The sequence below is a fragment of the Pseudomonas sp. NFACC10-1 genome (assembly GCF_900119195.1).
GTDB classification, from domain to species: domain Bacteria; phylum Pseudomonadota; class Gammaproteobacteria; order Pseudomonadales; family Pseudomonadaceae; genus Aquipseudomonas; species Aquipseudomonas cerasi.
Window position 1 is genome coordinate 56016 of the sequence record NZ_FPJB01000002.1, and the last position, 57671, is coordinate 113686.

A 57671-nucleotide genomic window follows, 5' to 3' on the forward strand; every position below is an offset into this window, starting at 1 on the left:
GCCATCTCACAGCGACTGATTTTGCCGCCAACCGCAAAATCACGCCGCAACACGTCAATAACTGGTTCAAGCGTGGCGTGCCCATGGCGCGGATTGACGAGGTGGCTGAACTGTTGACCGTTAACGCCCGCTGGCTGCGCACCGGCGAAGGCCCCAAACACCCTAACGAATGCGCCAATGAAAACACCGGCGGCAATACCCGCGTCATCATTCATCAGGCCAGAAACGTGTCGCGCGGCGACGTGGAAATCCAGATTTTCATGGAAGCGGAATCCACCCAAGGCCTCGGCAAGACCGTCCTCGCCGAAGCCCCCGGACAGAAAATCCGCCTGCCCCTGCAAGTCCTGCAGAACATGGGCATCGACCCGAAAAACTGCATGTGCGTCGCCATGGTCGGCAACAGCATGGCCGACAAGATCCAGGACGGCTCGATCCTCGGCGTCGACCGCGAACTGACCCAGGTCATCGACGGCGAAATCTACGCCCTCGAACACGGCGGCATCCTGCGCGTCCGCTACCTCTACCGCCTGCCCAACGGCGGCCTGCGCCTGCGCAGCCACAACGACGCCGAATACCCGGACGAACTGTTCAGCGCCGAAGACATCGACAGGGAAAAAATAAGGATTCTGGGCTGGATATTCTGGTGGTCGACCCTGAACAGCCGACGCAATGCCATGCTGCTGTTATGAGGTGTTTACGGCTGAAAGGCATTCGGGCTGGGCATGGGAGGCGAAGTTCAGTATCCTGTTCGCCATCCAGAGTACCTGACGCAGTCATGCGATGCGGTGTTTGAACGGGGCATGTGATCCGTTTGCCCTGTTGTCTATTCGCGCTTCTTCAAGAGGCGTACCTGTTGAAGGCGATTGCGGTCTATCAAAAATAGATCAGAACCGCCTACGAGAAGCCGGCCACAAGCCGGCTTTTTAATGCCTACTGCTTTCTTCCTGCGGCTGGGCAGTGGATATCATCTGCTTGAGAAGCTTCCCGCCAAATCAGCCGCTGGCATTACTTTGCTGGTTGTCCAATTGCTCACAGAAACTACCCACCGCCCTTCCCCAACCGCCTCCGCCGCGCCACCAGCGCCCTGCGCAGGGAAACATCCGCATACTCCATAAACAGCGTTGCCAATCGATTCAGCGCTGCCTCTTCCTCTTCACCGCCCACGATTGAATCGAAGCCGAGCGCACGCTTGTTCTGTTCGGGCAGTTCTTCCCAGCTGGTCATGAGATAGGCGTACATTGCGCTGACGATTTGGGGGCCAGTCGAGGGCTTGGGCTTTGGGGATGCCTCGGCTAGAACACCTATCCGCGAACGCAGGCGCTGGAGAGCGCGACATTTTTTGCAGATGGGTAGGTATCTTGATGCTTGACGCCGTTGCGATGATCCGCAGGCTTTGTGACGACTCATGAAGCATCTACTCCTTTGCTGTGGCAGCGACTCATCCTTGTAAAGCGCACTCGGCATAATGAATGCTATAGCGTGTAGCGCTATAACGTGCATTCAAGCGAAATCCCTTCCTTTTGTAAAGGGGGTGCGCAATGGATCTGAGCAACGCAATCGGAGCAGCACTGAAAGAAGCGCGCGAAGCGAAGGGTCTCACGCAGGAGGATTTTGTCGGGGTCAGCGGCAGGACGTATCTGTCCGAGATCGAACGCGGGTTGAAGAGCCCGACGCTTGAAAAGCTGGATCAGCTCGCGACCAGGATCGGAATTCATCCGCTTGAGCTGCTGGTCTCGTGCTATGCAAAGCAGGCGTCGATGAGTCAGCAAGCTTTGCTGGATATGCTGGATGAACGCTTGCGTAACGCGTGACGTATTTCGATACCTACACACGCCCAGCCCTCAAACCCGATAAGACTCCGCATGCGCCACGTTCCTCAGCGTGCGCCAGTACGAGCGAATGCGCTTGGCGAGAGTCGGTGAGGTGCTGAACAGTACGATGGTCGCAAAGGACACCCACCAGCCGGGGCGCAGGCAGGTCAGCAGGTATTGATTGAGCCAGATGCGCGCTATTCTCAGCCTGTAGCCCTTCGGGTCAAGCCTTTGCAATTGCTCTATCGCAGAGGCTTTGTAGAGTGTGGTCAGTACGCGGGGGCTGGTCAGAAAACGTTCCGGGAAGTCGACGCCAGCCTCGCAGTGGTTGAGGACTCTGAAGTTGCGTCTCAAGACGTTGTCCCATAACTTCAGGTTGCTCAGCCCTACCTCGCAGGGTCGTGCGAGCCGGGCGTCGATGCCCTTCCTGCGCATGACACCCAGCATCAGTGCCTGCTCGCTCACCAGGCGCGCGGACGTGTAGCCAATGAAGTTTCCAAACGGGTTGCGAGACGGCCTGTCGTTGAAAAGCGCGTCCCTTTCGAACAGTGGTTGCTCCCACATGGCGAGCATTGCTTCGCGCGTGCCGAATTGAACGAGATCCGATATGTGGAACAACATCGGCAACCGTTCAGGGTCGCGAATATATAGCGTCGTGGTGGTGATGGGCGTGTCGAACAGCTGTGTCTCCCCCGGCTCGGTATCATCGGACTGACCTATGACAGCCAGCGCAGCGCTGGTCAGGTTGTGATCGGCGCGCATTTTCATGACATAGGGTCTTGAAGCGCTTTGAATACCGCATAGCGTCGACCGCAGCATGCGATTGATGTTGATCTGATTACCGGCGTCATCAACGAAGGCACCCGGATCATCCGACATGACGATCTGGTCCGCCTTCACATCGGACGTATCTTCATGACGCCAGGTCGAAACGATGATTTCGGCATCTGGCAGGTGCGTACGGATCGATGCGATGCAGGCGAAGATATTTCGTTTGGAACTCAGGTTGCGATACAGGGGACCCTGAATAACCACGCTGATTTTTCTGGAGTCGACGGCCACAAGATGAGGCATGTGTTTAACCTTGTAATGAGAAGCGCCTGCTACCGACGGCTAGCGGCAGATCGGTCAATGGGATCTTGCAACACGCCGAAAGACGCGCAGAGCAACACGCCGCATTCGACGCAGGATGCCCGCCAGCAATGGAAGACTTGTCAGTACTCTTTCAAGACGAGTGACCATGAATAGCCTGCCAATCTGAACGGAACGGGCTGAGGCTGTTGTGCTTGCCGGCAAATTGTTGAACGACGCATTGAGGGTTCGCGAATAAATGCCCAGGTGCATGGCGGGCACCATGATCACGAGGTTTCGCTTTCGCAGCTTGGTGCTCAGATAGTTGTAGCGAGCAATTTTCTGGATGAAGTCCATGCAGGTAGCAGAGTCATGCTGGCCAAAATCGATCAGCACCCAGTCGCTTTCGACTTTATCCATATGCTGGGCAACTCTGTTTGCCACGATGCCGCTTAGAGCATTGCAGTGAAGAAAATCATCCAGGCTGAACAAAGCGTGTTCGGTCGATGAATCGCTGGCGGGTAGTTCGGCCAGGTTGTAACGGTCATCAATCACAAGGACGGGAACGGTCGTCCTATGCTCGTGCTGAATGCGCGCCAACTGACAGATCAACTGATGGCTGGCGGTGCTGGGGCTCAAATGAGAAACGACGAATACCTTCACTTCGCCCCCTTGCTGTAGGACATAAAGGGAGTCGAGTTGTAGATGGCCTTCACAGCAGCCCACAGGCTTTCAAAATAGAAACTTTTCCCGTTGTTTCGATAAGCACGAATGGCCGAAATCAAAATGCCGGGGAGCGACAGAAGGTTGTGGTGAAAGTAATCATCCTGCTGGCGAGCAAACCAGGTCTGCCTGCCGCGTTGACGCAACATATTGCGCACCTCGCAGCTCTGTGTGATCAGTGTCTGTTTGGCCAGCACAGGGTCTGTGAGGAAGCGATTGACCAGAAACTCCTGACGCATGCTCGGTAGCTGGTCGAACAACACGAGCCTCTCGAAGTCGTTGATAAACGCTCTGACCGTCTCACTGTCGTTTTTGAACGTGGACTGCTGCACTACATTATCGATCAGTTCGATCCAGGCTCGAACAGGGAGGTGATCAAGACCGGTTGGAATAACGACCGCCGACGGATTGGCCAGGTATTTGTCAGCGAACTGCCGCAATCTGGCCAGTGCGGTCTCGGCAGACAGGTTCAAAAGAGGTTTCTTTTCCAGCAGGGACACATAACAAGGCCCGGATATTCCGAGACATCCGTCAACGGATTCGACCGGAGCATTGCCACCCAGCAGCGCCCGGGAGGTCACCGACTGAGTGATGCCAAAGGGATTGATACGGTTTGGAATACCCACGCGCGACGCTCGCAACGCATGCTCGATGTCTTCGTACTCCACCCAGTGCAGGGACTCGTCCAGCGGGCAGGCATTCCAGACATCCTTGCGACAAATGTAGAGGCTGCCTGTCGGGTAGCTGGCGTCACTGTTGTAGCGCATCGGGCTGGCGAAACAGAACCCGGTCCGGTCGACGTCCGGGAATATTGACGGCGCAATGGACTGAGCATTACCGCTGGTACGGTGCAGCCCCAGCAGCCCCTGCGCGACCTCGTCCATAGCCATGCCGTAATCCGAGTAACGCCGCGGATGCATGCTGATTCGGTTATCGAAGAACATGCTTTGCAAGGTCATCAACGGATAGCGCGGGCCAAAGCGGCGGACAACTTCCCCGAAGTGTTTTGGCAGAAAGACGCGGTCGTGCAGGATCACCAGATTGCTGTGTCTGGCCTCCAGTGCGAGACGGTTTTTCTTCTTGCAGATCTGCACGGGCGGGGCAGTGATGTCCTCCCCCACGATGCGGACCTTGTCGAAATAGGCGAAATTACTTCCCGGTGTGCCGCACAGCAGTATCTCCTTGTGCGGGATGTCAATTTCCAGAATGCGCTTCACGACGGCATTGAGAACAGTGGCGTCGCCTGGACCGACAGGAATGCCGAAGGTCCAGCTGTCGAGATCGTCGTTAGATTCCGCAGTCAGCCTGGATACTTTCCTGTAAGTGACCGAGTTGGCCGAACGCGCAATGACCTTGAGCGATCCCGCGAAGTAATCACGATCCAGATAACACTCGATTGGCGTGTCTTCGATAACCGTGATCTTTTCGCCAACATTCAGAAAGTGCGCACCGTCCCACAGCAGCAGCGGAGACAGCGGTGAATCACTCTGAACACCATAAAAACAGTAGCTACCCGCCCCATACAAGCACAACGGACGCCGTGCGGCATGCAGTTTCCTGATCACCCGTTCAGGCTTGCGAAACGGATGCGCGCGGAACGAGATGAAGCTGGAGCACTCATGGGGCAGCAGTAGCCCCACCGGGAGGCTGCGCAGACTGCCCGCCGCTATGTAACCGAGGCTTGGGTGGTGCTGGAGATGGGTCGTTTTCATGGTCAGACGACGTACTTGTCAGCAAGCGCACCCGGCACCTTCACGACAACGGTGGTCGCATCGGTGAGCGCTTCGAACGCCGTGATATCGCCCGGTTCCAGAACGATGATGTCGCCGGCATGCCAGACCTGATCGCGCATGTTGACCGACCCGGCAATGAGTACGGTTATCTCGGTGGCGACCTTGTGGTAATGAGCCACTTCCTTTTCACCTGCCTTGTAGGTCTTGACCCCGACCTCACAGGACTCGGTACTGAAAACTGCAGGTTCGAATCCACCCACGAACCAGCCTTTGACCATGTCTTCCAGTCTTGCCGTTTTCATCGTATCTCTCCTGCTTCGAAAGCGTGGAGCTGACTGTCGGTTTTCAGTGGCCGGTACTGATTGGGTTCGATCCGGTAGGCGCCGATCTTCTTCTGCAACAGCACCAGCTCATTGAGAGCGGGGGCTATGTAGAAGTTGTCGTTGACCCTGGCGTCCTTGCGAATCATCTCCTTGGCCGCCGATACGAATAGCGAGCCGGACTTGAACCAGTACACACCGGCAATGGCGTTTGAGCTGATCGGGTTCTTTTCGGCTGCTTCGATAACCCGGCAGTCGCTGTCCAGGCGCGCGAATGAATAACGAGGGTGCAGAGAATTGAAGATGACCACTCCGGCATCCTCATGACGTTGCCGAAACGCACGCACTGCATCCAGCAGCTGGATATCCAGAAAGTCGCTGACGCTGAGAATCAGCAGTTCGTCATCGTTGTCGATTTCTTCGGTCGCCAGAAGCGCTGTGCAAGCCGCACCACGGGTGATGTTGTGGACCGGTAGAACACTGGCCGACGGGTGCATTTGCGGGACCATGTTGCGAAGGTGCAGCCGGGCGATATCGTTGTTCGAGAATGTGCAGATCATCCTGCGCGGCTGAAGTACTGCGCAGTTGTCTATCAGCGTATGAATCAGCGGCTTGCCTTTGTGTTCGCACAGGTAGTGCGGGTACTCGCCCTCATCATGCGGCGCCTCTGTCTGCCTGCCGGTCAGAAGAATGATATTCAACGCGCTCACAGGACTGCCGCCTTGTCGAAGTTGATCTGTTCAACTTTGCCAAGAATGTTATTGAGGTTTACATCGCAGGTTTCAGCCACGACCAGAACATGTGCGCCTGAGTCTCTGGCGGCCTTGATGCCATTCTCGTTGTCCTCGACGATGAGGCATTCTTCAGGCTGAAGACCCAGTTGGCTGATGGCCTTGGTGTAGATATCCGGCGCTGGTTTGGCATGCTTGACGTCTTCGTTGGAGAGCCGCAGATCGAGGTATCGGTCTAGATCCGCCCTGTTCATCATGACCTCCACGGTGTTGCGAATGGAGTTGGACGCCACTGCCAGCTTGTAACCCAGCGTTTTCAGTGATGACAACGCGTACTGATGCACAAAGGTCGGTTTGCACTGGGCGTAAACAATCTCCATGGTGTACTGCTGCTTCATCTCGTTGATGAAGGCGTGCAACGCAACCGGCAGGTCGCGTTCGACACTCAGCATGTCGAGTTTGCGCGAGGTGGGCAGACCGTCGTAGGCGGTGAGGTGTTCGTGGCGACTGATGTTGTAACCGAACAGGCTGAGCGCTCTGTTGAGTGCGTTGTAATGCCATTCCTTGGCGTCGATAAGAACACCGTCCATATCGAAAATCACTGCCTTGATCATGATTGCCTCACGTGAAGAAAGTGGCTGCGTCTGCGGGAAGATCAGTACACAGCATCAAACGGTCCTGCGACCTGAACTCGAGCAATTGCTGCCACAGGGCGCCATGACCACGCCCGTGCAATTCGGGTGACACCACACAAACCTGCTTGCCCAGGGAAAGAAGATCGCCAATGATCTGGTTGGAAAACCACTCACCCTCAAAACCGTCAAGCCAGACGCCTGCAGCCTGTTTGAGCCAGGCTGGCGACGGCTCTACATCGCTGAGACGGGTGTAAGTGGTGAGGTTGGCGTTGAGGTAACTCCGCATGTCCGGCACCGCCATATCGAAGGCGAACCAGTTGGTATGGCCGTAACGGGCGAAGGTTGCAGCGAGAGCCTGTGCCAGGCCATCCGCCTTGACGTTGATGGCCAGAGGCAGGTTGCGGCCCGCCATGATGTCGAGCAGGCCGTCCAGCGTCAGCTCGCCGCCTGCAGGCATGTCGTGGGAGATGACCAACTGGCCAGCCACATCACGGACATCGGTTTCGGTGCCGAAGCCAAGGTCGAATGATCGATGAAAGGCTTCGGGCAGATTGCGCTGCGGCCTTTGCAGCCAATAGCCGCGATGGCTGATGATCTGCATGTCAGGCCTCTTTTCCCGAGGCTGCCTGCCTGCTCAGCGGCAACGACAGGAACTGGTTGAGGTCTGCCGGGATGCCCAGGCCATACATGCCATGACCTTCTGCACCAATGCTGTAATGAATGACCCTGGCGCCCTGCCCGATGAGCTCGTTGTAAACCGGTGCGACATAGAACTCGCCGTTGACGCGAAGATCTTTCGCGACCATCGCCTCAATGGCCGATATCAGTTGACCTGCGCGGCGAAAGTTATAGATGCCGACAGTGGCCTCGTCAGAGATAACCTCCTTTTCCACCACACGGTCGATCAGGCCTGCTGCACTGAAGCCAACGAAAGACCATTTCGGATCGTTGGCTTTCATGGTCATGATCAAACCCTCTGCATCGCTCTCGCTCATTGCCTGCAGATAGGCGTTTATATCCACATCGACGTACTGGTCGCTGTTGGCAATCATCACTTGCTGGCTGTCGTCGAGCAGGTGCCGCGCTGCATACACCGAGCACGCAGCGCCCCCGGTCAGGCCGCCGAGCTCGACGATCTCGCAGCCGGGCGCCCAGGCATTCAGTCTTTCCCTCAGCCCGTAACGTGCGACCTGTTCCGACTGACAGATAAAGATGAATCTGTGCGGGCACTTCGGCGTCAGGTTGTCGATCACGACCTTGATCATCGGTACACCATGTACAGGGATCAACGGTTTGGGGTCGGTGTAGCCCGCAACCGCAAAGCGACTCCCGGCCCCGGCCATCGGAACGATAATTTGCAACATGGAAATACCTTTGTGAATTGAGTGATGGCCAAGTTGACTGGAAGCATGGCATCACGAAACAATGAATCAGTAGTAACCCTGCTCGGTCATCCGGCCGCGCTCAAGCGTCAAGTAACGCTGGCAAAACTCTTTACCTTCTTCTACTGCGTGGGTAACAAGGATCAAGGCCATCCCGTCATCCTGCATCATTCGAATTCGTTCGTGGCATTTGCGCTTGAACTCTTCGTCCCCTACCGCAAGAACTTCGTCAGCCAGTAATATCTGAGGCTCTACATGAACGGCGACTGAAAAACCCAGCCTCATGTACATGCCTGACGAATAGTTCTTTACCGGCGTATCGATGAAGTTTCCCAACCCGGAAAAATCGACAATCTCGTTGAAGCGCGAACGCACTTCCTTGTTACTCAATCCAAACAGACTGGCATTGAGGTAGATATTTTCCTCGCCGGTCAGTTCAGGGTGAAAACCCACTCCTATTTCGATTAGCGGTGCTACTCGCCCCACACTGGTCAGCCGCCCACTGGTGGGCACAAGAATGCGTGAGACCAGTTGCAACAAGGTACTTTTACCTGAACCGTTATGCCCCACCAGTGCAAGCGACTCACCTTTGTGCAAGGTGAACGAGACATCACTGACTGCCGTGAATGTTTCGGCACGCTCACGATATCGAGTGTCAAACAGCCCCAGAAACTTCTTCTTCAAACCGCCTCTGTTATGGCGCAGAACAAACTGTTTGGTGAGGTTTTCTGCCTTGATGACGACGCGACTCATAGATATTCCACCACGCGGTCCACCTTCCTGAACATCAACAGGCCCACCAGCAGCGACGCAGCGCCCATGAACACGCACAGCAGCAAATCACGGGGCTCGGGAACGATTCCGGCATGCAGAATGCTGGTAAAACTGTTGAAGTACAGGCCTACCGGGTTATAGGCCGCAATGCGGGCGACACCGTCGGGCAGCGATGAGGTCACCCATACGATGGGTGTAAGCCAGAACAACAAGGGTAGAAACACATCGGTGAAGTGCTTTGCATCCCGTACGGTGACCTGGATGACGCTGAGTGCCAGACCAACGCCCATGATCAATGCCATGAATGCGATCAGCACAATCGGATAAAACAACAGTGCACGCGAAAAGACACCGCCCAGCATGGCGAATAGCGATGCGTACACAACCATGCAGCCAGCCCAGAAAACGACGATGGCCAGCGCACCGGAAACAGGCAGTAAAAGACGAGGAAAGCGCAACTTTCGAATGAGGTTGCCATTATTGATCAGCCACTCCCCGCTTTGCGAAACAATTTGTGCCAGAAGCATCCAATGGACAACCCCTGTCACCAGGTGCAGCGCAAAGCGGTCCTGACTACTGGGCAGAATATAAGTGAACACCGTGTAATACGTGAGCGTGACAACCAATGGGTTACCCAACGACCAGACAAAACCCAACGTTGCACCCATGTAACGGATTTTTATTTCCTTGGAAACAAGATTGATGATCAGGTCACGCCACTTCATCACGCCCGGACTGCAGAAAGACGGCATACGGTATCCAGCTATTAATAGGTAAATCAGAGAGAGCGACTTTGACAACCAAGATCATAAATGGATAACCTTATGGCCTCACGCTGCGAACACATGTTCTCTTCTTTTACCCAGCTACAGCTATAGGACGCCGCCTTAGTTCCTGTGGGAATATTCCACAAGCTACCAACGGCAGCGAACTGAGCCCCTCGCTACACTCGTTCACGATCGCAAGGCACTTCCCTGCACCCGCGTTGATCTATAACGTCAATGGTCCTTTGCAACACGACCGGTCCAGCGATCACCCTTGAACAAGCGAGGCTTCTCATGACCCAAACGCCCTACACTCCGCCGAAGGTCTGGCACCAGGAAACAAAAGCGGGCGGCACGTTCGCCAGCATCAACCGGCCCGTCGCCGGCCCCACGCACGACAAGGAGCTGCCGGTCGGCAAACACCCGCTGCAGCTTTATTCACTGGCCACACCCAACGGTGTAAAGGTCACGATCATGCTCGAAGAGCTGCTGGCGCTCGGGCACAGCGGCGCGGAATACGATGCTTGGCTGATCCGCATCTCCGAGGGCGATCAGTTCTCCAGCGGCTTTGTCGAGATCAATCCCAATTCCAAGATCCCGGCATTGCTGGACCGAAGCCATGAAACACCTGTTCGGGTATTCGAGTCCGGCTCTATCCTGCTGTACCTGGCTGAGAAGTTTTCCAGCTTCCTGCCGGCCGACCCGGCAGGCCGTACCGAAACGCTGAACTGGCTGTTCTGGCAGATGGGCGCCGCGCCTTATCTGGGTGGCGGTTTCGGGCATTTCTATGCCTACGCGCCCGAGAAACTCGAATACCCCATCAACCGCTTCGCGATGGAGGCCAAGCGCCAACTCGATGTGCTCAACCGCCGCCTGGGCGAGCACCGCTACCTGGCTGGCGATACCTACACGATTGCCGATATCGCGGTCTGGCCATGGTATGGCGCGCTGGTGCGGAACAAAGTGTATTCGGCTGCCGAATTCCTCTCGGTACACGAATACCCGAACCTGATTCGCTGGACGGAAGAGATCGCCGCACGCCCGGCCGTTATCAAAGGCCAGAAGGTCAATCGCACCTGGGGCGAAGAAGCCGATCAGGTTCCGGAGCGGCATCAGGCATCCGATCTGGATAAATAAGGCACACGTCAAGTCCTTCGCGGACAGAAACCTGATGCTACAAACCCACAGGAAACTCTGGAACAGAACGTCCTGATCTGCACGTAAAGTAGCCGACCTTAACCACCGCCCAAGGACGCGCCTTTATGAGCCGAACAACCGTTCTTCCAGACTTTCGCTCGCAATCGCCCATCAGGTTGCTACGCAGTGGAGTACTTTCAGTATGAGTACTCCCAACACACCGCATACGCCTGTACATGATCGCTTTGATGAAGTGCTCGCCATGATCCGGAGCGCTCGACAGCAGGCCGCACAGGCGGTGAACACGCAATTGATCGAGCTTTACTGGCAAGTCGGCGCTTACATCAGTCGCAAGCTTGAAAACGCTGAATGGGGTGACGCGGTGGTCACCCAGCTTGCCGAGCATCTGGCCACCACCCAGCCAGGACTGCGTGGTTTCACACGCAGCAACCTTTTTCGCATGCGCCAATTCTATGAGATTTACCGTGCAGAAGAGAAAGTCGCGCCACTGGCGCGACGATTATCCTGGTCACATAACCTGATCATTTTCAGCCAGAGCAAGCGTCCTGAAGAACGCGAGTTCTACCTGAAAATGGCAACTCAGGAAAGGTGGTCAAAACGCGAACTTGAGCGCCAATTCAAGAACGCTCTATTCGAGCGCACTGTCACCCAGCCAGCCAAAGCCTCGGCGATGCTCAAGGAAACCCGGCCGGCCGCACTGGATATATTCCGTGATGCCTACATGGTGGAGTTTCTGGAGCTGCCACCGGGGCACGCCGAAGCGGACCTGCATGGCGGTTTGTTGAAACGCCTGAGGGACTTTCTGATCGAGCTAGGCCGCGATTTCTGTTTTGTCGGCTCCGAGTACGCGTTGCAGGTCGGCGGCCAGGACTTTGCTCTGGATCTGCTGTTTTTCCATCGAGGCCTCAATTGCCTCGTTGCCATTGAGCTCAAGGTCGGCCGCTTTGAGCCCGAATACCTCGGCAAACTGGACTTCTACCTGGAAGCGCTGGACCGCAACGAACGCAAACCCCATGAAAACCCGGCCATTGGCGTCTTACTCTGCGCCAGCAAAAACGACGAAGTCGTCGAGTACGCTCTGAACCGCTCGCTTTCACCCGCGTTGATTGCCGAGTACCAGACCCGCCTGCCGGACAGACAGTTACTGCAAGCGAAACTGCATGAGTTCTACGCGAGTGCTGTGTTGAACGATCAGTGATACCTGCCAGGCGCACGATGCATTACGCTTGCGGGTACCTGAGCCGCAGCCTGCAAGCCTTTTTCACCCGGAGCCTCCAATGCCGCAAGACAAAGACCCTCGTGCCCACACCGCCCTGTCGCAACGCGGTCGCAGTGCTGCCAGCGGGCCGGGGGTTGCGGTCAACCCACCCGTCGTGCGCCTCAGTACGGTGCTGTTCGACAGTCTGGAAAGCTTGCGGCAGGCGGAAATTCGCACCGCAGGACCGGAGCGCTCGCTGACTTACGGCGCCAACGGCAACCCGACTGCGTTTGCCTTGCAGGACCTGATCTCCGAGCTCGAAGGTGCACACGGCACCTGCCTGTACCCGACCGGGCTGGCCGCAGTGGCGCAGATGTTTCAATCGTTTCTACGCCCTGGCGATCATGTCCTGATCACCGAATCGGTCTATGGTCCTGTTCGGCGGCTGGCGAAAACCATGCTGACCGCCTTCGACATCCCGTTCGATTTCTACGCGGCCGACGGCAGTAACGTGGAATCGCTGATCAAGGCCAACACCCGGATGATCTATGCCGAGGTGCCCGGCTCGCTGACATTCGACATGTGTGACCTGCCATCCCTGTCACAGCTGTGCAAAGCAAGGAATCTGCTGCTGGCTGTGGATAACTCCTGGGGCTCGGGGGTGCTGTACAAGCCGCTGGAACTGGGCGCGGACATTTCGCTGATGGCCCTGACCAAGTACGTGGCCGGCCACTCCGACGTGATGATGGGCAGCGTCAGCACCACCGAAGCGCACTGGCATACCCTGAAAACCATGAACACCGCCGTGGGCAACACCGTCAGCCCCGACGATGCCTATCTGGTGCTGCGTGGCGCCCGCAGTCTGGCGGCGCGCATGGCCATGCATGAGCGTCACGCGCTGCAGATCGCACAATGGCTGCAGACTCAGCCCCAGGTTGCCCGCGTGCTGTATCCCGCGTTGCCGGACGATCCGGGCCACGCGATCTGGAAGCGTGACTTCCATGGCTGCAACGGCTTGCTCAGTTTTGAATTCAACACCGTTGACCGGCAGGTGCTGGATCGCTTTACCGGCGCGTTGAAACTGTTCGGCGTCGGCTACTCCTGGGGTGGTTTTGAAAGCCTGATCACGGAAGTCGAACAACACGGTCCCGAGCGCGGTAGCGGCCCGATGCTGCGGCTGCAGGTCGGCCTGGAAAGCCCGGAAGACCTGATCGCGGATCTGCAGAACGGATTCGCGGCAGGTTGACCCCTGCAGCGGCTTGAAGAGCGCAGGTCCGTCGCCGCAATTTGCCCAGACGCCAACGCTCTGCTAGTGTCGCGCGGTTTAACCTCTACCGGAAATGCCCTCATGGCCCGCAAGAAAGCTGCACTGGATTTCGAACAGTCACTCGCTGACCTGCAAGCGCTGGTAGAGCGGCTGGAGAATGGCGAGTTGTCGCTGGAAGACTCCCTGACCGCCTTCGAGCAAGGTGTACGCCTGACCCGCGACTGCCAGAGCGCCCTCACCCACGCCGAGCAGAAGGTTCAGGTATTGCTGGAACGCGATGGCGAGCTCAGCGAAGAGCCGTTCGACGATGCGGAACTCCCCGAATGATCGCGAGCTATCAAGCGCAAAGCCAGACTCGCGTCAACGCAGCACTCGACGGGCTGTTCAAGGCCCCGGGCCCTGAGCTCGAACGCCTCTACGAAGCCATGCGCTACAGCGTGATGAACGGCGGCAAGCGCGTACGCCCGCTGCTCGCGTATGCCGCCTGCGAAGCACTGGGCGGTGTAGCCGAGGATGCCAACGGCGCCGCCTGTGCCGTTGAGCTGATTCATGCCTACTCGCTGGTCCATGACGATTTGCCGGCAATGGACGACGATGACTTGCGTCGCGGCCAGCCAACCACACACAAGGCCTTCGATGAAGCCTGCGCGATCCTCGCCGGTGACGGCCTGCAAAGCCTGGCCTTCACCGCCCTGCTCGCCCCTCACCTGACGTCACGCGATGCCGAGACGCGTCTGCAGATGGTCACTGCCCTCGCGACGGCGGCCGGACCGGCGGGCATGGTGGGTGGCCAGGCTATCGATCTGGGTTCAGTGGGGCTGAAGCTCGATCAGGCGGCGCTGGAATACATGCATCGCCACAAGACCGGTGCATTGATCGAAGCCAGCGTCCGCCTTGGCGCACTGGCCAGCGGTCACGCCGATCAGCCCCGCCTCGATGCCCTACAGGTCTACGCGCGTGCAATCGGCCTGGCTTTTCAGGTTCAGGACGACATTCTCGATGTCGAAAGCGATACCGCGACCCTCGGCAAGCGCCAGGGCGCCGACATCGCCCGCGACAAGCCGACCTACCCGGCGCTGCTGGGCCTGGAAGCGGCCAAACACTACGCACTGGAACTGCGTGATCAGGCGCTGCAGGCACTGAGCCCGTTCGATGCCGCCGCAGAGCCGTTGCGCCAGCTGGCACGCTACATCGTCGAACGTCGCCACTGATCACTGTCACCCGAACCGGAAAATCCGCTGAATCAACCACGCGTCACGGTGGTCTCAGTGAGTACACATGTCAGTCGGCAGGTCATCCGCCGACTCACTTCATGGGCAGCGTGCGATGCATAAGGTAAACTGCCGCCTCTTTTACTTATAACGATTCGCCTGATGCCCACGACGTTCAAAGAGATCCCACGCGAGCGCCCGGTCACGCCGTTGCTCGACCGAGCCGACACCCCGCACGGCCTGCGCCGTCTGGGCGAAGCCGAGCTGGAAACCCTGGCTGATGAACTGCGCCTGGAATTGCTGTATTCCGTTGGCCAGACCGGAGGGCATTTTGGTGCCGGCCTCGGGGTCATCGAGCTGACCATCGCGCTGCATTACGTTTTCGACACCCCGGACGATCGTCTGGTGTGGGACGTGGGTCATCAAGCCTATCCGCACAAGATCCTCACCGGCCGTCGCGCGCGCATGTCCACGCTGCGCCAGAAGGACGGGGTTGCGGCCTTTCCGCGTCGCAGCGAAAGCGAGTACGACACCTTTGGTGTCGGGCACTCCAGCACCTCGATCAGCGCCGCGCTGGGCATGGCGATTGCCTCGCGCCTGCAGGGCAGCGAGCGCAAATCGATTGCCGTGATCGGCGACGGTGCGCTGACTGCCGGCATGGCCTTCGAAGCGCTGAACCACGCGCCGGAAGTGGCCGCCGACATGTTGGTGATCCTCAACGACAACGACATGTCGATCTCGCGCAATGTCGGCGGACTGTCGAATTATCTGGCCAAGATTCTTTCCAGCCGCACCTACAGCAGCATGCGTGAAGGCAGCAAAAAGGTGCTTTCGCGCCTGCCCGGTGCCTGGGAAATCGCGCGGCGCACCGAAGAGTACGCCAAAGGCATGCTGGTCCCGGGTACGCTCTTCGAAGAGCTGGGCTGGAATTACATCGGTCCTATCGACGGCCACGACCTGCCGACCCTGATCGCCACCCTGCGCAATATGCGTGACCTGAAAGGCCCGCAGTTTCTGCATGTGGTGACCAAGAAGGGCAAGGGGTTTGCGCCGGCCGAAGTCGATCCGATCGGCTATCACGCCATTACCAAGCTAGAGCCGCTGAATGCGCCTGCCGCGCAGAAAAAGATCAGCGCACCGAAATACTCCGGTGTGTTCGGCCAGTGGATCTGTGACATGGCCGACGCTGATTCGCGGCTGGTCGGCATCACACCGGCGATGAAGGAAGGTTCGGACCTCGTTGCGTTCAGCGAACGCTTTCCCGAGCGCTACTTCGACGTGGCCATTGCCGAGCAACACGCAGTGACCCTGGCGGCCGGTATGGCGTGCGAAGGCAGCAAGCCGGTGGTGGCGATCTATTCGACCTTCCTGCAGCGTGGTTACGATCAGCTGATCCACGACGTCGCAGTACAGAACCTCGACGTGCTTTTCGCCATCGACCGCGCCGGGCTGGTGGGTGAAGACGGCCCGACTCACGCAGGCAGCTTCGACCTCTCGTACCTGCGCTGCATCCCCGGCATGCTGGTGATGACGCCGAGCGATGAAAACGAACTGCGCAAGCTGCTCAGCACCGGTTACCTGCATACCGGCCCCGCGGCAGTACGCTACCCACGCGGCACCGGCCCTAACGCGGTTATCGAGGACAGTCTTGACCCGGTCGAGATCGGCAAGGGCGTTGTGCGGCGTCAGGGCCAGGGCGTTGCGATACTGGCGTTCGGCGTGCAACTGGCCGAGGCGCTGGTGGTGGCCGAGAAGCTCGATGCAACGGTGATCGACATGCGTTTCGTCAAGCCACTGGACGAAGCCTTGGTCAGCGAAGCTGCCGCCAACCACGAGTTGCTGGTCACACTGGAAGAAAACGCCGTCATGGGCGGTGCAGGTGCTGCGGTCAGCGAGTTCCTGGCGCGCGCCAATATCCTCAAGTCGGTATTGCACCTGGGTCTGCCGGATGTCTACGTCGAGCATGCCAAGCCTGCGCAGATGCTCACCGAGTGCGGCCTGGATGCCCAAGGGATCGAAGCCGCGATCAATGAGCGACTGGCGCTGATTGGCTGACTGCCAGAGGTTCCTCACGCGCCTGGCGTGAGGAACGATCATCACCCGCCCTCGTGCAGCAATCCTGATAACATGCTGCGCACTTCGACACTGCCGCGATGCCAGCCGATGCCTCATGTGACCCGCTCCGCCTCCACGCCTGAATTGACCTCGTTGTTCGCCGCCTTGCAGCAGCACTTCATGCAGGTCGTCGTTCCGCTGTGGCAGGGTCCTGGCTGGAACGCACAATTGGCATTGCCTTACGAAGCACTCGACGCCGGAGATCAACCGCTGCCGCCGCAACGCTATCGCGCCATGGCCTGTGCGCGTCAGCTGTTTCTGTTTTCCAGCCTCATCGATCACGCACAAGTGCCGGATGCACGGGCGCGGGCCGGTGAATTGTTCCGCTCCCTGCAACAGCACTTCCACGATGCCGAGCATGGCGGCTGGTTCTACAGCATCGATCCACAGGGCAAGCCGCTGGATCGCCGCAAGGACCTCTACACCCACGCCTTCATTATTTTTGCCTGTGCACACTACTGGGCGAAAGCTCAGGACCCGCTGGCAGAGTCGGTGCTCAATGCAGCGCTCAACGTTGTGGCCGAACGCTTTGCCGACAACGACGGGCTGTACGAGGCGCAGCTCGATGAAGACTGGTCGATACTGGGCACCGGACCGTTGCAAAACCCCTTGATGCACCTGGCAGAGGCCTTTCTGGCCACCCTGTCGGTGCGTGCCGACCCTGCCACACAGGCTGCACTGGACGCGCTGGTTATCCACATGCAACGCCGTTTCGTCGATACGGCAACCGGCGTGATGCTGGAGAAGCCTCTGGGCGCTGTGGATAACTGGTACGAGCCAGGTCATCAGTTCGAATGGTTCTTCCTGCTGCAATCGTCCCCGGAACTGCACGGGCGCGAGCTGCATGAATCCATGACCCGCGCGTTCGTCTACGCTCAGGCGCAAGGTGTCGATCCTCACAGCGGGGCTGTGACGGCGATGCTGGCGCTGGATGGTACAGTGCGCGATGCCACCCAGCGTATCTGGGCCCAGGCGGAATACCTGCGGGCGATGGCCCTGCGCCCGGACTGCGAAGCGGCCTTGACCCGGCAGCTGTCGGCCTTCGAGCAGCGCTTTCTGCATGCCAGGGGCTGGAACGAGTGCGTCGAGCCCGATGGCAGGGTCAGCCGCAGCGATATGCCGTCGACGACGCCCTACCACTTGGCCACCTGCTACATCGGCCTGGCAGATTTCGTCGAAAATCGCTTCGTCAGCGCATTCCCGCCGCCAACGCCGGCAGATAGCTGATCAGACCCAGCTGATCGGACCGCATCTGCGCGGCCCGATCAGCACATCACTCAACCGCGGTTGCGATCAATCGCAAAGCCGGCCCAGGTCTGGCTGACTGGCATCAGTTCCAGGCTGTTGATGTTGACGTGCGCTGGCGTGTTCATGATCCAGAAGATGGTGTCGGCGATGTCCTGAGGCTGAATCGGCTCGGCACCTGCGTAGGTCGCATCGTACTTGGCCTGATCACCGCCGAAACGTACCAGCGAAAACTCGCTCTCGCACAGCCCTGGCTCAAGGTTGGTGACTCTCACGCCCGTGCCGATCAGATCGTTGCGCAGGTTCAGCGAGAACTGCCCGACAAAGGCCTTGGTGCCACCGTAGACGTTGCCACCCGGATAAGGGTAGTTACCGGCGACCGAACCCAGGTTGACGATGCTCGCGCCGCGACCATGCGCGATCAGGCGTGGCAGCAGCAGACGCGTGGTGTAGACCAGACCTTTGACGTTGGTGTCGATCATGGTGTCCCAGTCATCCAGATCGCACTTGGGTGCAGGATCGATTCCCAGCGCCAGACCGGCATTATTGATCAGCCCGCGAATGGTGCCGAACTCTTCAGGCAAATCTGCGATGGCGCTCTCCATCGCCTTGCGGTCACGCACATCCAGCACCAGCGTATGCACCTTGGTCTGCTTCGACAGCTCGGCGCTCAAGGCATCCAGACGGTCCTTGCGTCGACCGGTCAGCACCAGCGACCAGCCCGCCTCGGCGAAACGGCGGGCACACGCCTCGCCAAAACCGGAAGTGGCGCCCGTGATGAATACAGTGGAAGTCATTTCATTCTCCTGACATGGCGCAAAAACAGCGCTGCCTGTTAATAAGTTTCTGGCAAGGGCAGCAGAATGCCCGTCAGCGGGACATCGATGCAACAACCGAGTGCATTTGTACAAAAAACAACCAACCCGGAGCAAGCCTTGCGCCACGGGCCTCGCAGGTACTTTTGCCCACCTTATCCACAGTCAGACCCACAATCTCTGGGGGCAAGTCAGTGGCGCTGGACATCACGTGTTTCGGGGCCTGCAGCGTATCAGGCGAAGTTTTTTCCTTGACTTTGCCCGACACTGGCAAGAGGCCGGAAAGCGTCAGAAAACGGTGATGGCCTGTAGCCCAGACCCTATAACGTCCGGGGCAGTCTTTCCAAGGCTTGTTAACAGACTTATCCACAGGCTTTTCACCTGAAAAACCTGTATGAACGACCAGCCCCCATGCTGTTGACAAACGCCCCATCAGGCCGGTTGAAAACCACTGTGCGAAATTTAACCACTCTTCTACAGGCCTTATGCATAAAGGGCTGCAGGCAAATACTCCCAAGTTATTAACAGCCGGTTCCACAGTAAACCTGAACAAGTCAAAACGGTGACAAAACAACCATTTGCAGCGGTTTTATGTCGCACTTATCAGACGCGCCAAAATTGTTTTCCACAATTGCATACGACCGCGCCCCGGATGTTTGAGCATCCGGGGCGCGCGAAGAAAACGGCAGGGTTTTGACGAACTCAATGCCCGCCCAGATAAGCGTTCCTTACCTCTTCATTTACCAGCAATTCCTGCCCGGTGCCGGACAGGCGAATCTCGCCATTGACCATGACGTAAGCCCGGTCGGACAGCTTGAGCGCATGGTTGGCGTTCTGCTCGACCAGGAATATCGTCATGCCTGTGGCTGCCAGTTCACGCAGGGTCGAGAAGATCTGTTTGACGATGATCGGGGCCAGCCCCAGGCTTGGCTCATCGAGCAGCAGCAGTTTCGGACGACTCATCAGCGCGCGGGCGATGGCGAGCATTTGCTGCTCGCCTCCGGACATGGTCATGGCTCGCTGATTGCGGCGCTCCTTGAGCCTGGGGAACAGCTCGAACATGCGCTGCATGTCTTCGGCCGAATGCTTGTCGCCAATCGGAATGGTGCCCATCATCAGGTTTTCCTCGACCGACATGTCGGGAAAGACCCGCCGCCCCTCCGGTGACTGCGCAATACCGTTGGAGGCGATGTAATGCGAGGACTTCTGGGTGATATCGGTGCCCTGATAGATGATCTGCCCACTGGCCGCGCGCGGCTGACCGAAGATCGACATCAGCAGCGTGGACTTGCCCGCGCCGTTGGAGCCGATCAGGCTCACCGTTTCGCCCTCATTGATGTGCAGCGAGACTTTCTTCAGGGCCTGAATCGGCCCGTAAAACACATCGATCTCTTTCAGTTCGAGGATCGGCTTGCTCATACCAGCTCCTCTTCATCAGCGCCCAGATACGCGGCGATCACCTTCGGATCGTTACGGATCTGTTCCGGCCCCCCCATCGCAATCACGTTGCCATGGTCGAGCACCACAATATCGTCGGAAATCCCCATGACCATGCCCATATCATGCTCGATCAGCACGATGGTCATGTCGTGCTCGTCACGCAGCAGACGGATCATGCCGCTGAGCGCCGCGGTTTCCTGCGGGTTGAGGCCGGCAGCCGGCTCATCCAGGCAGATCACCTGCGGCCGCGTGCACATGGCTCGTGCAATCTCCAGACGGCGTTGCTGCCCGTAGGACAACTCGCCAGCCAGACGATTGGCGCAGTCCACCAAGTCGACAACCTCCAGCCAGTAGAACGCGGTATTCAGCGCGTCCTCTTCGGCCTTGCGATAGCCCCTGGTATTCAGGATCCCGCTGATCAGGCTGCGGTTGACCCACATGTGCTGGGCGACCAGCAGGTTTTCGACCACCGACATTTCCTTGAACAGGCGAATGTTCTGAAACGTGCGCGCCAGCCCTGCCCTGTTGACCAGATGGGTGCCGCCGAACATCTTGTAGTACACCCGGCTGAGGAAGCTTTTCGGCGACACGAAGTCGGTCGCCTGGAACGGCTCGCCCAATAGCTTGATCACATTGGTGGTCTTGCCACGAGTGTGTAGTTCGATGCGTCCGCCAGTGGCCTTGTAGAAACCGGTCAGGCAGTTGAAGACCGTAGTCTTGCCCGCACCGTTGGGGCCGATCAGGGCGAAAATCGAATTGCGACGGACCTTGAGGCTGACGTCGCTGAGGGCCTTGATGCCGCCAAAGTGCATCATCAGGTGCTCTACGGAGAGAATCACTTCAGTGCTCATCGCGCAGCCCCCTCAGTCACCAGCGCGCCCTTGCGCGGTTTCACCCCGGTGCGGCTGATGCGAATCAGGCCGCGTGGTCGCCAGATCATCATCAGCACCATCAGAATCCCGAACAGCAGCACGCGGTACTCGGAGAAGCTGCGCAGCAGCTCAGGCGCAACGGTCAGCACAAACGCGGCGATCACCACACCGACGGTCGAGCCCATGCCGCCCAGCACCACAATCGCCAGAATCAGCGCCGATTCGAAAAAGGTGAATGAGGTTGGGTTGACGAAGCCCTGATAGCTGGCAAAAAACACCCCGGCAAGGCCTGCGGTCGATGCGCCAATCGTGAACGCCGACAGCTTGACCAGCACGTGATTGAGGCCCATCGAACGACAGGCGATCTCGTCCTCGCGCAAGGCTTCCCAGGCACGCCCTATCGGCATGCGGGTCAGGCGATGCTTGATGAACAGCACCGCCAGTACGACCAGAAACAGCACGGCGTAGATGAAGATGAATTTCAGGTCAGGGTTGTAATCGAAGCCGAAATATTCATGGATCGGCACCCCGCCATCCTTGGCGCGTCGGCCGAATTCCAACCCCAGGAAAGTGGGCGCGGGCACCGGCACACCGTTCGGGCCGCCGGTGAACGACAGCCAGTTGTTCAGCACCAGACGAATGATCTCGCCGAACCCGAGGGTCACGATGGCCAGATAGTCACCATGCATGCGCAGCACCGGGAAACCAAGAATGCATCCGGCCAGCGCCGCCGCAATCGCCGCCAGCGGTAACGCCGACCAGAAGCCCAGCCCCAGATACTGATAGCCCAGCGCCAGACCATAGGCACCGATGGCATAAAACGCCACGTAGCCAAGATCGAGCAGCCCCGCCAGGCCGACCACAATGTTCAGCCCCAGGCCCAGCAGCACGTAGATCAGACCGAGGATGACCACGGTCAGAATGTACTTGTTGGCGAAAATCGGGAACACGATGGCAATCACGATCAGCAGCGGAATGATCCAGTACAGGCGCGATCGATGATCCGGTTTGAGCACATGCACGCCGGAGTCGGAGCTTTCGAAGCTCTGGGAAACACGCAGGCCGCTGGGCGTCTGCAGAAACAGACTGATCAGGAAGCGACCGATCATGACCACGCCCACCAGCCAGGCCACGCGGGTCGGTTGCAGGTTGAAGCTGTAGCCATCGAGCACGATCCCGACGATGGGGCCGAACACAATCAGCGCCAGCAACCCGGCAACCACGGCATCGATCAGACTCTTCTTGATGTCGACAGGTTTGGAAACAGGAACAGCAACAGGAACGGACATACTTATACCTTCGCCACGAGTGGGCGACCCAGCAGGCCTTGGGGACGGAAAATCAGGATCAGCACCAGCAGGCCGAAACTGAACACGTCTTTGTAATCGGAGTTGATCAGACCGGAGAACTGCGACTCGGCAACCCCCAGGATCAAACCGCCCAGCATGGCACCCGGCAACGAGCCGATCCCGCCCAGCACGGCGGCAGTAAACGCCTTGATGCCGATGATGAAGCCGGCATAGAAGTCGAACGTGCCGTAATTCATGGTGATCAGCACACCGGCCAACGCCGCCATGGCCGCGCCGATGATGAACACATAGGAAATGACCCGGTCGGTGTTGATGCCGAGAATCGAGGCCATCTTGCGGTCTTGCTGGGTGGCCCGGCACATGCGGCCCAGCTTGGTGTACTTGATGATGTAGGTCAGCACGCCCATGCCGACGAAGGCGGCAATGAGGATGAAGATCTTGGTGTAGGTGATCTGCACGAAGCCGCTGCCGACTTCAAAGCGCCACGCACCTTCGAGCAGTGTAGGTACGCCTTGCTGGCGCGCACCCTGGCTGATCTGTGCGTAGTTCTGCAGGATCAGGGAAATACCGATAGCGCTGATCAGCGGCGCCAGACGGGTCGAGTTGCGCAGTGGCTTGTACGCCACGCGCTCGATGACGAAGCCGTAAACACCGGTCACCACGATGGTGAAGATCAGCGTACCGAGAATCAGGAACGGAAAGGATTCCAGTCCGAAGAAAGACAGAACCGCGAGGCCGATGGCGGCCAGGTAGGCGGAAATCATGTACACGTCGCCATGGGCGAAGTTAATCATGCCGATGATGCCGTAGACCATCGTATAGCCGATGGCGATGAGGCCATAGACAGACCCGAGGGTGAGTCCGTTGACCATTTGTTGCAGGAAGATTCCATCCATCACGCACGCTCACACAAAAAGGCAGCTCAGCACCCTGTCAGTCACGCCCTCGTGAGGCATGACCGACAGGTCCGAAAACGATAAAAGAGATGCAGGCTCGCTCCTGGGCGAGCCCATCATCGGATCAGCGCCTGACGCGCAGGGCCGACGCGAGGTCTATCTCACTTCTGTTTTTCGAGTTGCTTGTACTTGCCGGCGGCGTCCCACTGGTAAACCACGTAGTCGGAGACTTTCAGGTCACCCTTGGCATCCCAGGCTTTCTCGCCCATGACGGTCTTGACCGGGTTGGCCTTGAGCCACGTGGCGGCTGCGTCACCCTTGTTGGACTTGGCACCATTGAAACCGGCCGCCAGGGCCTGTACCGAAGCGTACGCGTAGAGGGTGTAGCCTTCAGGCTCGTAACCGGCCTTGCGGAACTGGTCCACGACAGCCTTGCTGTCCGGCAATGCGCGCGGATCAGCGCCGAAGGTCATGTACACGCCATCGACGTACTGTGCACCACCTGCAGTGGTGACCAGCTCGTCGGTCACGACGCCATCATCGGACATGAACTTGACGTCCTTGAGGCCCTGCTCGCGCATCTGACGAACCAGCGGACCGGCTTCCGGGTGCAGACCACCGAAGTACACGACGTCAGCGCCTACCGAACGAATCTTCGTGACCAGCGCACTGAAATCTTTTTCGCCACGGGTCAGACCCTCTTCGAGGATCGGCTTGACGCCCCGCGCGGTCAGTTGCTTGGCCGTTGCGTCAGCGAGGCCCTTACCGTAAGTGTCCTTGTCGTTGATAACGGCGACTTTCTTGCCTTTGAGCACGTCGACGATGTAGTCACCCGCAACGACACCCTGCTGGTCGTCACGGCCGCACATGCGGAACATCTCTTTCAGGCCACGTTCGGTCACGGCCGGGTTGGTCGAGCCTGGCGTAATGGCAATAATGCCAGCGTCGCCGTAGATCTCCGAAGCAGGGATGGTCGACGACGAGCAGAAGTGACCGACGACACCAATCACTTTTTCCTGATCCACCAGACGGTTGGCAACCGCCACGGCCTGCTTGGGCTCACAGGCGTCATCGCCCGCGACCAGTACTATTTTCTCCCCGTTGACACCACCTGCCGCATTGATCGCGTCGGCTGCTGCCTGCGCGCCCTTCATGTACTGCTGACCAAACGACGCGTTCGCGCCGGTCATTGGGCCCGCTACGCCGATTTTCACGTCCGCCTGTGCAAACGAAGACACGCCCAATGCAGTAGCCACTGCGATTGCCAGAAAACCTTTCCTGTAAAACGTATGCGACATAAGTGGTGCTCCTGAGGATATTTTTTTAGTTGGCACTTTCATGATCAAACAGATACAGAGTTGCTCAGAGCAAGGCGCGTGCCATCGCTTTTTAGTTGAGGGAGATGTCGTGTTCTTCGTGTCGATCCATCATGCAACGCCGCGCAACAGGGGCACTCTGGTTGCTTCGAGCACGCAAGGTGCAACCCCGGACGAAAAAAGAGCAACCCAAGCGTACTCGAGTAGCAACCAGCACATGCCGTGATGGGCAACCCACCTGTAACAGCACACGTCACCGAATTGCACACGCCCGGTGCGCGAACGCTACGAGACGCACCATTTGAGGCTAGCGGATTAAACGGGACCTGCTGCAGCCATCGTCAGATTCTGAAAAGCGCGTCACGCGGCGCCAGTAATAACCTCCCTGCATGCGCCCGACAAACGACCTTTAAGCGAGATATCATTCCGATAATTCATATTGCTTACGCCAGCCCCTTCGCGCCGCAAACAGAGAAGTCATCATGCTGAACAAACGTCATCTGCCCTCGATAGCCGCATTGCAATGCTTTGAGGCAGTGACCCGGCACCTGAGCTTCACGCGCGCGGCAGAAGAACTCAACCTGACCCAGAGCGCCGTCAGCAAGCAGGTCGCGCAACTCGAAGAGCTGGTTCAGCACCTGTTGTTCCAGCGCGTGCGCCGCCGTCTGCAACTGACGCCGGCCGGGGCGCTGTACCTGGCCGAAGTGCGCAAGATCCTGACCCAGATTGAGATGTCCACCCACTTCCTGCGCTCCTACGGCGGAGAAACCGAAGTACTGCGCGTCTCCACCCCGTCGACATTCGGCGCCCGCTGGCTGGTGCCGCGCCTCAAGGGCTGGCGCTTGCGTCACCCGCACATTCATCTGGACCTGATCAACGAGCAGGAATCCGATGATCTGATCAAAGGCCGTTGCGACGTGTCGTTCTATTTCGGCCAGGCCGCCACGCCCGGTGCAGAAAGCGTGAAGCTGTTCGGCGAGGAACTGGTGGCGGTGTGCGCCCCCGAAAGCCTGCCGGACGAGCCGCTCAGCGACCCGACCCAACTGAGCGAGCTGGTCCTGCTGCAGAATGCCTTCCGCCCCGAAGCCTGGCATGAATGGTTCGAAAGCCAGGGCTATCACACCGACCACAGCTATCACGGGCCGCGCTTTGAAACCTTCTATATGTGCATCCGCGCAGCCCAGGTTGGCTGCGGCGTTGCGCTGCTGCCACGCTTTCTGGTCGAGGAGGAACTGGCCGAGGGCAAACTGGTGATTGCCTGGGATTACGCATTGCCCAGCACTAACAGCGCCTACTACCTGTCCTATCCGGAACACACCGCCGACGTGCCCAAAATCCGGGTTTTTCTACAGTGGATGCTGGAACAGTTGGATCAACCCCCCGCTTAAGGGCGACAATGCACACCCATCCGGCCGTGAGCCTTCCATGGTGACAGACAGGAAGTCACGCGCCCCACTTTATCCGGCTGCTCTGGAGAGCCTGATTCAATGAGCGAGAGCGCCTTTTCCAATCGCATCGTGCAAAGCCTGCTCGATACCGATTTCTACAAGCTGACCATGATGCAGGCCGTCCTGCACAACTACCCGAACGTGGACGTCGAGTGGGAGTTCCGTTGCCGCAACGGGGAGGACCTTCGCCCCTATCTGGATGAAATCAAGCACCAGATCGAGCTGTTGTGCGAGCTGTCGCTGAGCCCTGAACATTTGGCTTTTCTGGAGCGCATCACCTTCATCAAACCGGATTTCCTGCGCTTTCTCGGGCTGTTCCGCTTCAATACCCGCTACGTGAAAACCACCATCGAGAATGACGAACTGTGCATTCGCCTGCATGGGCCGTGGCTGCATGTCATTTTGTTTGAAGTGCCGCTGCTGGCCATCGTCAGCGAAGTGCGCAACCGGCATCGTTACCCGGATACCCTGCTCAGTCAGGCGCGGGATCGTCTGTATGACAAGTTCGAATGGCTGACCACGCATGCCACGGCAGATGAACTGGCCGAGCTGAAAGTGGCGGACTTCGGCACGCGCAGGCGGTTTTCCTATCGTGTGCAGGAAGAAATGCTTGGTGTCCTGAAAAACGACTTTCCAGGTCAGTTCGTCGGCACCAGCAACGTTCATCTGGCCCGTCAGCTGGACCTGAAACCCTTGGGCACCATGGCTCACGAATGGATCATGGCCCATCAGCAGCTGGGGCCGCGTCTGATCGACAGTCAGATCGCCGCGCTCGATTGCTGGGTCCGCGAATACCGCGGCCTGCTGGGGATCGCGCTGACCGACTGCATCACCACCGATGCCTTCCTGAACGACTTCGATCTGTACTTCGCCAAGCTGTTCGACGGTTTGCGCCATGATTCGGGCGACCCGGTGAAGTGGGCCGAAAAATGCATCTCGCATTACCAGAAGCTCGGTATCGACCCGATGAGCAAGACGCTGGTGTTTTCCGATGGGCTGAACCTGCCCAAGGCGCTCGATATCTTTCGTGCGTTGCGCGGACGCATCAATGTCAGCTTCGGTATCGGCACCAACCTGACGGCCGACATCCCCGGCATTGCGCCGATGAACATGGTATTGAAAATGACGGCTTGCGCCGGTCAGGCCGTGGCGAAAATCTCTGACGAGCCCGGCAAGACGCAGTGCAAGGATCCGAACTTTGTCGCCTACCTGCGGCATGTGTTCAAGGTGCCGGATTTGCCGAGCCCGGAAAAACCCGCTTGAATTGTCCTATTTACGAGGAGTGAATCATGCACGCCGTACAGCGCCAGATTGCTGAACAGCTCAAGGTCCAGCCACCTTTCGCGGACCAGAACGCGCTGCAGGCCGAGGTCGCCCGCCGCGTCAACTTCATCAAGGAGTGCCTGCAGAACGCACGGCTCAAGACCCTGGTGCTCGGTATCAGCGGCGGGGTCGACTCGCTGACGGCCGGCTTGCTCGCTCAGCGTGCGGTCAAGGAACTGCGTGAAAGCACGGGCGACAATGCTTATCGCTTCATCGCGGTGCGCCTGCCTTATGTGGTGCAGGCCGATGAGCACGAAGCCCAGGCCTCTGTCGATTTCATCGAGCCGGACGAGCGCCATACCATCAACATCGGCAGCAGCGTCAAGGCACTGGCCGCCGAGGTGAAGGCGTTCGATGGACTTCCGGCGACCTCGGTGGATTTCGTGCTCGGCAACACCAAGGCGCGCATGCGCATGGTCGCGCAGTACACCGTCGCCGGGGCCTATCATGGGCTGGTGATCGGCACTGATCACGCGGCCGAAGCGGTGATGGGCTTCTTCACCAAGTTCGGCGACGGCGCATGCGACCTGGCACCGTTGAGCGGTCTGGTGAAAAACCAGGTACGCGCCATCGCCCGCCATTTCGGCGCACCGGAATCATTGGTCGAGAAAGTACCGACTGCGGACCTGGAAGACCTGTCACCCGGCAAACCGGACGAAGCCTCGCACGGCGTGACCTACGCCGAGATCGACGCCTTCCTGCACGGCGAGCCGGTGCGCGAAGAAGCGTTCCGGATCATTTGCGAAACCTACGCCAAGACTCAGCACAAACGCGAATTGCCGTACGCGCCGTGAGAGGGTGCGGAACGAGAGAGCCGCAACACTATCGTGCCCATGCTCCGCGTGGGTACGCCTTTCTGGACGCTCTGCGTCCTATCCGGAATGTACGGCGCGGCGCAGATCTGTGACGCAGAGCGTCACCCAAGGCATTCCCACGCTGGAGCGTGAGGAACGATAATCTCAACTCGTGCGACGCTCCTCACACGCCTCAAGGGACCTGTCGTTACTTCAGGGTCACAGCGCCTTTCATCATGCTGATGTGCCCGGGGAAGGTGCAGAAGAACTGGTATTCCTGTGCCGGGTCGAGCTTCGACACGTCAAACGTCACCGCGTCCTTTTCGCCAGCGCCGATGACTTTGGTGTGGGCGATGACGCGGCTGTCGTCCGGCTTCAAATAGTCCTTGTCGATGCCCGCCGCCATGCCGTCGGTGACGATTGCCTGGGTGTCGGCCTTTTTGCCCAGCACCCAGTTATGGCCCATGACATTCTTCGGCAGGCTGCCGGAGTGAGTCAGGTTGACGGTGAATTCCTTGCAGCTCTTGTCGATCTCAATGGCTTTGGTGTCGTACATCATTTGATCGGTCGAATCGACTGTGACCGAGCACTCGGCAGCCAGCAATTGACCACTGGCCAATGACAACAGCGAAATCGCTACAAGCTTGCGAATCATTTGAATCTCCAGGGCAGGACTTGATTAACGTAAAACTGATGTAAGAAGAGAGTGCCCGATCAGGGCCGGGGTTCCAAGAACGTGCGTCAAATGGTCCCGCGGACGCTCGCGACGGAGCGCCCTTCTGAAGAACGATTCACGGGAGCAGGTAATTAGGCGCTGACCGGCATCACCGTCACCCGCACCTCAGGATCATGCGTGCCGCCGCCCAGAATCACGCCACGCAACGGCGAGACATCAGAGAAATCGCGCCCCCAGGCCAGGCTGATGTGCTCCAGCGCAGGCTGCACATTATTGGTAGGGTCGAAGTCCACCCAGCCAGAGGCCGGACAGAATACCGAGACCCAGGCGTGCGAGGCGTCGGCACCGATCAACCGGGGTTGGCCCGGTGGCGGCTGGGTCAGCAGATAGCCGCTCACATAGCGCGCCGCCAGGCCACGAGAGCGTAGACACGCCAGCATCAAGTGGGCGAAGTCCTGACACACGCCTCGCCGCCGCTCCAGCACTTCCACCAGCGGCGTGGCGACCTGAGTGGCCTCTTCATCGAAGGTAAACTCCTCGAAGATCTTTTCCATCAAGGCCTGCACACACAGCAGCAATGGACGGCCCGGCGGGAAACAGACCTGCGAGAACTCGACGAATGAGCGCTTCAGGTGAACGTAGGGGGATTCGAAACGATAGCGGCAGGCCTCCAGAATATCTTCGGTCATCGGCTTGGCGCTGTATGTCAGCGCGCTGCGGGTCACTTCCCATTCCGGCGACAGATTGAAGTCCAGAAACGGCTTCTCCATCACCTCGATACGCAACCGCGCATTGACCTGCAATTCATCATGTGGACGCTCGAAGGCCAGACGGGTCAGCGGGTTGCCGAATACATCCAGCTCATCGCGACGCGTGGTGGGTTCAGGAAGAATCTCCAGCGCCTGCTCGGTGCAACGCTGCCAGGGACTGCTGCGCGGCCACAGGTGCGCCAGTTGCTGGGCCAACGAGACCGGGCTGTCGTACTTGTAATGTGTGTCATGGAAAATCTGGTAGAAAGCGCTCATCAGACAGACACCGTACGTTGGCTGACATCATCGACGTGGGCAAAATGGCGCAACGCCAAGCGATCGGACGCCAGGCCACTGCTGTCGCCAATGCTCTGCAGCAGGTCCGCCAGCCCGTCGAGTACGGCGTCGATACTGCTCTGGCCAAACAAAGGATTCTCCAGGCTGCCCAGGTCGAACGCGGCAAGACGCTGCGCCAACACCGTCAGGCTGCTGTCGCGTGGCGCATCGAACTCGTCGTTCAGGCGGCGCAACGAGCGCTGCACCAGCTTGAGCTGAAACAGCACCGCATGCGGGTTCTGCTCGTCGAGCAGCAACAGGTCCAGCACCGGAATCAGATGCGGCACCGCCATGTAGCGCGAGCGATAGGTGATGCTGCTGTTGCCCAGCTCCAGCAACCACTCCAGCCCGGCCTGTTCGAAAACCACCAGCCCGCGCAAAAACGCCGACAGGCTGGTACTGAGAAACTTCAGGCGCTCGATACGTCGCCCGATCATCAGGAAGCTCCAGCCTTCGTCGCGGGTCATGTCGTCCAGCGCAAAACCGGAGAGCGCTGCCAGCGACATCACCAGACGGTTGAGAAAATCCAGCAGTTCGCCGAAATCCGGCTCTTCGGTTTCCAGACTCAAGGCTTCGCGCTGCAACTCGACCAGCGCCTGCCAGTTTTCCTTGGATAACTTGCCACGCACTTGCGAAGCGGCCCACTGCAAACGCTGCAAATTGGCGCGCAGGCTGAACGGCCACTCGTCACCCATCAGCGCGACAAGCAGGCGATCCTTCAGCTCTTCGCCTTCCTGCGCCTCGGGCAGCATGCCCAGACTCTCGGCCAGCGCGACGGCGGCTTGCAGCGCAAGAGGGTCATCGTCGTCGACGTAGCGCGTCAGCATGATACGCAGCAGGCGTGCACTGTCGTCACAGCGCTCGCAGTAACGTCCGAACCAGAACAGGTTTTCCACCACCCGTGACGGCAGATAAGGGTCGCGACGAATCAGGTCGTAGACACCCAGCTTACGCTGGCCTTTCCACGGCTCGCCGAGGTGCGAGCGCTCACCCAGCACCCAAGTGTCCTTGCTCGCCCCGCCACGCTGCATCGATACCACGTCGGCGTCGGCTTCAGCGGCCACTCGGGTCAAGCCGCCCGGCAGCACACGATAGCCATCAAGACTGGCCACTGCATACACACGCATGCCAATGGCGCGCGGCTGTAAACCGGTGCCATCAGCCTGTAGCACCGGAGCATGGGACAACTGCGCCAGCTCCTGCGCGACGTAGGCATAGGGCCGCGACTGCATGCGCTGGGCAAGGACCAGACGCTGCTCCTCATTCAAATCACGGCCAAACACCGGCGCGAAATGTTGCGAGGGGAACGCCGGCTTGATCAACAGATCCGGCAGTTTTTCCAGCGCCTGGGCCAGCACCGGCGGCTCTCCGCACCACCAGGTCGCCACCGAGGGCAGGATCAGATCCTCGCCGAACAGGTATTGACTGATTTTCGGCAAAAAGCCCAGCAGCCCCGGAGACTCCAGCACACCACTGCCCAACGCATTGGCGACCAGCACGTTGCCCTGACGCACGGCCTCAAGCAGCCCCGGTACACCCAGCGCGGAGTCGGTACGCAATTCCAGAGGGTCGCAGAAGTCATCGTCCAGACGGCGCATGATGGCGTGAACCCGACGCAAGCCGCTGAGGGTTTTCAGGTAGACCGTGGCATCGCGCACCGTCAGATCACCACCCTCGACCAGCGGATAGCCCAGTTGTCGCGCCAGGTACAAATGTTCGAAGTAGCTTTCGTTGAAACGGCCCGGCGTCAGCAGGACGATCAGCGGTGCCTCGTTGCTGGTGGGCGCCTGACGGGCCAGCGTCTGCTGCAACGCGTCGAAGAAACCCGACAGGTGCCGGACCTGCAGGTCGCGATAGGTCTCCGGCAAGGCGCGCGCGACGCTTTGGCGGTTTTCGAGCGCATAACCGGCACCCGAAGGCGCCTGGGTACGGTCGGCAGTGACCCACCAGCGTCCGTCCGGGGTACGCGCCAGGTCGACGGCGTACATGTGCAGGAACGTGCCTTCAGGGGGCTTCACGCCCTGACACGGCCAGAGAAAGTTGTTGTGGCCAAACACCAGCTCGGCGGGCAGCAGGCCATTGGCGATCAGCGTCTGCGGGCCGTAAAGGTCCGCGAGCACTGCGTTGAGCAGCCGTGCACGCTGGGCAATCCCTGCCGCCACGTGCTGCCATTCATCCGCCGCAATGATGTGCGGCAACAGGTCCAGCTCCCACGGGCGATCGGCACCCTTGGGGTCGGCATAGACGTTGTAGGTGACACCGTTTTCCTGAATCTGCCGGGTCAGCAGGGCCTGGCGCTGGATCAGTTGCGCCGCGCTGCTGCGCCGCATGTGCTCGTACAGACGACGCCAGTGCGGGCGAACGGCTCCGTCGGCGTCGAGCATTTCGTGGTAAGTACCCTCGGACAGCGGGTAGTGGTCAAGCAGGTCGGGCATGGAAGGCTCGGCAGGCAACGTAAGGACTTCAGATTAGTGCAGTCAGATGTCACGTCCGTGTGCATCTGACGCACAGAGCCACTGTTTTTTTAATGCAGACGCATATCCAGCGTCATCGGCAGCTCGTGGTTAATGTTGAGCGACGGAACGTCCAGTTTGCCTGGGGTGTGGCCGATGCGGAAGAAACGTGACAGGCGACGGCTTTCCGCTTCGTTGGCGTTGACCGGCAAGGTTTCGTAGTTACGGCCGCCCGGATGGGCGACATGATACTCGCAGCCACCCAGCGAGCGGTGCATCCAGGTGTCGAGCAGATCGAAAACCAGTGGCGCATGCACGCCAATGGTCGGTTGCAGGCAATTGGCCGGCTGCCAGGCGCGATAACGCACACCCGCGACGAACTCACCGACCCGTCCGGTCGGCTGCAGGGGCACTGCGACACCGTTACAGGTCAACACGTAGCGTTGCGGTGGCAGCCCGCTGATATGCACTTGCAGACGCTCCAGCGATGAATCGACGTAGCGCACCGCGCCGCCGGCCGAGCCCTCTTCACCCAGGACATGCCAGGGCTCAAGCGCCTGACGCAGCTCCAGCTCGATGCCGTTGACGGCGTAATCGCCTACTTTCGGGAAGCGGAATTCCAGGTGCGCGGAGAACCAGTCGGCCTGCACCGGGTAGCCTGCCGCGTTAAGGTCGGCGACCACATCGGCAAAATCCTGCTCGATGAAGTGCGGCAGCATGAAGCGGTCATGCAGTTGCGTGCCCCAGCGCGCCAGCTTCGCGGGCGCGTAGGGTTCACGCCAGAAGCGCGCCACCAGCGCGCGCAGCAGCAACTGTTGCGCCAGGCTCATGCGCGCATGCGGCGGCATCTCGAAGGCGCGCAGCTCGAGCAGCCCCAGGCGTCCGGTTGCGCCATCGGGCGAGTAAAGCTTGTCAATGCAGAACTCGGCACGGTGGGTATTGCCGGTGACGTCAATCAGCAGGTTACGCAGCAGACGGTCCACCACCCACGGCGCAACCTGCTCGCCTGGCTTCGGCATCTGTGCAAAAGCGATTTCCATCTCGTAGAGCGAGTCATTGCGCGCTTCGTCGATGCGCGGTGCCTGAGACGTCGGGCCGATGAACAGGCCGGAAAACAGGTACGACAGCGAAGGATGGTTGTGCCAGTAGCTGATCAGGCTGCGCAGCAGGTCCGGACGCCGCAGAAACGGCGAATCTGCCGGCGTTGTGCCGCCCAGCACGAAATGGTTGCCCCCGCCGGTGCCAGTATGACGGCCGTCGATCATGAACTTCTCGGTGGTCAGACGCGTGAGGCAAACCTATTCATAGAGAAACTCGGTGCGCTCGACCAGTTCGTCCCAGCTCGCCGAAGGCTGCACGTTGACCTCGATCACACCAGGGTCCGGCGTGATCCGGAAATTGCACAGCCGCGGATCGCTCGGCGGTTCGTAGCCTTCCAGCAGGATCGGGCACTGCAGTTCCTCTGCAGTCGCCTCGATCACCGCCACCAGTTCAAGGTATTCCTCAAGCTTTTGCAGCGGCGGCATGAACAGGTACAGCCGCCCCTCGCGCGCTTCGGCACACAGCGCCGTGCGGGTCAGCCAGTCGGCCGACTCGTCGATCTTCGGCGGGCGCTCGGCGTCCGTGTCTGTGGACTTGAGCGCTGAGGTCAACGAGTCGCTGTCGGCCAGTTCGGGGAAGTCCTGGTTATGGTCGGTCGGATGAATGAACGGGTATTCCGCCGCCTTGACCCAAGGCTGCGACGCCAGCGGCAATCGATAGCCCAGCGCAGAATCCCCCGGCACCAGACGGCAATGCTCGTCACGCAAGTACCAGCGGCCACTCTGCCAGCTGTCACCGTCCGCGTTGCGAGCCAGCGGCAGAACCTGACCGATCATCTTGTCCAGCCCCTGAGCGAAGACCTTGCGCAGACGGGCCCGCTCCAGCTCGTCACCCAGCCGCGAATCTTCGGCGGTGACGTTGACTGGCAATGCGCCTTCGCGCCACAAGTAATAGAAATTGTCTTCGTAAGCCGGGAAAACGAAGCGGGCCGGCAGCTTCAAGCGCTCGGCAACACTGGCGAGAAAACGCCCTGCCAGTTCACCCGTAGCACCGTAGTCACGGGTTTCATCGGCGATCAGCGCATTATTGCGCCACACCGGCTGGCCGTCCTTGCGCCAGAAGCAGTTCAGCGACCAGCGCGGCAACTGCTCACCTGGATACCATTTGCCTTGCCCGAAATGCACGATGCCCAGCGGCGCGTAATGCCCGCGCATGCGCTGGAACAGCTCGGCGGACAGCTCGCGCTTGCGCGGCCCCAGCGCGGCGGTGTTCCATTCGGCGCCATCGCGGTCGTCGATGGACACGAAGGTCGGCTCGCCGCCCATGGTCAGACGCACATCGTCGCGCAGCAGATCGGCGTCGATCTGTCGACCAAGCGCCTGAATGTCCTGCCATTGCGCTTCGGTGTAAGGCTTGGTGACGCGCGGCGCCTCCCAGATGCGTTCGACCGACATTTCGTGGCTGAAATCGGTTTCGCACGGCTCGACCAGACCACTGATCGGTGCTGCCGAGGAAGGCTCGGGGCTGCACGCCAGAGGAATGTGTCCTTCGCCAGCGAACAGGCCGGACGTGGCGTCCAGCCCGACCCAGCCTGCGCCCGGCAGATAGACCTCGCACCAGGCGTGCAGGTCGGTGAAGTCGACATCCGTACCGGACGGCCCGTCGAGCGCCTCGACATCGGCCTTGAGCTGAATGAGGTAGCCCGACACAAAGCGCGCCGCCATGCCCAGATGACGCAACAGCTGCACCAGCAGCCATGCGGAGTCGCGGCACGAGCCCGATGCATTTTCCAGGGTGAATTCCGGGGTCTGAACGCCGGGTTCCATGCGGATCAGGTAAGCGACGTCCTGACTCAGGCGCTGGTTGAGGCCGACCAGGAAGTCGATGGCCGGAATCGGCTCGCGACTGATGCTGTCCAGATACGCCTGAAATCTCGGGGTCAGCGGCAGTTTTTCGAGGTACGGCGCCAGCTCGCGCTGCTCTTCGCTGGCGTAGGTGAACGGAATATTCTCGGCGTAGGGCTCCAGGAAGAAGTCGAACGGATTGAACACCGCCATCTCGGCGACCAGATCGACTTCGACACGGAATTCGTCGGTCTTTTCCGGGAAGACCAGACGCGCGAGGTAATTGCCTTGAGGGTCCTGCTGCCAGTTGATGAAATGGTTTTCAGGCAGGACTTTCAGCGAATAAGACAGCACGCGTGTGCGGCTATGAGCGGCCGGACGCAGGCGAACGATCTGCGGACCCAGTTCGACCGCGCGGTCGTAGCGATAGTGCGTGACATGGTGCAAGGCAATATGAATCGACACGGCGTGCCTCCTGCGAGCCTGAACGGTAATTGAGCCGCGCAAGACTTATGCCATCCGGTCAAAGTCGTGCGCCAACGAGAGTGGCATTCCCCGCCTGAACAGGCGCAGCACCAAAATCGTGCCGGCCGAAGCCAACGGTGCAAGGGTCGCACAGTAATAAGGCAGACAGTGTGGCAGAGGGATTGAGTGGGGGGTGAAGAATTGTGAAGGCGTTTGGATACGCATGCGGCGCGTTGCAGGTGTAAGACGCGCAGCTTCACCCAAGGCATTCCCACCCCGTGGGAGCGAGCTTGCTCGCGAAGGCGTCATCACTGAACCACCGCTTTCGCGAGCAAGCTCGCTCCCACAAGGGATTGCAGGTGGGTTTTCAGCACTGCCCGACGCTACATTTCCGGCACTATCAGCACACGAGCACATGATAGGTACACCCACAGAACGAGGAACGATAATACCAACTATCGTGCGACGCTCTGCGTTTGCGCGGATACCTCGCCTTAGCGTGGCACTACTGGCTTGCGCTTGGGCGGTTTGGTGCCTTTGCCCTTGGCTGCATCCATGCGCTCCTTGGCAGCCTGCTTGTTGCGCGCCATGGCGGCAGCCTTGGCCTCTTCACGCTTGTCCCACGGCTTGCTGCCATCGCTTCCGCGTGGCGGCAGGCCGGTGTGCTGGGTCTGGATCAGCGTGGTCTTGGCATTTTTCGCAACCTTGTGGCTGCCCGCCGGCGTCGAGTTCTTGCGGCGCGCGCTCTGATAGCTGTCAGTAGCCGGCTGATGCAACGGGATCAGTTGATCCTTGCCCGGCCCGATCAGGTCGGCACGGCCCATGCGTTCCAGTGCCTCACGCAGCATCGGCCAGCCTTTCGGGTCGTGATAGCGCAGGAAAGCCTTGTGCAAACGACGCTGCGCTTCGCTTTTCACGATGGTGACCGCATCACTCTTGTAGGTGACCTTGCGCAGCGGGTTCTTGCCCGAGTGGTACATGGCGGTGGCCGTAGCCATCGGCGACGGGTAGAACGCCTGCACTTGGTCCGCGCGGAAACCATTGCCCTTGAGCCACAGCGCCAGGTTCATCATGTCTTCATCGGTGGTGCCCGGGTGGGCGGCGATGAAGTAAGGAATCAGGTACTGCTCCTTGCCGGCTTCCTTGGTGTACTTCTCGAACATGCGCTTGAACTTGTCATAGCTGCCAATGCCCGGCTTCATCATCTGGTTGAGCGGACCTTCCTCGGTGTGTTCCGGGGCGATCTTCAGGTAACCACCTACGTGGTGAGTAACCAGTTCCTTGACGTACTCCGGCGACTCGACCGCGAGGTCGTAGCGCAGGCCGGAGGCGATCAGGATCTTTTTCACGCCCGGCAAGGCGCGCGCGCTGCGATACAGCTGGATCAGCGACGAGTGATCGGTATTCAGGTTCGGGCAGATGCCCGGGAATACGCAGGACGGCTTGCGGCAGGCCGACTCGATCTCCGGGCTTTTGCAGGCGATGCGATACATGTTCGCGGTCGGCCCGCCCAGGTCGGAAATGACCCCGGTAAAGCCCGGCACCTTGTCGCGGATTTCTTCGATTTCGCGAATGATCGACTCTTCGGAGCGGTTCTGAATAATCCGCCCTTCGTGCTCGGTGATCGAGCAGAAGGTGCAGCCGCCAAAGCAGCCGCGCATGATGTTCACCGAGAAACGAATCATGTCGTAGGCAGGGATCTTTTCCTTGCCGTACGCAGGATGCGGGACGCGCGCGTAAGGCATGCCAAACACGTAGTCCATTTCTTCAGTGGTCATCGGAATGGGCGGCGGGTTGAACCAGACGTCCACGTCGCCATGTTTCTGCACCAGCGCGCGAGCGTTGCCCGGGTTGGTCTCCAGGTGCAACACGCGGTTGGCGTGGGCATACAGCACAGCGTCGTTACGGACCTTTTCCACCGATGGCAGGCGGATGACCGTCTTGTCGCGGGTCATGCGCGGGCTGGCGAGAATCTGCACCACCTTGGCTTCGTTGGGGTCCTCGACGTTGCCTTTTTCCTGCTCGATGGCGCAGGCCTGCGTGTCCTGGGTGTTGACGTACGGGTTGATGATCTTGTCGACCTTGCCCGGACGGTCGATACGCGTGGAGTCGACCTCATACCAGCCCTGCGGCGTGTCACGACGAATGAACGCCGTACCGCGCACGTCGGTGATGTCTTCGATCTTGTGGCCGTAGGACAGACGCTGGGCGACTTCGACGATCGCGCGTTCGGCATTGCCGTACAGCAGGATGTCGGCGCAGGCGTCAATCAGGATCGAGTTGCGAACCTTGTCCTGCCAATAGTCATAGTGCGCGATTCGGCGCAGCGAAGCCTCGATGCCGCCCAGCACGATCGGTACATGCTTGTAGGCTTCCTTGCAGCGCTGGCTGTAGACCAGACTTGCGCGGTCCGGACGCTTGCCAGCCATGCCGCCAGGGGTATAGGCGTCATCGGAGCGAATCTTCTTGTCTGCGGTATAGCGGTTGATCATCGAGTCCATGTTGCCGGCAGCGACACCGAAAAACAGATTCGGCTCGCCGAGCTTCATGAAGTCGTCTTTGGACTGCCAGTTGGGCTGCGCGATGATCCCGACCCGGAAGCCCTGGGATTCGAGCAGACGACCGATGATCGCCATGCCGAAGGACGGGTGATCCACGTACGCATCACCGGTAACAATGATGATGTCGCAGGAATCCCAGCCAAGCAGATCCATTTCTTCCCGGCTCATGGGCAGGAAAGGTGCTGGTCCGAAACATTCGGCCCAGTACTTGGGATAGTCAAATAACGGCTTGGCTGATTGCATGTTCAGGACCTACGTTTGCACGTTGGAAAAATCGCGGGCGCGGAATATAGCACATTTTTTGATCAAGTCCGACCACGGTGGTCGGATTTGATGGAGTCGACCCGAAGTCAATCGTCGTCGAAGTTGTAACTGCCCGGCGCCAGGTTCTCGAAGCGCGTGTATTTGCCGATGAACGCCAGACGCGTGGTGCCGATGGGGCCGTTACGCTGCTTGCCGATGATGATCTCGGCAATGCCCTTGTGCTCGGTTTCCGGGTGATACACCTCGTCCCGGTAAACGAACATGATGACGTCGGCATCCTGCTCGATCGCTCCGGATTCCCGGAGGTCGGAGTTGATCGGGCGCTTGTTGGGGCGCTGCTCAAGAGAGCGGTTGAGCTGCGACAGGGCAATGACCGGGCAGTTGAATTCCTTGGCCAGCGCTTTCAACGAGCGCGAGATCTCGGAAATCTCGTTGGTACGGTTATCACCGCTGGAACCAGGGATCTGCATCAGCTGCAGGTAGTCGATCATGATCATGGCGATGTCGCCATGCTCACGCACGATCCGCCGCGTCCGCGCGCGCATTTCAGACGGGCTGATACCGGCCGTATCGTCGATGAACAGCTTGCGGTCATTGAGCAGATTGACCGCCGATGTCAGGCGTGGCCAGTCATCGTCATCAAGCTGGCCGGCCCGCACCTTGGTCTGGTCGATGCGCCCCAGCGACGACAACATACGCATGATCAGCGATTCGCCTGGCATCTCCAGCGAGTAGACCAGCACCACCTTGTCACTGCGCAGCACCGCGTTCTCGACTAGGTTCATGGCGAAGGTGGTCTTACCCATCGACGGACGTCCGGCAACGATGATCAGGTCGGCGGGTTGCAATCCGCTGGTTTTTTCATCGAGATCGGTATACCCGGTCGACAGACCGGTAATGGCGTTGTCGCTGTTGAACAGGGTATCGATACGGTCGATGGCCTTGGTCAGCAGGTCATTGACGCTGACCGGGCCGCCAGTCTTGGGGCGCGCTTCGGCGATCTGGAAGATCTGCCGTTCAGCCTCGTCAAGAATCTCTTCGGCGGTCCGGCCTTCGGGGTTGAACGCACTGTCGGCGATTTCGGTACTGATGCCGATCAATTGCCGCAGCGTGGCCCGGGCCCGGACGATCTGCGCATAAGCCTTGATGTTGGCGACAGAAGGCGTGTTTTTCGCCAGCTCACTGAGGTAGCCCAGGCCGCCTACCTGCGAGGTCTGCCCTTCCTTGTCCAGCTGTTCAGCCAGCGTGACCACGTCAATCGGGCTGTTCTGGTCGGCCAAGCGGGCGATGGCGCGGAATATCAGGCGGTGGTCATGTCGATAGAAATCACCATCGGAAACTTGATCGAGCACCCGCTCCCAGGCGTTGTTGTCCAGCATCAAGCCACCGAGTACAGCCTGTTCGGCCTCGATGGAATGCGGCGGCACTTTCAGGGCAGCGGTTTGCAGATCGTATTGTTCGGGGGCGGAAATATCGTTCATGGCCACTTCAATTCGGGGTTTGCAGAATGGGGATGGCACAAAGACAAAGGGCACGACCTGTGAACAGGATCGTGCCCGATGTTAATCCTCTGACGTCAATGCCGCCAGACGATTACGTGTTGCTTAAGCAGCCACTACGACAACGCGTACGGTCGCTTCTACGTCGCTGTGCAGGTGCACGGCTACGTCGAATTCACCAACGTTGCGGATAGTGCCGTTCGGCAGACGAACTTCGCTTTTTGCAACTTCAACGCCGGAGGCGGTCAGTGCATCAGCGATGTCGTGGGTGCCGATCGAACCGAACAGCTTGCCTTCGTCACCAGCAGTGGCAGTGATGGTCACTTCCAGCTCAGCCAGTTGGGCAGCGCGAGTTTCGGCAGATGCTTTCTTGTCTGCAGCCAGTTTTTCCAGCTCGGCACGACGCTCTTCAAACGCAGCCACGTTGGCAGCGGTTGCAGCGGTTGCTTTGCCGTAAGGCAGCAGGTAGTTACGACCGTAGCCGGCCTTAACGTTTACTTTGTCGCCCAGGTTGCCCAGGTTGGCGACTTTTTCCAGAAGGATCAGTTGCATGTGGAAATCCTCTTAACTTTTAACCTTCACCGTTCGCAGGACCATTGCCGGGATCTTTCGAGCTCCGGCGACCGCGAAAATCAATCAGGCTGTCGACAATGGCAATTACCACGAGCAACGGATAAATCAGCTGCATGAACACCAGCAGCGTGATGTACATCCCCACCAGCCAGAACCTGGACAGACGCTTTTCAGCGACCAGACCGTGAATCAGGGCCAGGCCCGCAAAGACCAGCGGTACGCTGCACAGCGGTGCAAGCATCGCTATCTGCGGACCGAAATTCGGCCCCACCAGCATGCACACCACCAGCACCAACGCCGGCACCAGCGGGAGTTTCACGGCGCGAAATTCACGCCCGAAACCACCAGGGTTGTACAACATCGCTTGCCAGTACCGCCCAAGAATCAGGCACAGCACACTGACGATTTGCAGCACAGCCGCTATCAGGCCATTCAGGACGGGTGCAATCAGTGCCCCCAGACGCGCTCGCTCTTCTACGTTCAACTGCTCGTAGAGCCCGGCCAGCATTGTCGGCAGATGTTTCTGCAACTCCTGCGACATTGCTTCCAGAGGCTCGCGAAAAACCGTGCCCAGAATTACTGCATACACCACACCCAATGCCACGCTGACCAGCAGCACACGGACCCAGGACTCGCTGGCACGCAAAACCATTGCCAAACTCAGTGAACCCGCCAGCACCATGGCTGTACGAGGTTCACCGAAATACCACCAGACCAAAGCCGGCAGCAGAGCCCAGGACAGGACACCAACGGCATCACTGAACCCGCGTCGCAGGAGCACAAGGCACCCTGCGGCAGCACTCAACCAGAACAACAGCGGCAATGCCGCACATCCAGCCACTACGAGAGTGGCCTGCATACGGCCGCGCATGATGAATTCAGCCAGGGCACGCATGCTTTCTATCCTTTGTTACGTTTTGTCGACTACCTGGTCTCAGCGGCCGTGGCTGTCGGTGTAGGCCAGCAGGGCCAGGAAGCGGGCACGCTTGATAGCGGTGGCCAGCTGACGCTGATAACGTGCTTTGGTACCAGTGATACGGCTTGGAACGATTTTGCCGGTCTCGGATACGTAGGCTTTCAGAGTGTTGAGATCTTTGTAATCGATCTCTTTGACGTCTTCAGCGGTGAAGCGGCAGAATTTACGACGACGGAAGAAACGTGCCATGTAATTGGCTCCTCAAAAGGTCCGTGGATTACTCGTCAGCGTTATCGCTAACGTCGCTGTTGTCGCCGTCATCGCCATCGGCGCTGTCGGAGTGCTCAGGACGGTCACGACGCTCACGGCGCTCACTGCGGTTCTCTTCAGCCTTGAGCATCTCGGACTGGCCGGTTACGGCTTCGTCGCGACGGATGACCAGGTTACGGATCACAGCATCGTTGTAACGGAAGTTGTCTTCCAGCTCGGCCAGAGCCTTGCCAGTGCACTCAACGTTCAGCATCACGTAGTGAGCCTTGTGAACATTGTTGATTGCGTAAGCCAGTTGACGACGGCCCCAATCTTCCAGACGGTGGATTTTGCCGCCGTCTTCTTCGATCAGCTTGGTGTAACGCTCTACCATGCCGCCGACTTGCTCGCTTTGATCCGGGTGGACCAAAAAGATAATTTCGTAATGACGCATGAATGCTCCTTACGGGTTGTAGCCTGCCGCTCAAATAGCGGTCAGACAAGGAGTGAATGACACTGTTGGTCTTGCTCAGGGACAGGCACATGCGCGCCTGCCGTGACAGCAAGGGGCGCAATTGTAGAGAAGGGTCGGGGGAGGCGCAAGGCAATTGGTGAATTAATGAGCAGATCGCATGGCGCGACCTGCTCACTCTGGCCAGAAGCCGCAATCAGGCTTTTTTGCCGGCAGCCTTGACACTGCGCTGGCGCAGCGCTTCGAACAGACACACGCCAGTCGCGACCGACACGTTGAGGCTGCTGACACTGCCCGCCATCGGCAGGCGCACCAGATAATCACAATGCTCACGGGTCAGGCGACGCATGCCCTTGCCTTCCGCTCCCATGATGATAATGGTCGGCCCGGTCAGGTCCTGCTGATACAGCTCGACCTCGGCCTCGCCCGCAGTACCGACCACCCACAATCCGCGCTGCTGCAGTTTTTCCAGGGTACGCGCCAGGTTGGTTACTGCCACGAGCGGAATGACCTCGGCTGCACCGCAGGCGACCTTGCGCACGGCTGGCGTCAGGGTTGCGGATTTGTCCTTGGGCACGATGACCGCCAGCGCACCTGCCGCATCGGCAGTACGCAGGCAGGCGCCAAGGTTGTGCGGATCGGTCACGCCGTCCAGCACCAACAGCAGCGGCGAGCCCTCACTGCGGTCCAGCAGCTCGTCGAGCATAGCCTCGCCCCAGACCTGGCTCGGGCTGACATCGGCAACAACACCCTGATGCACGCCTTCGACCCAGGCATCCATTTCGCGGCGCTCGGCCTGCCCGATGGTGACGCGATTTTCGGCCGCCAGTGCGACCAGGGTTTGGACGCGAGGGTCGTTACGACCCTCGGCCAGCCAGATGTGCTTGACGCGTTTTGGATGATGACGAAGTAACGCTTCTACGGCGTGAACGCCGTAGATTTTTTCCAGATGACTCATGACTTGGCCTTGGGTTTACGAGCGCCGCTGCTTTTCGCAGCTGGCGCGGAGCCCGTTTTTGACGAGCCTTTACGGTGCTTGCTGGCCGGTTTGCCCGATGAGGGCGCAGAACCCGACCTGTCAGACTTTCCCGACGATGCCTTGCTACCACCCTTCGCGTCTGCCAGAAGCGCTTTTTTCAGCTCGCGGCTTTTACGCACTTCTGCGTTTTTCGCGGCGGCATCGCTCGGGCGATACGCTTCGGTGCTGCTTTCCTTGGTCGAAGCGCTACGGCGTCCGGACTTGGCAGGCGCCTTATCCTTCTCGGCCGTGGTCGTGGCAGCAGGTGCCGCGGTGTCATGACCACGACGCTTGCGAGCCGTCGGCTTTGCAGCCGCTGCCGCTTCGGATATCTCGAAATCGATCTTGCGCTCATCCAGATCGACGCGCATGACGCGCACTTCAACGGTGTCGCCCAAGCGGAAGTTACGCCCGGTACGCTCGCCGGCAAGGCGGTGGTGCAGCGGATCGAAGTGGTAGTAGTCACCCGGCAAGGCGGTCACGTGGACCAGGCCCTCGACATAGATGTCGGTCAGCTCGACGAACAGACCAAAGCCGGTTACAGCGGTGATCACGCCCGGGAAAGACTCGCCGACGCGATCCTTCATGTATTCGCACTTGAGCCAGTTGACCACGTCGCGCGTAGCCTCGTCGGCACGGCGCTCGCTCATCGAGCATTGTTCGCCCAACTGGTCGAGCAGCGCGTCGTCGTATGGGTAGATGCGCGCCTTCGGGATCGTGGCAGCGCCGGCACGACGAACGTGCGGCGTATCCTGCTTGGAGCGAATGACACTGCGAATCGCACGATGGGTCAGCAGGTCCGGATAACGACGGATCGGCGATGTGAAGTGCGTGTACGCTTCGTAATTCAGACCGAAGTGACCGTTGTTGTCCGAGCTGTAGACCGCCTGGCTCAACGAACGCAGCATCACGGTCTGTATCAGGTGGTAGTCAGGACGATCACGAACGGTTTCAAGCAGCGCCTGATAATCCTTCGGTGTCGGACCTTCCTTGCCTTTATGCAACGTCAGGCCCAACTCACCGAGGAACGCACGCAGTTTTTCCAGGCGCTCCGGCGGCGGACCATCGTGGACGCGGTACAACGCAGGAATTTCGTGCTTCTTCAGGAACTGCGCGGTGGCCACGTTGGCGGCCAGCATGCATTCCTCGATCAGCTTGTGGGCATCATTGCGAGTGGTCGGACGGATTTCGGCAATCTTGCGCTCGGAACCGAAGATGATCCGGGTTTCCTGAGTTTCGAAATCGATCGCACCGCGCACATGACGCGCGCCCAGCAATACCTTGTACATGGCATAAAGCTGTTTGAGGTGCGGCACCACATCGCCGTATTCACCACGCAAGCTTTTGGCTTCAGCGGTTTTCGGCTGCTCCAGAATCGTGCTGACCTTGTTGTAGGTCAGGCGAGCGTGAGAGTGGATGATGCCTTCGTAGAACACGTAGTCAGTCATCTCGCCGGTCTTGGAGATGGTCATCTCGCAGACCATGGCCAGACGATCGACATGCGGGTTCAGCGAGCAGAGGCCGTTGGACAATTGCTCAGGCAGCATGGGCACGACGCGCTCGGGGAAATACACCGAGTTGCCGCGCACCTGGGACTCTGCATCCAGCGCCGAGCCGATCTTCACGTAGCTCGATACGTCGGCAATCGCCACGTAGAGCTTCCAGCCGCCGGAGAACAAACGCAGCTTGCCCGGCTTGGCTTCGCAATAGACCGCATCGTCGAAGTCACGAGCGTCTTCGCCGTCGATGGTCACGAACGGCAGATGGCGCAGATCGACGCGGTGTTCCTTGTCCTTCTCTTCGACTTCCGGCTTGAGCCTGGCAGCCTCCTTCAGGACAGCTTCGGGCCAAACATGCGGGATATCGTAGGTACGCAGCGCGACATCGATCTCCATGCCGGGCGCCATGTAGTTGCCCACCACTTCGATCACGTCGCCTTGCGGCTGGAAGCGCGGCGTCGGCCAATGGGTGATTTTCACCTCGACGAACTGACCGATCTTGGCGCCGTTGTTGCGACCCGGCGTCACCAGCACTTCCTGCTGGATTTTCGGGTTATCGGGTACAACAAAACCAATGCCGCTCTCTTCGAAGTAGCGACCAACGATGGTTTCGTGAGCACGCGAGATCACTTCGACAATAACGCCTTCGCGACGACCGCGACGGTCAAGGCCGGAAACACGCGCCAGCGCCCGGTCACCGTCGAATACCAGACGCATTTGCGCCGGGCTCATGAACAGGTCATCGGAACCGTCGTCTGGAACCAGAAAGCCGAAGCCATCGCGATGCCCGGAGATGCGACCCAGGATCAGGTCAAGCTTGTCTACCGGTGCATAAGTGCCGCGACGGGTGTAGATCAACTGGGCGTCACGCTCCATCGCCCGAAGGCGGCGGCGCAGAGCCTCGAATTGATCTTCGGTGGTCAGGCCGAACTCTTCGACCAGTTGCTCGCGACTGGCCGGCGAACCGCGCTCAGCAAGGTGCTGCAAGATCAGCTCGCGGCTGGGAATAGGGTTTTCGTATTTTTCCGCTTCACGAGCGGCCTCGGGATCGAGGGACTGCCAATCGGCCATTAGATAGTTTTCACCTTGTATATATAGGGGTTAGTTTGGCATAGACCTCATGAAACGGGAAATTTCACGCTCAAACCACTCGACAAAAAGCCTCCCTGACCACGCTGCAACACCCGAAACACACCGCCCGCGAATTTTTTCGAATTTTTTTCATCGCCGGGGTTTACAGCCTAAAAAGCGCTCCGTATAGTGCGCGCCATCGACAGGTTGATGCCTGTCGATACTGCCCAGATGGTGAAATTGGTAGACACGCCAGCTTCAGGTGCTGGTGACCGCAAGGTCGTGGAAGTTCGAGTCTTCTTCTGGGCACCAATTCAGGCAACAGACTACAACAGTCTCAAGCCTCACAAAAACCCGCGAAAGCGGGTTTTTGCATTTTCAGGTTTTGATTATTAAATCAAAACAGGGGTTTACAGAGCAAAATGATCGCCGTATAGTGCGCCCCATCAACGGCGGAGACGCTGCTGATGCTGCCCAGATGGTGAAATTGGTAGACACGCCAGCTTCAGGTGCTGGTGACCGCAAGGTCGTGGAAGTTCGAGTCTTCTTCTGGGCACCAATTCAAAAAAACCGAGCCAATGGCTCGGTTTTTTTTTGGGGAATTGCAAAGTCATTTACTTCAACTCAGCAGACCGCATCCAGCTTATATCTTCAAACCAAAGCCATAGGCTGCATCGCCACCTATCACGATGTCTCTCAGATCCTTATCCTTGTCATCATCCGGGAAATAGCTCTTTCTGGTAAACGGAAGACTACCATTATCACTTGCCCAGAGCCGTCTGTCCCACTGCTGCCCCGCAGGCGCTGCCGTGAGGTCGATACTCAACTTTCCGCCACCCTCGGCACGGAGCTTGCGCCAAGTAGCCAGATCCGGAATGACAAGACCTCTGCTGTCGGCAATTTTCTTGCACTCCGTGTAAGTATCGAAATTCAGGTACTCCAACGTGGAAATACCTTGGACAGTGACCGTTACGTATACAACCTGGCCTAGGGAATCTCGCACCTGAACATATACAGATCCGTTCTTCCTGGCCATCAGCAGGCCTTTAGCATCGACCTCGACGATAGACGAATCTCCAGACACGAACGTATAGGGACCTTTACCGCCACTAACAACCATTAACTGACTTGAATCGGGCGGCACTGCAGCAGTGCTGCCTGGCTTCGGATAAGCAGCGCTCAAAGAAACATCTGAAAACTTGACACTCAGCAAGCTGCCTTGCGGTTTGATTGTCAAACTCAGCGTAGGAAAGTCTTCAGCGTAGGTGTCACTGAAGTCACCATCGAACGTAACCTTTGCAAATACCTGCAACTGACTGCCCGCTGCCAAATTATCGAACTGGGCCCGAGTGATAGTAATAGCCAAGTCCTGCTTTGCATCGGCATCGGTCAATATTCTGGCTGTCCAGACGTTGATCTCCACCGCACTACCATCCTGGGCAGTACCCTCCAGGCGCAACCACACCCGTTGACCGGCTGCCATGAATGGCCACTTCTTGAGCGTCACCACGATGTCGGTTTTTACCGAGGCCAGATCCAGCAGATCTGTGGGTGCCTGGCCGACCACTGGCAGAGACAGGTTATCCCCACCAAGTGTATCGACCTCAATGATGGTGTCGTCAGAATCTATCGGATTGATCAGCCCGTTGCGCGTGACCTGATAATAGACCCAGACCTCTGCCCCGGTATTGGAACCAATTGCCGAGGCTGGAATAACGAACTCTAATGCCTTGCTCACACTGCCGACAGTTTGTTCGGCTATCGCTGGCGTCCCGGGGCCGTCAGTACCAATCCAGAAGAGCCGAACCTTGTCGCCGACAGCAATGGCGGGGTAAGGCTGAACAACCACTGTTGTGCCATTTTGCACGGCCATCGGATCAAGAACCCAGTCAACAGACGCCGGAACCTCAGGAGCAGGAAGCAATAGACCAGCCACCTGAGTGCCTACCGAAAACAGTTCTTCCTGAGACCTGAACTTCTGAGTCTTGCCGCCAAGCCCTTTTCGCTCAATAACGTAATAGACAATGGCCTTTTTGTTGAGCGCTGTACTGACGGAGGCCGCGGGAACATTGAATACCAGGTCGATATTCACGTTGGCCGCATCAACAGCCTGAACACCCAGTGCGACCGGACCACCACCCTCGACCGGCTGCCAATAAGCCGTAACACTGTCTCCCACCTGAGTCTCGGCGTAAGGTACGGTGAGTTTTGTTCCAACGCTCGCAAGAGCAGCATCCATCTTGCCATCTTTGACACCGTCCACCACAGCGCCGGTCAAAACCCTGGAATCTGCAGCCTCCTGATCCTTCTGACTGCCGACGAAAAACTGATAGTCAGCAGAACGAAAGCTGACTTTCCGGCCATCTGGCAGAACGCGCTCAAGCAGGTAAAAAACCGTCACAACCTTGCCCCGGTTGAATTCAATGGGATTATCCAGATACACATCAAATGACATGTCGCCATCGACATTCTGCTGGGTAACAAGCCCCTCATCGGTAAACGTCTTCTGTTTTGACGAGTCACTCCAGAATAGCGTGATCTTGTCTTTTACCAAGGTTCCAGCGGAAGGAATATGAACATTGATAGAGTCAGCAATTTTGTCCGGATCGAGACGATTATCAGAAACTTCGTTGATAAATGGCGGCAAACCCGCAAGGCTGGGTCCTACATAGATATTGCGCCTGGGCGAGGTATACCAGACGCCCTCTCTATACACCTTGTAGTAGATACTCATGATGCCATTGACCAGCGGCTTGATATCAGCATCTGTCCAGGTAATTTTCATTGGACGCCGCTGTAGATTACTTGCACTGATGGGGCGGTCTTTGTCAGTAAAGTTAATTGCATTCTGCTTGGCGTTCACGCCCTCCCTGACCAGTTTTACGGTGTCCCCAAGCTGAATACCTGGGTAATCGAGACTGACAGTGACAAAGTTGACTGTAGCCTTGGCACTGATGTGATCCGGGTCGATAGAGTCGTTGACGGCCTCCAACAGTTCGGGCGCCGGCAGATAAAGACCTCGAATCTGAAACTCAAGAGATTGCGATGTGCGAACCTTGCCAGTCTTGTTGGAACTTGCGGGCCTGACGACATACTGAACAGTCGCCGTTTGACCGGCGAGCGCTTTCACAATATCAGACGGAATCGTCACGGTGCGTACATCACCACCCACGACAGATAGCGCTATGTAAGTCGTACTCCAACTAATCAGCGTTCCACTCTGAGACTTACCCTTGAAATTAATCTGAACGTGCTCGCCAGGAGCAAAACTCAAGTAATAGTTGTTCCATATCGACGGCAGCCTGACTCCGAGCCCCCGCCCTGCAAGGTAGGACATATCCGACGGCGAGGGGGGCGATGACGGCTTGTCGGGGTAGCCTAACTGAACATATTTTACTCCTGTAACCGCATCAGTTCTCCAGACGCCCCCAACACCTACCGGGGCAAGGGGACTTTCCAATAAGGCAGTCATATTCATTCCATCCATAGAAATAAAGTTAAATATCTGGCTGTGCGCTCTGAGGTAAGCACAGTACAACGTGCTCATTCGCGATCATGAGCTCTTGCTCACTGTAGGGGGTCATTGCCCATAGGGTTACTATCAGAACTGACAGGTAGGCATTTCAAAAAACTTCCTGCGATTATCCAGACACAGCCAACCTCGCGTCCTTGAAAGTTAGCGCTCGATTATTCGCTTCGCTGTCAGCACGTGCTAGACATCGTGCTGGGTGCCTCACAGACTAAGGTGTAAACGAAGGCCTTTTCCCGAAAACGTTCTATACCTCAAGCCCGAAACTGCCCCAGGCTCGACTTCAACTGCGCAGCCAGCCCGTTTAGCACTTTGCCGCTAGCGGTCGTCTCAACCACCGCTTTTGCGGCTTTCTCGGCCTGAGCGTGAATCACCTCTACCCGACCGCGAACGGCCTGCGCTCCTTCAGCCTGATGTACAGCCGCCTTGGTCGCCAGACCAATGGCCGCGTGTACCTGCTCGACAGATACCTGCACGGTCTGCTGGCGCCTGGCACTGTCTCGCAGTACTTCCAGACCTTCCTTGGCCTGGCGTCCGGCGATGCCGATGGCGGCGACCGCCTCTTTCGCTCCACGCTGCAGGGCGATGATGTGCTCCTGGATATCGCCCGTCGAGCTTTGCGTCTTGCTGGCCAGCGCCCGCACTTCGTCAGCCACCACGGCAAAGCCCCTGCCCGTTTCACCCGCGCGTGCGGCTTCAATGGCTGCGTTGAGTGCGAGCAAGTTGGTTTGCTCGGCAATACCGTGGATAACTTCCAGCACGACCTCGATCTGCTGGCTTTGCTGCGCCAGACGCTCAATGACCTGCGCACCGGTTTCAACCTGCCCGGCCAGCGCCTCGATCAAACCGCCGACCTGATTGGACGTGCGGGTGTTTTCATCGGTCGCTTGTTTGATATCGATCACCTGACGCAAGGCTGCCTGCATCGCCTGGCTTTCCGACTGCGCCTCGTCGGCCATCTGCTCCAGCGCTTTCAGACTGGCCGCCACTTGGTCCCGCTGCAATTCGGCCGCCGCATCGGCACCGGCGTTACGCTCGCTCATGACACCGATTTCCTGCCCGGTGCGCTGCGCCACCTCGCCCGCCTCACGAACGATAGGCTGCAACTTGTCGATGAAGCGGTTGACGGCCGCCGACATGTCGCCAATCTCGTCGTTGCTGTCCAGCTTGACGCGCTTGGTCAGATCGCCCTCGCCCGCCGCCAGATCATTGAGTGCCGCGATCAGCAGATGCAGCTTGCTGACGACCCGACGCCCGAGCACCACCGCCAGTAACAACAATACACCCAGGCCGACCAGGGCCAGACCCATGCCGATTCTCCAGCGCAGCGTTTCGGCAGCTTCCTGAACCGCCACACGCGTGTTGGCGGTCATTGCCGCTCCCGCCGCCTGAGCCGACTGCAGGCGCGTGCGTAGCGCGGCAGAGCTGTCCTTCGAGGCACTGGCAAGGCTGTCAGACACCAACTGTTCACCACTGGTGATCAGGGTCGCGAAACGCTTGTCCAGGGCAGTAAGATTCTCTTCGACCGTTGCCGTGGACACACCCATGCGCACCTTGCCGATCTCTACGCCGTTAGGGCTGATGGATGCCTCGACGTAATACACCGAAGGGTCGCTTTTCGCCGCATTGAGGACCTTGTCCATCGCCCGCTCGCCCTCCCCCTTGACCAAAAGAGCCTTGACCAGCGGATTGTCACGGTTCATGTAACGCGTGAGGTGCTCACCTGCGGCGTCGTCATAAACGACGAACAGTACGTTGGGATTGCGCTGGGCACGGCGTGCGAACTCGGAAAGCGTTGGCGTGTCGTTGTCCCACATGGCACGCGGAGCAACGGCAGCCAGCAATTCGGCCATGTCCGTCGCGGACTCGCGCAGGTCTTTCTCCAGCGTGGCACGCAGTTGAGCCTGCTCTTCCTTCAGACGGGTAGAGAGCCCGACGCTCAGGCGCTGTCGAGTGCTGGCTGACAATGCATCGAGGCTCGATGTCACTTCGCTACTCGCCGACTCCAGCTCTGAGGACAGATGTTGCGAATCTACCCCCAGGCGGTTGGCGAGATCGGCCTCAAGCGCAGTGACTGTGCTCCGGGTAAGCGCAACCGCCACCACCACCTGCACCAAAAGAGCGATACCCAGCGCAATGAAGACCGGGCGCAGCAGACGGCTTTGCAATAGAGATAAGACAGCAGACACAGGAGAATCCCTCCACCCTCAGCGCCATTAAAATGATGGCACTTTTCTGTCATCTTTGTAGCAAGCGCCGTGCCGTGACACAAGTCTCACTTTTCTGAGCTTCCCTGCCGCCGGTGCGACAATAAAAAAGGGCCGCACATGCGACCCTTTTTGGCACAGCCCGGTGACGTATCAGCCGAACGGATGACGCAGCACGATGGTTTCGTTGCGGTCAGGACCGGTCGAAATGATGTCGATAGGCGCACCCACCAGCTCTTCAACACGCTTGATGTAAGCGCGAGCGGCAGCAGGCAGCTCTTCGAGGGTCTTGGCACCCAGCGTGGATTCGCTCCAGCCTGGCATCTGCTCGTAGACCGGACGCAGGCCCAGATAGCTGTCAGCGTCGGTAGGCGCGTCGATGACGGCACCCTCTTCGTTCTCGTAGCCCACACAGATGTTGATGGTTTCCAGACCGTCGAGCACGTCCAGCTTGGTCAGGCACAGGCCCGAGATGCTGTTGATTTCGATGGCGCGACGCAGGATGACGGCGTCGAACCAGCCGCAACGGCGTGCACGACCGGTGGTGGCACCGAACTCATGACCACGCTTGGCCAGGAAGGCACCGACGTCATCGAACAGCTCAGTCGGGAAAGGACCCGAACCCACGCGCGTGGTGTAGGCCTTGGTGATGCCCAGGATGTAATCCAGGTACATCGGACCAAAACCGGAACCGGTGGCAATGCCGCCCGCCGTGGTGTTGGAACTGGTGACGTACGGGTAGGTACCGTGGTCGATGTCCAGCAGCGAACCCTGGGCACCTTCGAACATGATGTCCTTACCGTCGCGACGCATCTCATGCAGCGCAGCGGTGACGTCGAGCATCAGCGGCTTGAGCATGTCGGCGTATTCCATGCACTCGTCGAGCGTCTTCTGGAAGTCGATGGCAGGCTCTTTGTAGTAATTGACCAGCACGAAGTTGTGGTAGTCGAGCAGTTCGCCCAGCTTGGCGGCGAAGCGCTCACGATGGAACAGGTCGCCAATACGCAGACCGCGACGTGCGACCTTGTCTTCGTAGGCCGGGCCGATACCACGACCGGTGGTGCCGATCTTGAACTCGCCGCGGGCTTTTTCACGCGCCTGGTCGAGTGCCACGTGGTACGACAGGATCAGCGGGCAGGACGGGCTGATGCGCAGACGCTCACGCACCGGAATGCCTTTCTCTTCCAGCTTGACGATTTCGCGCAGGAGCGCGTCGGGAGCAACCACCACACCGTTACCGATCAGGCACTGCACGCCTTCGCGCAGCACACCGGACGGAATCAGGTGCAATACGGTTTTCTCACCGTCGATCACCAGTGTGTGGCCGGCGTTGTGGCCACCCTGATAGCGAACTACGGCGGTAGCATGTTCGGTCAGCAGATCAACGATCTTGCCTTTGCCCTCATCACCCCATTGAGTGCCCAGGACTACGACATTCTTACCCATAACACTTGTCCTCATTCACGCAAACTTGGTGCCGGCGGCGGCCGGCAGGAATACTCAAGAAGCCAGCGGCATTACCTGCCAGTGCTCGCCATGCTGAATCAATTGCCGGTCACAGTCGGCTTCACGCGCGGCGCTCGCCTGCTGCCCAGGCAACGCCTGAACCACACGCTGACCTTCACTGCGCAACTGGCAAACCATCTGCCAGAGTGCCGCATCCGTACTGTCCGGCACCCAGATGCCACCAGACGGTAAGACGATTTCTGCCTGCCCCAGGGTAACCAGGGTTTTCAGGTCGGTGGAAAAGCCGGTCGCCGGACGGGCACGACCGAAGTCGGCACCGATGTCATCGTAACGACCGCCCTGAGCGATCGACTGGCCCACGCCCGGCACGAACACCGCGAACACCACACCGGTGTGGTAGTGGTAACCGCGCAGCTCGCCGAGATCAAAGTACAGCGGCAGCTGCGGGAAACGCGCAGCCAGACGCTCGGCAATCGACAGCAGGTCGTCCAGAGCGGCCAGCACTGGCGCCGGTGCGCCGGCCAGACGATCGCGTGCGGCGTCCAGCACCTCACGACCACCGCACAGATCAACCAGTGCGCGCAGCATGGCGGCCAGCTCTGGCGGCAGATCGGCGGTGAGGGCAATCACTTCATCGATGGCCTTGCGCTGCAGTGCATCGAACAGCTGCTGCTCGACTTCACCCGACAGGCCGGCGGCCCGCGCCAGACCGCGATAGATACCGACATGCCCGAGGTCCATGTGCACATCCGGCACATCGGCCAGTTGCAGCATGGCCAGCATCAGACTGATGACTTCAACATCGCTGCTCGGGCTCGCATCGCCGTAAAGTTCGGCACCCAGTTGTATCGGGCTGCGCGAGGACGACAGCGCGCGCGGCTGAGCGTGCAGAACGCTGCCCGCGTAGCACAGACGGCTCGGGCCTTCACGTTTCAGGGTGTGAGCATCGATACGTGCAACCTGTGGCGTGATGTCGGCGCGAAAGCCCATCTGCCGGCCCGATTGCGGGTCAATAACCTTGAAGGTACGCAGATCCAGATCCGAACCCGCGCCAGTCAGCAGCGACTCGAGATACTCGATATGCGGGGTGACGACAAACTCATAGCCCCAGCTCTGAAACAGATCCAACACCTGACGGCGCGCTACTTCAATGCGCGCCGCTTCCGGTGGCAGTACTTCTTCGATGCCATCTGGTAGCAGCCAGCGGTCGACCGTTGCCATTACGCCATTCCCCTGTGATCCAGGCGGCCAGCCTACAGGCCGACCTTGAGTGAAGCAGAAAGTGGTGCGCCGTATGACGGGCACGACAAATGCCCGAGACAGGCCTTGCAGACCACTTTCCTCGAAAAATCTTGCCGCGTTCCGATTCAGATACGGCCAATCAATCGTGCAGACGCAAAAAAGCCGGGAATTTCCCGGCTGCCGCATGATACACACGTTTCACCGTACGTTCACCCCACCGGGCGGTTTTGCCGCCCGGCGGGTGATTAATTACGGCTTGGCTTTTTCCATGTAGCGAAAGAATTCGCTGTTCGGATCAAGCACCATCACGTCGCTCTTGTTCGCAAAGCTTTCGCGGTAGGCACGCAGGCTGCGATAGAACGCGTAGAACTCCTGGTCCTGACCATACGCCTTGGAGTAGATCGCGGCAGCCTGGGCATCACCATCACCACGCGCTTCTTCCGACTCGCGATAGGCTTCGGCCAGCAGCACACGACGCTGACGATCGGCGTCGGCACGGATGCCTTCAGCCAGCTCGTTACCCTTGGCACGGTGTTCGCGGGCTTCACGCTCACGCTCAGTGCTCATGCGTTCGAAAACGCTGCGATTCACTTCCTTCGGCAGATCAATGGCCTTGACCCGGACATCGACCACTTCGATACCCAGTTCTTTCTCGGCCATGCGGTTCAGCGAACCGGTGATGTCCGCCATCAGCGCGTCTCGCTCACCCGACACGACTTCGTGCAGAGTGCGCTTGCCGAACTGGTCACGCAGGCCGGATTCCAGACGACGCGAAAGACGCTCGTCGGCAATCTGCTTGAGGCCGGAAGTCGCGGTGTAAAAACGCTCCGCATCCTTCACACGCCACTTGGCGTAGGCATCGACCATGACCGCTTTCTTTTCCAGTGTCAGGAAGCGCTGGGTCGGTGCATCGAGGGTCAGCAAACGACCGTCGAACTTGCGCACCTGGTTCACGTAAGGAACCTTCACATGCAGACCCGGCTGAACGTCAGCCTGGACCACACGACCGAATTGCAGCAGAACCGCGCGCTCGGTCTGGGACACTATGTAAAAGCTGTTCCAGGCGATGACCGCCAGTACCACGCCGACAATAAGGGTGATCAGTGATTTGTTACTCATCAGCGAGTCTCCCTGGTACGTACTTCACCACGCTGCTGAGCTTCATTCGCCCGGGCAGCGGCGGCAGCAGCGGCAGCATCATTGGCCGACTGCGATGGCGTACCTGAATTGGAGCCATTGCCGTTACTGCTGCGGCTGCTCTCGATCATCTTGTCGAGCGGCAGATAAAGCAGATTGTTCTGCCCCTTGTCGCCGGTCACGAGAACCTTGCTGGTGTTGCTGAAGACTTCCTGCATGGTGTCCAGATACAGACGCTGGCGGGTAACTTCAGGAGCCTTGCGGTACTCGGCAACCAGCTTGGTAAAGCGATCCGCCTCACCCTTGGCGCGCGAAACCACTTCATCGCGGTAACCGTTGGCATCTTCGAGAATACGCTGAGCCTGACCACGGGCTTCCGGGATCACACCGTTGGCATAGCTTTCAGCCTGGTTACGCGCACGCTGCTCGTCTTCACGGGCGCGGATCACGTCATCGAAGGCTTCCTGAACTTCACGCGGCGCGGCAGCGCTCTGTACGTTGACCTGAGTGACGGTGATGCCGGTACGGTAGGTATCGAGGAAACGTTGCAGACGCTCCTTGATTTCGCTGGCCATCAGTTCACGGCCTTCAGTCAGCACCTGATCCATCGCCGTGGAACCCACGACATGGCGCAACGCGCTTTCAGTCGCGTGCTGCAGGCTGATTTCAGGCTGGTCGACGTTCAGCACGAACGCCTGAAGGTCGCTGATCTTGTACTGCACGGTCAGCGGCACTTCGACGATGTTCTCGTCTTCGGTGAGCATCTGGCCCTGCTTGCTGTAGGCACGCTCGCGAGTCACGTTCTCCATGTACTTGCGATCGAACGGCGGGAAGTAGATGTTAAGGCCCGGGCCCACGGTCTCGTGGTACTGACCGAAACGCAGCACGACAGCCTGCTCTTGCTCGTCAACCACATAGATAGCGCTGTAAAGCCAGAAAGCGACCAGTACGACAAGCCCGATGCCGAGCAGGCCGAAGCCACCGCCCTTGCCCGAGCCGCCACCACTGCCACTGCTGCCGCCATCGCTGCCGCGTTTGTTACCGCCGCCGAACAACCCCTTCAGGCTTTCCTGCAGCTTACGGAAGGCCTCGTCGAGATCAGGTGGTCCCTTGCGGTCGCCGCCACGGCGTTTGCCACCCCAGGGATCTTGATTATTCGAGTTGCCACCCGGCTCATTCCAAGCCATAGCGCTCTCCATCTGATAAAGCAAAGACGCGCCCGCGGCGCGCCGACCAATGCTACAGAATGCTCGGGAAAGCCGTACAACGGCTTTCTCGTGCTTTTATTGCAAAGTGTGTTGCTCGATGAACTCCAGCGGCTGCAATCCTTCGCGACTCACCAGTCGATTGAGTTCAACGCGCGGCAGTCGTACGGCCAACACGCTGGCACCTTCCTCGTCATGCGTTTCGCTCTGCACCGCACCCAGCTCAAAGAACTGGGCACGCAGCCGGGCGAGACTTTGAGGCAGAAGCAGCGTGCCGACAAACAGGTCGTCGCCGAGCAATTCGGCGATAGCCTGCTTGAGCAGATCAAGCCCCCGACCATCACGGGCAGAAACCCAGACACGCTGCGGCTTGCCGTCGGCATCGCGCTGTATCTGAGGCTCTACGCCTTCAAGCAGATCGAGTTTGTTATAGACCTCGAGGATCGGCAAGCCCTCGGCTCCGATCTCGCCGAGCACGGCCATGACCTGCTCGATCTGCGACATGCGATCCGGCTCGTGGGAGTCGATCACATGCAGCAGCAAATCGGAGTTGCTCGATTCTTCAAGCGTCGCGCGAAAGGCCTCGACCAGTTTGTGTGGCAGATGGCGAATGAAGCCCACGGTATCGGCCAGCACGATCGGTCCCAGGTCATCGAGCTGCAGACGACGCAGGGTCGGATCGAGCGTGGCGAACAGTTGGTCTGCCGCGAACACATCCGAATCGGTTACCGAGTTGAACAGGGTCGATTTGCCGGCGTTGGTATAGCCCACCAATGAAACCGATGGAATATCCGCGCGACGACGCCCACGACGGGCCTGATCCCGCTGACTGCGAACCTTCTCCAG

48 protein-coding genes, 2 tRNA genes and 1 pseudogene (2 of these 51 cut by a window edge) are annotated in these 57671 nt (G+C 58.9%); 14 read left to right on the forward strand and 37 right to left on the reverse strand.

Annotation, left to right across the window (positions count from 1 at the left end):
- Positions 1-689, forward strand: the 3' portion of a protein-coding gene (locus BT119_RS04915; protein WP_032609236.1) for a LexA family transcriptional regulator. Its footprint begins 43 nt before the window's first position; the window shows 689 of its 732 coding nt (coding positions 44-732); its start codon lies beyond the left edge, outside the window; it ends in the stop codon at positions 687-689.
- A gap of 349 nt (positions 690-1038) precedes the next feature.
- Here the strand turns inward: BT119_RS04915 and BT119_RS26225 are convergent, their stop codons facing one another.
- On the reverse strand, positions 1039-1239 hold the full coding sequence (locus BT119_RS26225; protein WP_083553781.1) for a hypothetical protein: 201 nt from the start codon (positions 1237-1239) through the stop codon (positions 1039-1041).
- A 299-nt stretch (positions 1240-1538) separates the two neighbouring features.
- Between BT119_RS26225 and BT119_RS04925 the strand changes: the two genes are divergently transcribed.
- A complete protein-coding gene (locus BT119_RS04925) occupies positions 1539-1811 on the forward strand; it encodes a helix-turn-helix domain-containing protein (RefSeq protein WP_003317245.1) in 273 nt (90 codons plus the stop codon).
- A gap of 30 nt (positions 1812-1841) precedes the next feature.
- On the opposite strand, the gene BT119_RS04930 is transcribed toward BT119_RS04925, so the two are convergent.
- From BT119_RS04930 to BT119_RS04975, 10 genes are all read right to left on the reverse strand, one after another.
- Positions 1842-2885 carry a WavE lipopolysaccharide synthesis family protein gene (locus BT119_RS04930; RefSeq protein WP_072364977.1) on the reverse strand — a complete coding sequence of 348 codons (1044 nt, stop codon included), beginning with the start codon at positions 2883-2885 and terminating at the stop codon, positions 1842-1844.
- Positions 2886-2939: 54 nt separating this feature from the next.
- Positions 2940-3545: a hypothetical protein gene (locus tag BT119_RS04935; protein WP_003431890.1), complete on the reverse strand. Its 606-nt coding sequence runs from the start codon at positions 3543-3545 to the stop codon at positions 2940-2942.
- Entirely contained in the window at positions 3542-5317 is a 1776-nt protein-coding gene (locus BT119_RS04940) for a hypothetical protein (protein ID WP_003431893.1), read from the reverse strand. Before BT119_RS04940 ends, BT119_RS04935 begins: the two co-directional genes overlap by 4 nt.
- 2 nt (positions 5318-5319) lie before the next feature.
- Positions 5320-5640, reverse strand: coding sequence for a hypothetical protein (locus BT119_RS04945; protein WP_003431896.1), 321 nt, complete (start codon positions 5638-5640; stop codon positions 5320-5322).
- Positions 5637-6368 carry a glycosyltransferase family 2 protein gene (locus tag BT119_RS04950; protein WP_161437904.1) on the reverse strand — a complete coding sequence of 244 codons (732 nt, stop codon included), beginning with the start codon at positions 6366-6368 and terminating at the stop codon, positions 5637-5639. Before BT119_RS04950 ends, BT119_RS04945 begins: the two co-directional genes overlap by 4 nt.
- Positions 6365-7003: an HAD family hydrolase gene (locus tag BT119_RS04955; protein WP_003366391.1), complete on the reverse strand. Its 639-nt coding sequence runs from the start codon at positions 7001-7003 to the stop codon at positions 6365-6367. Before BT119_RS04955 ends, BT119_RS04950 begins: the two co-directional genes overlap by 4 nt.
- A gap of 7 nt (positions 7004-7010) precedes the next feature.
- Positions 7011-7625, reverse strand: coding sequence for a PI-PLC domain-containing protein (locus tag BT119_RS04960; protein WP_003431900.1), 615 nt, complete (start codon positions 7623-7625; stop codon positions 7011-7013).
- Position 7626: 1 nt separating this feature from the next.
- Positions 7627-8388: a glycosyltransferase family 2 protein gene (locus BT119_RS04965; RefSeq protein WP_003431902.1), complete on the reverse strand. Its 762-nt coding sequence runs from the start codon at positions 8386-8388 to the stop codon at positions 7627-7629.
- A 66-nt stretch (positions 8389-8454) separates the two neighbouring features.
- Positions 8455-9159: an ABC transporter ATP-binding protein gene (locus BT119_RS04970; RefSeq protein WP_060708617.1), complete on the reverse strand. Its 705-nt coding sequence runs from the start codon at positions 9157-9159 to the stop codon at positions 8455-8457.
- Positions 9156-9932: an ABC transporter permease gene (locus BT119_RS04975; RefSeq protein ID WP_058397711.1), complete on the reverse strand. Its 777-nt coding sequence runs from the start codon at positions 9930-9932 to the stop codon at positions 9156-9158. Before BT119_RS04975 ends, BT119_RS04970 begins: the two co-directional genes overlap by 4 nt.
- A gap of 306 nt (positions 9933-10238) precedes the next feature.
- Between BT119_RS04975 and yghU the strand changes: the two genes are divergently transcribed.
- The 7 genes from yghU to BT119_RS05010 all read left to right on the forward strand — a co-directional run bounded on the left by yghU (position 10239) and on the right by BT119_RS05010 (position 18120).
- Positions 10239-11081 (forward strand): glutathione-dependent disulfide-bond oxidoreductase, encoded by an 843-nt coding sequence (gene yghU, locus BT119_RS04980; protein WP_044309280.1) that lies wholly within the window; start codon positions 10239-10241, stop codon positions 11079-11081.
- Between the two features lie 202 nt (positions 11082-11283).
- Entirely contained in the window at positions 11284-12300 is a 1017-nt protein-coding gene (locus BT119_RS04985; protein WP_058397713.1) for a PDDEXK nuclease domain-containing protein, read from the forward strand.
- 79 nt (positions 12301-12379) lie between these two features.
- On the forward strand, positions 12380-13546 hold the full coding sequence (gene metC, locus BT119_RS04990) for a cystathionine beta-lyase (protein WP_072364979.1): 1167 nt from the start codon (positions 12380-12382) through the stop codon (positions 13544-13546).
- Between the two features lie 102 nt (positions 13547-13648).
- Entirely contained in the window at positions 13649-13894 is a 246-nt protein-coding gene (locus BT119_RS04995) for an exodeoxyribonuclease VII small subunit (protein ID WP_054986038.1), read from the forward strand.
- Positions 13891-14778: a polyprenyl synthetase family protein gene (locus tag BT119_RS05000; RefSeq protein ID WP_010407759.1), complete on the forward strand. Its 888-nt coding sequence runs from the start codon at positions 13891-13893 to the stop codon at positions 14776-14778. The genes BT119_RS04995 and BT119_RS05000 overlap by 4 nt, the downstream gene beginning before the upstream one ends.
- Positions 14779-14940: 162 nt before the next feature.
- Positions 14941-16833, forward strand: coding sequence for a 1-deoxy-D-xylulose-5-phosphate synthase (dxs, locus tag BT119_RS05005; protein ID WP_058397715.1), 1893 nt, complete (start codon positions 14941-14943; stop codon positions 16831-16833).
- A gap of 72 nt (positions 16834-16905) precedes the next feature.
- Positions 16906-18120 (forward strand): AGE family epimerase/isomerase, encoded by a 1215-nt coding sequence (locus tag BT119_RS05010; RefSeq protein WP_003366369.1) that lies wholly within the window; start codon positions 16906-16908, stop codon positions 18118-18120.
- 50 nt (positions 18121-18170) lie between these two features.
- Here the strand turns inward: BT119_RS05010 and BT119_RS05015 are convergent, their stop codons facing one another.
- The 7 genes from BT119_RS05015 to BT119_RS05045 all read right to left on the reverse strand — a co-directional run bounded on the left by BT119_RS05015 (position 18171) and on the right by BT119_RS05045 (position 24769).
- The gene (locus tag BT119_RS05015; RefSeq protein ID WP_003431917.1) at positions 18171-18935 is read right to left on the reverse strand and encodes an SDR family oxidoreductase; all 765 of its coding nucleotides are present in this window, start codon (positions 18933-18935) and stop codon (positions 18171-18173) included.
- 73 nt (positions 18936-19008) lie between these two features.
- Positions 19009-19491 (reverse strand): hypothetical protein, encoded by a 483-nt coding sequence (locus BT119_RS05020; RefSeq protein WP_239986607.1) that lies wholly within the window; start codon positions 19489-19491, stop codon positions 19009-19011.
- Between the two features lie 164 nt (positions 19492-19655).
- Complete coding sequence (locus tag BT119_RS05025) at positions 19656-20372, reverse strand: ABC transporter ATP-binding protein (protein WP_004407872.1); 717 nt, start codon at positions 20370-20372, stop codon at positions 19656-19658.
- Positions 20369-21244 (reverse strand): ABC transporter ATP-binding protein, encoded by an 876-nt coding sequence (locus BT119_RS05030; RefSeq protein WP_003366362.1) that lies wholly within the window; start codon positions 21242-21244, stop codon positions 20369-20371. The genes BT119_RS05025 and BT119_RS05030 overlap by 4 nt, the downstream gene beginning before the upstream one ends.
- Complete coding sequence (livM, locus tag BT119_RS05035) at positions 21241-22554, reverse strand: high-affinity branched-chain amino acid ABC transporter permease LivM (RefSeq protein WP_003366361.1); 1314 nt, start codon at positions 22552-22554, stop codon at positions 21241-21243. Before livM ends, BT119_RS05030 begins: the two co-directional genes overlap by 4 nt.
- A gap of 2 nt (positions 22555-22556) precedes the next feature.
- Positions 22557-23471, reverse strand: coding sequence for an ABC transporter permease subunit (locus BT119_RS05040; RefSeq protein WP_003366358.1), 915 nt, complete (start codon positions 23469-23471; stop codon positions 22557-22559).
- 161 nt (positions 23472-23632) lie between these two features.
- On the reverse strand, positions 23633-24769 hold the full coding sequence (locus BT119_RS05045) for a branched-chain amino acid ABC transporter substrate-binding protein (protein WP_003431923.1): 1137 nt from the start codon (positions 24767-24769) through the stop codon (positions 23633-23635).
- A gap of 500 nt (positions 24770-25269) precedes the next feature.
- Here BT119_RS05045 and BT119_RS05050 point away from each other — a divergent pair, with 500 nt between their 5' ends.
- The 3 genes from BT119_RS05050 (at position 25270) to nadE (ending at position 28352) form a co-directional block, all read left to right on the forward strand.
- Entirely contained in the window at positions 25270-26175 is a 906-nt protein-coding gene (locus BT119_RS05050) for a LysR substrate-binding domain-containing protein (RefSeq protein ID WP_003366356.1), read from the forward strand.
- 99 nt (positions 26176-26274) lie between these two features.
- Positions 26275-27498 (forward strand): nicotinate phosphoribosyltransferase, encoded by a 1224-nt coding sequence (gene pncB, locus BT119_RS05055; protein WP_024662694.1) that lies wholly within the window; start codon positions 26275-26277, stop codon positions 27496-27498.
- 26 nt (positions 27499-27524) lie between these two features.
- Positions 27525-28352 (forward strand): ammonia-dependent NAD(+) synthetase, encoded by an 828-nt coding sequence (gene nadE, locus BT119_RS05060; RefSeq protein WP_003317217.1) that lies wholly within the window; start codon positions 27525-27527, stop codon positions 28350-28352.
- Positions 28353-28560: 208 nt separating this feature from the next.
- Here nadE and azu read toward each other — a convergent pair whose 3' ends face one another.
- The 12 genes and pseudogenes from azu to rnr form a co-directional block, all read right to left on the reverse strand.
- Positions 28561-29007 carry an azurin gene (azu, locus tag BT119_RS05070; protein WP_003366351.1) on the reverse strand — a complete coding sequence of 149 codons (447 nt, stop codon included), beginning with the start codon at positions 29005-29007 and terminating at the stop codon, positions 28561-28563.
- Between the two features lie 152 nt (positions 29008-29159).
- Positions 29160-30053 (reverse strand): transglutaminase family protein, encoded by an 894-nt coding sequence (locus BT119_RS05075; RefSeq protein WP_003431929.1) that lies wholly within the window; start codon positions 30051-30053, stop codon positions 29160-29162.
- Positions 30053-32548: a circularly permuted type 2 ATP-grasp protein gene (locus BT119_RS05080; RefSeq protein ID WP_072364983.1), complete on the reverse strand. Its 2496-nt coding sequence runs from the start codon at positions 32546-32548 to the stop codon at positions 30053-30055. The genes BT119_RS05075 and BT119_RS05080 overlap by 1 nt, the downstream gene beginning before the upstream one ends.
- Positions 32549-32637: 89 nt before the next feature.
- A pseudogene (locus BT119_RS05085) lies at positions 32638-35916 on the reverse strand (DUF2126 domain-containing protein).
- Between the two features lie 494 nt (positions 35917-36410).
- A complete protein-coding gene (locus tag BT119_RS05095) occupies positions 36411-38720 on the reverse strand; it encodes a YgiQ family radical SAM protein (protein ID WP_003431932.1) in 2310 nt (769 codons plus the stop codon).
- A gap of 107 nt (positions 38721-38827) precedes the next feature.
- Positions 38828-40222 carry a replicative DNA helicase gene (gene dnaB, locus BT119_RS05100; protein WP_003366338.1) on the reverse strand — a complete coding sequence of 465 codons (1395 nt, stop codon included), beginning with the start codon at positions 40220-40222 and terminating at the stop codon, positions 38828-38830.
- Positions 40223-40345: 123 nt separating this feature from the next.
- Positions 40346-40792 carry a 50S ribosomal protein L9 gene (gene rplI, locus BT119_RS05105; protein WP_003317208.1) on the reverse strand — a complete coding sequence of 149 codons (447 nt, stop codon included), beginning with the start codon at positions 40790-40792 and terminating at the stop codon, positions 40346-40348.
- A gap of 19 nt (positions 40793-40811) precedes the next feature.
- On the reverse strand, positions 40812-41708 hold the full coding sequence (locus tag BT119_RS05110) for a YybS family protein (protein WP_072364988.1): 897 nt from the start codon (positions 41706-41708) through the stop codon (positions 40812-40814).
- A 39-nt stretch (positions 41709-41747) separates the two neighbouring features.
- Positions 41748-41978, reverse strand: coding sequence for a 30S ribosomal protein S18 (rpsR, locus tag BT119_RS05115; protein ID WP_002551829.1), 231 nt, complete (start codon positions 41976-41978; stop codon positions 41748-41750).
- A 28-nt stretch (positions 41979-42006) separates the two neighbouring features.
- Positions 42007-42432, reverse strand: coding sequence for a 30S ribosomal protein S6 (rpsF, locus tag BT119_RS05120; protein ID WP_002551828.1), 426 nt, complete (start codon positions 42430-42432; stop codon positions 42007-42009).
- Between the two features lie 214 nt (positions 42433-42646).
- Positions 42647-43408 carry a 23S rRNA (guanosine(2251)-2'-O)-methyltransferase RlmB gene (gene rlmB, locus BT119_RS05125; RefSeq protein ID WP_072364990.1) on the reverse strand — a complete coding sequence of 254 codons (762 nt, stop codon included), beginning with the start codon at positions 43406-43408 and terminating at the stop codon, positions 42647-42649.
- Positions 43405-46038, reverse strand: a complete 2634-nt coding sequence (gene rnr / locus BT119_RS05130; protein WP_072364992.1) for a ribonuclease R — start codon at positions 46036-46038, stop codon at positions 43405-43407. The genes rlmB and rnr overlap by 4 nt, the downstream gene beginning before the upstream one ends.
- 225 nt (positions 46039-46263) lie before the next feature.
- On the opposite strand from rnr, the gene BT119_RS05135 reads away from it, so the two are divergent.
- A tRNA-Leu gene (locus BT119_RS05135) sits at positions 46264-46350 on the forward strand.
- Positions 46351-46510: 160 nt separating this feature from the next.
- Positions 46511-46597 (forward strand) — tRNA-Leu (locus BT119_RS05140).
- 84 nt (positions 46598-46681) lie between these two features.
- Here BT119_RS05140 and BT119_RS05145 read toward each other — a convergent pair.
- The 7 genes from BT119_RS05145 to hflX form a co-directional block, all read right to left on the reverse strand.
- A complete protein-coding gene (locus BT119_RS05145; RefSeq protein ID WP_072365352.1) occupies positions 46682-49510 on the reverse strand; it encodes an Ig-like domain-containing protein in 2829 nt (942 codons plus the stop codon).
- Between the two features lie 311 nt (positions 49511-49821).
- Positions 49822-51756: a methyl-accepting chemotaxis protein gene (locus tag BT119_RS05150; protein ID WP_072364994.1), complete on the reverse strand. Its 1935-nt coding sequence runs from the start codon at positions 51754-51756 to the stop codon at positions 49822-49824.
- Between the two features lie 171 nt (positions 51757-51927).
- Positions 51928-53220 (reverse strand): adenylosuccinate synthase, encoded by a 1293-nt coding sequence (locus tag BT119_RS05155; protein WP_003366319.1) that lies wholly within the window; start codon positions 53218-53220, stop codon positions 51928-51930.
- 54 nt (positions 53221-53274) lie between these two features.
- Complete coding sequence (locus BT119_RS05160) at positions 53275-54462, reverse strand: ATP phosphoribosyltransferase regulatory subunit (protein WP_003431936.1); 1188 nt, start codon at positions 54460-54462, stop codon at positions 53275-53277.
- A 270-nt stretch (positions 54463-54732) separates the two neighbouring features.
- A complete protein-coding gene (hflC, locus tag BT119_RS05165) occupies positions 54733-55602 on the reverse strand; it encodes a protease modulator HflC (protein WP_003366315.1) in 870 nt (289 codons plus the stop codon).
- Positions 55602-56807: an FtsH protease activity modulator HflK gene (hflK, locus tag BT119_RS05170; protein ID WP_003366313.1), complete on the reverse strand. Its 1206-nt coding sequence runs from the start codon at positions 56805-56807 to the stop codon at positions 55602-55604. The genes hflC and hflK overlap by 1 nt, the downstream gene beginning before the upstream one ends.
- A 96-nt stretch (positions 56808-56903) precedes the next feature.
- Positions 56904-57671, reverse strand: partial view of a ribosome rescue GTPase HflX gene (gene hflX / locus BT119_RS05175; protein WP_002551820.1) — the 3' portion only. The gene runs 534 nt beyond the window's last position; 768 of the gene's 1302 nt are visible here — the last part of the coding sequence; the start codon falls outside the window, past its right edge; the stop codon is at positions 56904-56906.

Bases quoted from the DNA above. Each gene is read 5' to 3' on its own strand.
- BT119_RS26225 (WP_083553781.1), bottom strand. From the start codon at position 1,239: ATGTACGCCTATCTCATGACCAGCTGGGAAGAACTGCCCGAACAGAAC.
- BT119_RS04925 (WP_003317245.1), top strand. From the start codon at position 1,539: ATGGATCTGAGCAACGCAATCGGAGCAGCACTGAAAGAAGCGCGCGAA.
- BT119_RS04930 (WP_072364977.1), bottom strand. From the start codon at position 2,885: ATGCCTCATCTTGTGGCCGTCGACTCCAGAAAAATCAGCGTGGTTATT.
- BT119_RS04940 (WP_003431893.1), bottom strand. From the start codon at position 5,317: ATGAAAACGACCCATCTCCAGCACCACCCAAGCCTCGGTTACATAGCG.
- BT119_RS04945 (WP_003431896.1), bottom strand. From the start codon at position 5,640: ATGAAAACGGCAAGACTGGAAGACATGGTCAAAGGCTGGTTCGTGGGT.
- BT119_RS04955 (WP_003366391.1), bottom strand. From the start codon at position 7,003: ATGATCAAGGCAGTGATTTTCGATATGGACGGTGTTCTTATCGACGCC.
- BT119_RS04960 (WP_003431900.1), bottom strand. From the start codon at position 7,625: ATGCAGATCATCAGCCATCGCGGCTATTGGCTGCAAAGGCCGCAGCGC.
- BT119_RS04965 (WP_003431902.1), bottom strand. From the start codon at position 8,388: ATGTTGCAAATTATCGTTCCGATGGCCGGGGCCGGGAGTCGCTTTGCG.
- BT119_RS04970 (WP_060708617.1), bottom strand. From the start codon at position 9,159: ATGAGTCGCGTCGTCATCAAGGCAGAAAACCTCACCAAACAGTTTGTT.
- BT119_RS04975 (WP_058397711.1), bottom strand. From the start codon at position 9,932: ATGCCGTCTTTCTGCAGTCCGGGCGTGATGAAGTGGCGTGACCTGATC.
- yghU (WP_044309280.1), top strand. From the start codon at position 10,239: ATGACCCAAACGCCCTACACTCCGCCGAAGGTCTGGCACCAGGAAACA.
- BT119_RS04985 (WP_058397713.1), top strand. From the start codon at position 11,284: ATGAGTACTCCCAACACACCGCATACGCCTGTACATGATCGCTTTGAT.
- metC (WP_072364979.1), top strand. From the start codon at position 12,380: ATGCCGCAAGACAAAGACCCTCGTGCCCACACCGCCCTGTCGCAACGC.
- BT119_RS04995 (WP_054986038.1), top strand. From the start codon at position 13,649: ATGGCCCGCAAGAAAGCTGCACTGGATTTCGAACAGTCACTCGCTGAC.
- BT119_RS05000 (WP_010407759.1), top strand. From the start codon at position 13,891: ATGATCGCGAGCTATCAAGCGCAAAGCCAGACTCGCGTCAACGCAGCA.
- dxs (WP_058397715.1), top strand. From the start codon at position 14,941: ATGCCCACGACGTTCAAAGAGATCCCACGCGAGCGCCCGGTCACGCCG.
- BT119_RS05010 (WP_003366369.1), top strand. From the start codon at position 16,906: ATGCTGCGCACTTCGACACTGCCGCGATGCCAGCCGATGCCTCATGTG.
- BT119_RS05015 (WP_003431917.1), bottom strand. From the start codon at position 18,935: ATGACTTCCACTGTATTCATCACGGGCGCCACTTCCGGTTTTGGCGAG.
- BT119_RS05025 (WP_004407872.1), bottom strand. From the start codon at position 20,372: ATGAGCAAGCCGATCCTCGAACTGAAAGAGATCGATGTGTTTTACGGG.
- BT119_RS05030 (WP_003366362.1), bottom strand. From the start codon at position 21,244: ATGAGCACTGAAGTGATTCTCTCCGTAGAGCACCTGATGATGCACTTT.
- livM (WP_003366361.1), bottom strand. From the start codon at position 22,554: ATGTCCGTTCCTGTTGCTGTTCCTGTTTCCAAACCTGTCGACATCAAG.
- BT119_RS05040 (WP_003366358.1), bottom strand. From the start codon at position 23,471: ATGGATGGAATCTTCCTGCAACAAATGGTCAACGGACTCACCCTCGGG.
- BT119_RS05045 (WP_003431923.1), bottom strand. From the start codon at position 24,769: ATGTCGCATACGTTTTACAGGAAAGGTTTTCTGGCAATCGCAGTGGCT.
- BT119_RS05050 (WP_003366356.1), top strand. From the start codon at position 25,270: ATGCTGAACAAACGTCATCTGCCCTCGATAGCCGCATTGCAATGCTTT.
- pncB (WP_024662694.1), top strand. From the start codon at position 26,275: ATGAGCGAGAGCGCCTTTTCCAATCGCATCGTGCAAAGCCTGCTCGAT.
- nadE (WP_003317217.1), top strand. From the start codon at position 27,525: ATGCACGCCGTACAGCGCCAGATTGCTGAACAGCTCAAGGTCCAGCCA.
- azu (WP_003366351.1), bottom strand. From the start codon at position 29,007: ATGATTCGCAAGCTTGTAGCGATTTCGCTGTTGTCATTGGCCAGTGGT.
- BT119_RS05075 (WP_003431929.1), bottom strand. From the start codon at position 30,053: ATGAGCGCTTTCTACCAGATTTTCCATGACACACATTACAAGTACGAC.
- BT119_RS05080 (WP_072364983.1), bottom strand. From the start codon at position 32,548: ATGCCCGACCTGCTTGACCACTACCCGCTGTCCGAGGGTACTTACCAC.
- BT119_RS05095 (WP_003431932.1), bottom strand. From the start codon at position 38,720: ATGCAATCAGCCAAGCCGTTATTTGACTATCCCAAGTACTGGGCCGAA.
- dnaB (WP_003366338.1), bottom strand. From the start codon at position 40,222: ATGAACGATATTTCCGCCCCCGAACAATACGATCTGCAAACCGCTGCC.
- rplI (WP_003317208.1), bottom strand. From the start codon at position 40,792: ATGCAACTGATCCTTCTGGAAAAAGTCGCCAACCTGGGCAACCTGGGC.
- BT119_RS05110 (WP_072364988.1), bottom strand. From the start codon at position 41,708: ATGCGTGCCCTGGCTGAATTCATCATGCGCGGCCGTATGCAGGCCACT.
- rpsR (WP_002551829.1), bottom strand. From the start codon at position 41,978: ATGGCACGTTTCTTCCGTCGTCGTAAATTCTGCCGCTTCACCGCTGAA.
- rpsF (WP_002551828.1), bottom strand. From the start codon at position 42,432: ATGCGTCATTACGAAATTATCTTTTTGGTCCACCCGGATCAAAGCGAG.
- rlmB (WP_072364990.1), bottom strand. From the start codon at position 43,408: ATGAGTCATCTGGAAAAAATCTACGGCGTTCACGCCGTAGAAGCGTTA.
- rnr (WP_072364992.1), bottom strand. From the start codon at position 46,038: ATGGCCGATTGGCAGTCCCTCGATCCCGAGGCCGCTCGTGAAGCGGAA.
- BT119_RS05145 (WP_072365352.1), bottom strand. From the start codon at position 49,510: ATGACTGCCTTATTGGAAAGTCCCCTTGCCCCGGTAGGTGTTGGGGGC.
- BT119_RS05155 (WP_003366319.1), bottom strand. From the start codon at position 53,220: ATGGGTAAGAATGTCGTAGTCCTGGGCACTCAATGGGGTGATGAGGGC.
- BT119_RS05160 (WP_003431936.1), bottom strand. From the start codon at position 54,462: ATGGCAACGGTCGACCGCTGGCTGCTACCAGATGGCATCGAAGAAGTA.
- hflC (WP_003366315.1), bottom strand. From the start codon at position 55,602: ATGAGTAACAAATCACTGATCACCCTTATTGTCGGCGTGGTACTGGCG.
- hflK (WP_003366313.1), bottom strand. From the start codon at position 56,807: ATGGCTTGGAATGAGCCGGGTGGCAACTCGAATAATCAAGATCCCTGG.